This window comes from Actinoplanes sp. KI2 (assembly GCF_025630775.1).
GTDB lineage: Bacteria > Actinomycetota > Actinomycetes > Mycobacteriales > Micromonosporaceae > Actinoplanes.
Window position 1 is genome coordinate 1 of the sequence record NZ_JAOSZE010000037.1, and the last position, 56,318, is coordinate 56,318.

Annotated in this window: 52 protein-coding genes and 1 riboswitch (1 of these 53 running past the window's edge); of the genes, 23 read left to right on the plus strand and 29 right to left on the minus strand. The window is 72.3% G+C overall.

Annotated elements, in window-relative coordinates; all coding sequences use genetic code 11:
- The 3 genes from ODJ79_RS33295 to ODJ79_RS33305 all read right to left on the minus strand — a co-directional run.
- A partial coding sequence (locus ODJ79_RS33295; RefSeq protein WP_263027607.1) for an ABC transporter transmembrane domain-containing protein occupies positions 1-1,947 on the minus strand: 1,947 nt, incomplete at its 3' end.
- Positions 1,944-2,924: a cytochrome d ubiquinol oxidase subunit II gene (gene cydB / locus ODJ79_RS33300; protein ID WP_263027608.1), complete on the minus strand. Its 981-nt coding sequence runs from the start codon at positions 2,922-2,924 to the stop codon at positions 1,944-1,946. The genes cydB and ODJ79_RS33295, both read right to left, overlap by 4 nt.
- Positions 2,925-2,935: 11 nt before the next feature.
- Positions 2,936-4,300, minus strand: a complete 1,365-nt coding sequence (locus tag ODJ79_RS33305; RefSeq protein ID WP_263027609.1) for a cytochrome ubiquinol oxidase subunit I — start codon at positions 4,298-4,300, stop codon at positions 2,936-2,938.
- A 79-nt stretch (positions 4,301-4,379) separates the two neighbouring features.
- Between ODJ79_RS33305 and ODJ79_RS33310 the strand changes: the two genes are divergently transcribed.
- The 3 genes from ODJ79_RS33310 to ODJ79_RS33320 all read left to right on the plus strand — a co-directional run bounded on the left by ODJ79_RS33310 (position 4,380) and on the right by ODJ79_RS33320 (position 7,032).
- The gene (locus ODJ79_RS33310; RefSeq protein ID WP_317620721.1) at positions 4,380-4,862 is read left to right on the plus strand and encodes a BlaI/MecI/CopY family transcriptional regulator; all 483 of its coding nucleotides are present in this window, start codon (positions 4,380-4,382) and stop codon (positions 4,860-4,862) included.
- A complete protein-coding gene (locus tag ODJ79_RS33315; RefSeq protein WP_263027610.1) occupies positions 4,859-5,761 on the plus strand; it encodes a M56 family metallopeptidase in 903 nt (300 codons plus the stop codon). Before ODJ79_RS33310 ends, ODJ79_RS33315 begins: the two co-directional genes overlap by 4 nt.
- Before the next feature lie 122 nt (positions 5,762-5,883).
- Positions 5,884-6,019, plus strand: a riboswitch (cyclic di-AMP (ydaO/yuaA leader).
- 17 nt (positions 6,020-6,036) lie between these two features.
- Entirely contained in the window at positions 6,037-7,032 is a 996-nt protein-coding gene (locus tag ODJ79_RS33320) for an NlpC/P60 family protein (protein ID WP_263027611.1), read from the plus strand.
- Between the two features lie 64 nt (positions 7,033-7,096).
- Here the strand turns inward: ODJ79_RS33320 and ODJ79_RS33325 are convergent, their stop codons facing one another.
- Positions 7,097-8,434 (minus strand): M1 family metallopeptidase, encoded by a 1,338-nt coding sequence (locus tag ODJ79_RS33325; protein WP_263027612.1) that lies wholly within the window; start codon positions 8,432-8,434, stop codon positions 7,097-7,099.
- 21 nt (positions 8,435-8,455) lie between these two features.
- A complete protein-coding gene (locus tag ODJ79_RS33330; protein ID WP_263027613.1) occupies positions 8,456-8,902 on the minus strand; it encodes a MarR family winged helix-turn-helix transcriptional regulator in 447 nt (148 codons plus the stop codon).
- Between the two features lie 68 nt (positions 8,903-8,970).
- On the opposite strand from ODJ79_RS33330, the gene ODJ79_RS33335 reads away from it, so the two are divergent.
- From ODJ79_RS33335 to ODJ79_RS33365, 7 genes are all read left to right on the plus strand, one after another.
- Positions 8,971-10,053, plus strand: a complete 1,083-nt coding sequence (locus ODJ79_RS33335; protein WP_263027614.1) for an epoxide hydrolase family protein — start codon at positions 8,971-8,973, stop codon at positions 10,051-10,053.
- A 9-nt stretch (positions 10,054-10,062) separates the two neighbouring features.
- Entirely contained in the window at positions 10,063-11,301 is a 1,239-nt protein-coding gene (locus ODJ79_RS33340) for an AAA family ATPase (protein WP_263027615.1), read from the plus strand.
- Position 11,302: 1 nt separating this feature from the next.
- On the plus strand, positions 11,303-12,424 hold the full coding sequence (locus ODJ79_RS33345; RefSeq protein ID WP_263027616.1) for a tetratricopeptide repeat protein: 1,122 nt from the start codon (positions 11,303-11,305) through the stop codon (positions 12,422-12,424).
- Entirely contained in the window at positions 12,421-13,056 is a 636-nt protein-coding gene (locus ODJ79_RS33350; RefSeq protein ID WP_263027617.1) for a tyrosine-protein phosphatase, read from the plus strand. The genes ODJ79_RS33345 and ODJ79_RS33350 overlap by 4 nt, the downstream gene beginning before the upstream one ends.
- Positions 13,057-13,145: 89 nt before the next feature.
- Positions 13,146-14,750 (plus strand): methyl-accepting chemotaxis protein, encoded by a 1,605-nt coding sequence (locus tag ODJ79_RS33355; protein WP_263027618.1) that lies wholly within the window; start codon positions 13,146-13,148, stop codon positions 14,748-14,750.
- Between the two features lie 11 nt (positions 14,751-14,761).
- On the plus strand, positions 14,762-15,796 hold the full coding sequence (locus ODJ79_RS33360) for a BMP family protein (RefSeq protein ID WP_263027619.1): 1,035 nt from the start codon (positions 14,762-14,764) through the stop codon (positions 15,794-15,796).
- A gap of 212 nt (positions 15,797-16,008) precedes the next feature.
- The gene (locus tag ODJ79_RS33365) at positions 16,009-17,484 is read left to right on the plus strand and encodes a hypothetical protein (RefSeq protein ID WP_263027620.1); all 1,476 of its coding nucleotides are present in this window, start codon (positions 16,009-16,011) and stop codon (positions 17,482-17,484) included.
- 6 nt (positions 17,485-17,490) lie between these two features.
- Here the strand turns inward: ODJ79_RS33365 and ODJ79_RS33370 are convergent, their stop codons facing one another.
- The 5 genes from ODJ79_RS33370 to ODJ79_RS33390 form a co-directional block, all read right to left on the minus strand.
- Positions 17,491-18,585, minus strand: coding sequence for a HoxN/HupN/NixA family nickel/cobalt transporter (locus tag ODJ79_RS33370; protein ID WP_263027621.1), 1,095 nt, complete (start codon positions 18,583-18,585; stop codon positions 17,491-17,493).
- A 109-nt stretch (positions 18,586-18,694) separates the two neighbouring features.
- The gene (locus ODJ79_RS33375; RefSeq protein ID WP_263027622.1) at positions 18,695-19,489 is read right to left on the minus strand and encodes a GntR family transcriptional regulator; all 795 of its coding nucleotides are present in this window, start codon (positions 19,487-19,489) and stop codon (positions 18,695-18,697) included.
- Between the two features lie 7 nt (positions 19,490-19,496).
- Positions 19,497-20,270, minus strand: coding sequence for a tryptophan synthase subunit alpha (gene trpA, locus ODJ79_RS33380; protein ID WP_263027623.1), 774 nt, complete (start codon positions 20,268-20,270; stop codon positions 19,497-19,499).
- Complete coding sequence (trpB, locus tag ODJ79_RS33385) at positions 20,267-21,421, minus strand: tryptophan synthase subunit beta (RefSeq protein WP_263027624.1); 1,155 nt, start codon at positions 21,419-21,421, stop codon at positions 20,267-20,269. The genes trpA and trpB overlap by 4 nt, the downstream gene beginning before the upstream one ends.
- An 88-nt stretch (positions 21,422-21,509) precedes the next feature.
- On the minus strand, positions 21,510-22,685 hold the full coding sequence (locus tag ODJ79_RS33390; RefSeq protein WP_263027625.1) for a LolA family protein: 1,176 nt from the start codon (positions 22,683-22,685) through the stop codon (positions 21,510-21,512).
- A 105-nt stretch (positions 22,686-22,790) separates the two neighbouring features.
- Between ODJ79_RS33390 and ODJ79_RS33395 the strand changes: the two genes are divergently transcribed.
- The 3 genes from ODJ79_RS33395 (at position 22,791) to ODJ79_RS33405 (ending at position 25,632) form a co-directional block, all read left to right on the plus strand.
- Entirely contained in the window at positions 22,791-23,450 is a 660-nt protein-coding gene (locus ODJ79_RS33395; protein WP_263027626.1) for a response regulator transcription factor, read from the plus strand.
- A gap of 40 nt (positions 23,451-23,490) precedes the next feature.
- A complete protein-coding gene (locus tag ODJ79_RS33400) occupies positions 23,491-24,810 on the plus strand; it encodes a sensor histidine kinase (protein ID WP_263027697.1) in 1,320 nt (439 codons plus the stop codon).
- Between the two features lie 78 nt (positions 24,811-24,888).
- Complete coding sequence (locus tag ODJ79_RS33405; protein WP_263027627.1) at positions 24,889-25,632, plus strand: YcnI family protein; 744 nt, start codon at positions 24,889-24,891, stop codon at positions 25,630-25,632.
- Positions 25,633-25,724: 92 nt separating this feature from the next.
- On the opposite strand, the gene ODJ79_RS33410 is transcribed toward ODJ79_RS33405, so the two are convergent.
- From ODJ79_RS33410 to ODJ79_RS33420, 3 genes are all read right to left on the minus strand, one after another.
- A complete protein-coding gene (locus ODJ79_RS33410; RefSeq protein WP_263027628.1) occupies positions 25,725-27,803 on the minus strand; it encodes a GGDEF domain-containing protein in 2,079 nt (692 codons plus the stop codon).
- 263 nt (positions 27,804-28,066) lie between these two features.
- Positions 28,067-29,734: a family 43 glycosylhydrolase gene (locus ODJ79_RS33415; protein ID WP_263027629.1), complete on the minus strand. Its 1,668-nt coding sequence runs from the start codon at positions 29,732-29,734 to the stop codon at positions 28,067-28,069.
- Between the two features lie 90 nt (positions 29,735-29,824).
- Positions 29,825-30,823, minus strand: a complete 999-nt coding sequence (locus ODJ79_RS33420) for a polysaccharide deacetylase family protein (protein ID WP_263027630.1) — start codon at positions 30,821-30,823, stop codon at positions 29,825-29,827.
- Positions 30,824-31,132: 309 nt separating this feature from the next.
- On the opposite strand from ODJ79_RS33420, the gene ODJ79_RS33425 reads away from it, so the two are divergent.
- Positions 31,133-31,570 carry an RDD family protein gene (locus tag ODJ79_RS33425; protein WP_263027631.1) on the plus strand — a complete coding sequence of 146 codons (438 nt, stop codon included), beginning with the start codon at positions 31,133-31,135 and terminating at the stop codon, positions 31,568-31,570.
- Positions 31,571-31,816: 246 nt separating this feature from the next.
- Here the strand turns inward: ODJ79_RS33425 and ODJ79_RS33430 are convergent, their stop codons facing one another.
- From ODJ79_RS33430 to ODJ79_RS33440, 3 genes are all read right to left on the minus strand, one after another.
- Positions 31,817-32,569 (minus strand): SGNH/GDSL hydrolase family protein, encoded by a 753-nt coding sequence (locus tag ODJ79_RS33430; protein WP_263027632.1) that lies wholly within the window; start codon positions 32,567-32,569, stop codon positions 31,817-31,819.
- Positions 32,570-32,715: 146 nt separating this feature from the next.
- Positions 32,716-34,449 (minus strand): phosphatidylglycerol lysyltransferase domain-containing protein, encoded by a 1,734-nt coding sequence (locus ODJ79_RS33435; protein ID WP_263027633.1) that lies wholly within the window; start codon positions 34,447-34,449, stop codon positions 32,716-32,718.
- A gap of 97 nt (positions 34,450-34,546) precedes the next feature.
- On the minus strand, positions 34,547-36,637 hold the full coding sequence (locus ODJ79_RS33440; RefSeq protein WP_263027634.1) for a transglycosylase domain-containing protein: 2,091 nt from the start codon (positions 36,635-36,637) through the stop codon (positions 34,547-34,549).
- 403 nt (positions 36,638-37,040) lie between these two features.
- Between ODJ79_RS33440 and ODJ79_RS33445 the strand changes: the two genes are divergently transcribed.
- From ODJ79_RS33445 to ODJ79_RS33455, 3 genes are all read left to right on the plus strand, one after another.
- Positions 37,041-37,685 carry a DUF6230 family protein gene (locus tag ODJ79_RS33445; RefSeq protein ID WP_263027635.1) on the plus strand — a complete coding sequence of 215 codons (645 nt, stop codon included), beginning with the start codon at positions 37,041-37,043 and terminating at the stop codon, positions 37,683-37,685.
- Between the two features lie 80 nt (positions 37,686-37,765).
- Positions 37,766-39,385 carry a DUF6114 domain-containing protein gene (locus tag ODJ79_RS33450; protein ID WP_263027636.1) on the plus strand — a complete coding sequence of 540 codons (1,620 nt, stop codon included), beginning with the start codon at positions 37,766-37,768 and terminating at the stop codon, positions 39,383-39,385.
- A gap of 21 nt (positions 39,386-39,406) precedes the next feature.
- Entirely contained in the window at positions 39,407-39,730 is a 324-nt protein-coding gene (locus ODJ79_RS33455; protein ID WP_263027637.1) for a hypothetical protein, read from the plus strand.
- Here the strand turns inward: ODJ79_RS33455 and ODJ79_RS33460 are convergent.
- Together ODJ79_RS33460 and ODJ79_RS33465 are read right to left on the minus strand one after the other, a co-directional pair.
- On the minus strand, positions 39,727-40,113 hold the full coding sequence (locus ODJ79_RS33460; protein ID WP_263027638.1) for a DUF1992 domain-containing protein: 387 nt from the start codon (positions 40,111-40,113) through the stop codon (positions 39,727-39,729). The genes ODJ79_RS33455 and ODJ79_RS33460 overlap by 4 nt on opposite strands.
- Positions 40,114-40,119: 6 nt before the next feature.
- Positions 40,120-40,878: a TetR/AcrR family transcriptional regulator C-terminal domain-containing protein gene (locus ODJ79_RS33465; RefSeq protein ID WP_263027639.1), complete on the minus strand. Its 759-nt coding sequence runs from the start codon at positions 40,876-40,878 to the stop codon at positions 40,120-40,122.
- Positions 40,879-40,952: 74 nt separating this feature from the next.
- On the opposite strand from ODJ79_RS33465, the gene ODJ79_RS33470 reads away from it, so the two are divergent.
- The gene (locus tag ODJ79_RS33470) at positions 40,953-41,222 is read left to right on the plus strand and encodes a DUF2277 domain-containing protein (RefSeq protein ID WP_263027640.1); all 270 of its coding nucleotides are present in this window, start codon (positions 40,953-40,955) and stop codon (positions 41,220-41,222) included.
- Positions 41,223-41,640: 418 nt separating this feature from the next.
- Here ODJ79_RS33470 and ODJ79_RS33475 read toward each other — a convergent pair whose 3' ends face one another.
- A complete protein-coding gene (locus tag ODJ79_RS33475; RefSeq protein WP_263027641.1) occupies positions 41,641-42,051 on the minus strand; it encodes a GlcG/HbpS family heme-binding protein in 411 nt (136 codons plus the stop codon).
- Positions 42,052-42,175: 124 nt separating this feature from the next.
- Between ODJ79_RS33475 and ODJ79_RS33480 the strand changes: the two genes are divergently transcribed.
- The gene (locus ODJ79_RS33480; protein ID WP_263027642.1) at positions 42,176-42,793 is read left to right on the plus strand and encodes a TetR/AcrR family transcriptional regulator; all 618 of its coding nucleotides are present in this window, start codon (positions 42,176-42,178) and stop codon (positions 42,791-42,793) included.
- Between the two features lie 61 nt (positions 42,794-42,854).
- Here ODJ79_RS33480 and ODJ79_RS33485 read toward each other — a convergent pair whose 3' ends face one another.
- The 6 genes from ODJ79_RS33485 to ODJ79_RS33510 all read right to left on the minus strand — a co-directional run bounded on the left by ODJ79_RS33485 (position 42,855) and on the right by ODJ79_RS33510 (position 50,414).
- Positions 42,855-45,434 (minus strand): molybdopterin-dependent oxidoreductase, encoded by a 2,580-nt coding sequence (locus ODJ79_RS33485; protein ID WP_263027643.1) that lies wholly within the window; start codon positions 45,432-45,434, stop codon positions 42,855-42,857.
- Positions 45,431-46,210, minus strand: a complete 780-nt coding sequence (locus tag ODJ79_RS33490) for an FAD binding domain-containing protein (RefSeq protein ID WP_263027644.1) — start codon at positions 46,208-46,210, stop codon at positions 45,431-45,433. Before ODJ79_RS33490 ends, ODJ79_RS33485 begins: the two co-directional genes overlap by 4 nt.
- Before the next feature lie 25 nt (positions 46,211-46,235).
- A complete protein-coding gene (locus ODJ79_RS33495; RefSeq protein ID WP_263027645.1) occupies positions 46,236-47,735 on the minus strand; it encodes a hypothetical protein in 1,500 nt (499 codons plus the stop codon).
- A 143-nt stretch (positions 47,736-47,878) separates the two neighbouring features.
- On the minus strand, positions 47,879-48,118 hold the full coding sequence (locus ODJ79_RS33500) for a hypothetical protein (protein ID WP_263027646.1): 240 nt from the start codon (positions 48,116-48,118) through the stop codon (positions 47,879-47,881).
- A complete protein-coding gene (locus ODJ79_RS33505; protein ID WP_263027647.1) occupies positions 48,115-49,683 on the minus strand; it encodes a radical SAM protein in 1,569 nt (522 codons plus the stop codon). The genes ODJ79_RS33500 and ODJ79_RS33505 overlap by 4 nt, the downstream gene beginning before the upstream one ends.
- A complete protein-coding gene (locus tag ODJ79_RS33510) occupies positions 49,653-50,414 on the minus strand; it encodes a prolipoprotein diacylglyceryl transferase (protein ID WP_263027648.1) in 762 nt (253 codons plus the stop codon). The genes ODJ79_RS33505 and ODJ79_RS33510 overlap by 31 nt, the downstream gene beginning before the upstream one ends.
- 23 nt (positions 50,415-50,437) lie before the next feature.
- Between ODJ79_RS33510 and ODJ79_RS33515 the strand changes: the two genes are divergently transcribed.
- Positions 50,438-51,052 carry a hypothetical protein gene (locus ODJ79_RS33515; protein WP_263027649.1) on the plus strand — a complete coding sequence of 205 codons (615 nt, stop codon included), beginning with the start codon at positions 50,438-50,440 and terminating at the stop codon, positions 51,050-51,052.
- Here ODJ79_RS33515 and ODJ79_RS33520 read toward each other — a convergent pair.
- Positions 51,049-51,978 (minus strand): SGNH/GDSL hydrolase family protein, encoded by a 930-nt coding sequence (locus tag ODJ79_RS33520; protein ID WP_263027650.1) that lies wholly within the window; start codon positions 51,976-51,978, stop codon positions 51,049-51,051. The two genes, ODJ79_RS33515 and ODJ79_RS33520, sit on opposite strands and share 4 nt — an antisense overlap.
- A 129-nt stretch (positions 51,979-52,107) precedes the next feature.
- On the opposite strand from ODJ79_RS33520, the gene ODJ79_RS33525 reads away from it, so the two are divergent.
- Complete coding sequence (locus ODJ79_RS33525; protein ID WP_263027651.1) at positions 52,108-53,046, plus strand: DUF4037 domain-containing protein; 939 nt, start codon at positions 52,108-52,110, stop codon at positions 53,044-53,046.
- Here ODJ79_RS33525 and ODJ79_RS33530 read toward each other — a convergent pair.
- Genes ODJ79_RS33530 through ODJ79_RS33540 form a run of 3 tightly spaced genes read right to left on the minus strand, consistent with a single transcriptional unit; the run spans position 53,043 to position 54,684 of the window.
- Complete coding sequence (locus ODJ79_RS33530) at positions 53,043-53,678, minus strand: lysophospholipid acyltransferase family protein (protein ID WP_263027652.1); 636 nt, start codon at positions 53,676-53,678, stop codon at positions 53,043-53,045. The two genes, ODJ79_RS33525 and ODJ79_RS33530, sit on opposite strands and share 4 nt — an antisense overlap.
- 40 nt (positions 53,679-53,718) lie before the next feature.
- Complete coding sequence (locus ODJ79_RS33535; RefSeq protein ID WP_263027653.1) at positions 53,719-54,261, minus strand: TetR/AcrR family transcriptional regulator; 543 nt, start codon at positions 54,259-54,261, stop codon at positions 53,719-53,721.
- Positions 54,262-54,294: 33 nt separating this feature from the next.
- A complete protein-coding gene (locus tag ODJ79_RS33540; protein ID WP_263027654.1) occupies positions 54,295-54,684 on the minus strand; it encodes a VOC family protein in 390 nt (129 codons plus the stop codon).
- A 38-nt stretch (positions 54,685-54,722) separates the two neighbouring features.
- Here ODJ79_RS33540 and ODJ79_RS33545 point away from each other — a divergent pair, with 38 nt between their 5' ends.
- Positions 54,723-55,259, plus strand: a complete 537-nt coding sequence (locus tag ODJ79_RS33545) for a hypothetical protein (RefSeq protein ID WP_263027655.1) — start codon at positions 54,723-54,725, stop codon at positions 55,257-55,259.
- A gap of 403 nt (positions 55,260-55,662) precedes the next feature.
- Positions 55,663-56,318: the 5' portion of an alginate lyase family protein gene (locus ODJ79_RS33550; protein WP_263027656.1), read on the plus strand. It continues 448 nt past the right edge of the window; 656 of the gene's 1,104 nt are visible here — the first part of the coding sequence; it begins with the start codon at positions 55,663-55,665; its stop codon lies off the right edge, out of view.

A 56,318-nucleotide genomic window follows, 5' to 3' on the forward strand; every position in this document is an offset into this window, starting at 1 on the left:
GTGGCCAGCCTTGGAGAGCTCGCCGCCCGCGTGGCCAGCCTTGGAGAGCTCGCCGCCCGCGTGACCGGCCTCGGAAAGCTTGCCGCCCGCCTGACCAGCCTCGGAAAGGGGGTCGGCCGCCGGGGCGGTCACGTCCACGATGCGGTCGGCGGCGGCGAGCAGTGCCGGGCGGTGAGCCACCACGAGGACGGCCGAGCCTGCGGCCGCGGCCGCGCGCAGGCGGGCGATGACCAGGCCCTCGGTTTCGGGGTCGAGGTGGGCGGTGGGCTCGTCGAGCAGGAGGGTGGCGGGGGAGGCGGCTTTCTGCAGGATGGCGGCCAGCGCCAGGCGGTGGCGTTGGCCGGCCGAGACGCCGGAGCCGTGTTCGCCCAACGGGGTGTCGGGGGAGAGGGCGAGACCCACGGCGGCCAGGGCGGCCTCGGCGCCGCCGGTCGGGAACAGGTCGGCCACGGTGCGGGCGTGCGGCAGGGTGGGGCGCTGCGGGAGGTAGAGCGGGTCGATCACGGCGAACTCTCCGGCCGTGGCGGGGTGCAGGCCGGCCAGCACGCGCAGTGCGGTGGTCTTGCCGGCGCCGGACGGGCCGCGCAGAGCGACGATCTCGCCGGGTGCGACGGTCAGCGCGGGCAAGGCGAGGGCGTCGACGGTCGCGCCGAGATAGCGGGCACGCAACCGCGACGCGGCCACCCCGACGCGACCGCCCGCCGTGGCACCCGCGCGGCCGGGCCAGAAGTCGTCCACCGCGGATCCGGTGCGGTCGGGGCAGGTGCGGTCGGGGCAGGTGCGGTCGGGGCAGGTGCTGTCGGTCGTGGATTCGGTGTGGCCGGGGTGGGCGCCGTCGGCCGTGGATTTGGTGTGGCCGGGGTAGGTGCTGTCGGTCGTGGATTTGGTGTGGCCGGGGTAGGTGCCGTCGGATGTGGATTCGGCGCGGCCGAGGTTGGGGTGGCGCGGTGCAGTGGACTGGTGCGGCGTCGACGGAACGGGTGGCAGGGTGAGGGCCTCGTCGATGTCGTCGATGGCGGCCGTGGCGTCGGTGGCGGCGTGGTAGCGGGCGGCCATCTCGCGAAGCGGCCGGTATGCCTCGGGCGCCAGCAGGATCACCAGCAGCGCCGTCGCCAGCGGCAGGTGACCGGCCGCCACCCGCAGGCCGGCCTCGACGGCGATCAGGCCGACCGAGAGGGTGCCGACCAGGTCGAGGGCGGTCGACGAGAGGAAGGCGACCCGGAGCACCCGCAAGGTGGCCGAGCGGTGCTGGTCGGTCAGGTCGGCGATGACCCTCGTCTGGCGGGTGGCCCGGCCGAAGACCCGCAGGGTGGGCAGGCCCCGCACCACGTCGAGGAAGTGGCCGGCCAGGCGGGCGTCGGCCTGCCGGCGTTCGCGGGCCCGGGCCGCGGTCGCCCAGCCGATCAGCGCGCCCAGCAGCGGGATCAGCGGGAGCGTCGCGAGAGCGATCAGGGCCGAGGACGGGTCGGCGACGGCCATCACGAGGATGACCAGCGGCGGCAGCGCCACGCCCAGGATCAGGGCGGGCAGGTAACCCGAGAACCACGGGCGCAGGGCGGCCAGACCCGAGGTCAGCACGGCGGTGAGGCGGCCGGACCCGAACGAGGCGACCCAGCCGGGACCGCGCCGGGGGAGGACGGCCAGGAGGCGGCGGCGGAGTTCGTCGGTCACCCGGGCCGCCGTGCGCACGGCCACGACCTGCTCGGCCCAGGAAAGCAGCGCCCGGACGGCATAGGCGGCGGCCAGCACGACGAGGGCGCCGCGATGCGACAGGGCGAGGGGGCCGGGGACTGCGGCTCGGGGCCCCGCCAGCAGGGCGGTCAGGGCAATCGCCAGCAAGACGGTGGCGGCGGCCTGCCCGGCGCCGACCAGGGTGAGCAGCGCTAGTCCGGAGCGGCTGGACCGGGCGTGCCGGAGCAGCCGAGGGTCGAGCGGCGCCCGGGTCATGAGGGCACCCGCTCGCTGGCGACTCGGCGGCGGAAGACGAAGTATGAATACGCCTGGTAGGCCAGCACGCCCGGCAGGATCACCGCGCCGAACGCGGTGAGCAGGGAAAGGGCCGATGGGGTGGCGGCGGCCGCGGTGCGGGTGAGGGACCAGGACGCGTCGAGGGTGCTGGGCAGGACGACCGAGCCGTGGGCCAGCAGCACCGCGACGACCGAGCCGGCCACGCCCAGGCAGGTCAGCGCGAAGGCCGGCGCCTCGCGACCCTGCCGGGCCAGCATGCCGGCGGCCAGCGACACGGCCGCGGCGGCCAGCACCAGGCGGGAGCCCGTCGCGAAGCCCGCGACGACCAGCGCCACGGCACCGCCCGTGCCCAGCCGGCGGGCCAGGGTGCGGGCCCGGCGGCGGACCGGGCCGCTGGTGCGCAACGCCAGGAACGTCGTGCCCAGCAGCAGGGCGGCGAGCAGGGCGGCACCCGCGCCGAGCAGGGACTGCCAGGTGAGGATCGGGGACAGGCTGCGGCCGAGGCCGGAGCCGCGGACCGAGCCGTCGGGGCCGAGCGCCAGGCCCCGGACGAAGGCGGCCAGCAGCGCCCCCCACAGCGCGACGATTGCGGCCGAGCTCACGGCCAAGAACGCGTCGCAGCGGCGCCGCCAGCGCGGGCCGTCGCCCTTGCCGCGGAACTCCAGGGCCACGCCGCGGACGGCCAGCAACAGCAGCAGCGCGGCGACCGGGAGGTAGAGACCGGAGAGCAGGGCGGCATACCAGGCCGGGAAGGCGGCGAAGGTGACGCCGATCGCGGCGACCAGCCACACCTCGTTCCCGTCCCAGAACGGGCCGATGGTGCGCACCGCGGCGCCGCGCTCGTGGTCGTCGCGGCCGAGCAGCGGGCCGAGCAGGCCGACGCCGAAGTCGAAGCCCTCGAGGACGAAGAACAGCACCCAGGCGAGCACGACGATCGAGAACCAGAAGGTGATCACGACGAGGCTCCTCAGTAGACGGGTGCTGGTTCGGGCGATTTATCCGGCACTTCGGCGGGTGGTGAGAGCGGCTGCCGGGCCAGATGCCGGATCAGCCGGAACCAGACGACCGCCACCGCCCCGTAGACCAGGGCGAATCCGGCCAGCGAGGCGATCACCTCGGCGCTGGTCAGGCCGGGGGAGATGCCGTCCGCGACCTTGGTGAGTCCGAAGGCGATCCAGGGCTGCCGGGCCGTTTCGGTGAAGATCCAGCCGAGCGTGTTCGCCGCCGCCGGCAACACCGGGATCAGCGGCAGCCAGCGAGTGAGCCGGCGGGGAGCGTCGGCACCCTTGCGCGTACGCCACAGGTAGAACGCCGCGATCGCGGCCGCCAGCATGCCCGCCCCGATCATGAGGCGGAAGGTCCAGAACGCGACGGGAATCATCGGCACGTAGCTGCCCGGCCCGTACTGGGCGGAGTATTGCGCCTGGAGGTCGTCGATGCCCTGCACGGTGGCCGTCGGCGAGCCCTTGGCCAGGATCGACAGCAACCACGGGACGTCGAGGGAGAATGACGGCAGCGGCTTGCCGATCGTGAAGACGGAGAACGGCGCGCCCCGGGTGGTCGAGTAGAGCGCTTCCGCGGCGGCCATCTTCATCGGCTGCACCGAGGTGATCACCTTGCCCAGGTGGTCGCCGGTCAGCGCGGTCGCCGCCCCGCCGGCCAGCATCATCCACGCCCCGAGCCGGGCGAGCGTGCGGTGCGCCGGCTCGGCCGCCATCCGCCGGACCGCGATCGCCAGCAGCAGCGCGCCACCGATCATCGCCGCGCCCGACAGGGTGTGCGGGAAGGCGGCCAGGTTCACCTTGTTCAGCAGCAGGTCGGTGAAGGAGGTGAGGCGCGCTCGGCCGGTGACCGGGTCCATCTCGTACGCAATCGGGTTTTGCATGAAGCTGTTGGCGGCCAGGATGATGAACGCCGACAGGATCGTGCCCAGCGAGACGATCACGATGGTCGCCGCGTGCGCGACCCGCGGCAGCCTGTCCCACCCGAAATACCACAGCGCGAGGAACGTCGCCTCGAGGAAGAACGCGAGCATCCCCTCGATGGCGAGGGTCGGGCCGAAGACGTCGCCGTAGAACTTGGCGAACGCGCTCCACCCCATGCCGAACTGGAACTCCTGGACCAGGCCGGTGACCACGCCGACGGCGAACGTGACGATCAGCAGCTTGCCGACGAACCTGGTCAGGTCGCGCCACTTGTCGTCGCGGGTGCGCAGCCAGGTGATCTCCAGGCCGGCCGCGACCGCCGCCAGGCTGATCGACAGCGGCACGAAGAAGTAGTGGTAGATCGTCACGACCGCGAACTGCAGCCTGGTCAGGTCAAGCACGTCCATCTGACAAGTCCCCCCATCTACGACGGCTCGTAGTAGATACTACGCCGTGTAGTACGACGCCGTGCAGTAGGATGGCGAGGTGGCGCTGGGAGACCTGGAACGCGAGATCATGACCGTTCTCTGGGAGGCATACCTCCCGATGACGGTGCGCGAGGTGCACCAGGAACTGGCCCGCGAGCGTCACCGTGATCTCGCCTATACGACCGTGATGACCGTGCTCGACCGGCTCGCCAAGAAAAGCGTCGTCCGGCAGATCAAGGACGGCCGGGCCTACCGGTACGCGCCGGTGCAGTCCCGGGCCGAGATGACCGCCGCCCTGATGATGGACGCGCTCAGCGGCACCCCCGACCGGGACGCCGCGCTCGCCCACTTCGTCGGCCAGCTCCCGCCCGAGGCCTTGCAGTCCGCCCTCGAAGCGATCCAGTCCCCGCCCGAGGCGCGGCAATCCGCGCTCGAGGCGATCCCGTCCCCGCCCGAGGCGCGGCAATCCGGGCTCGAGGCGATCCAGTCCCCGCCCGAGGCGCGGCAATCCGCGCTCGAAGCGATGCAGCCGGACCGGTGACCGCCCTCCTGCTCGGCGCGCTCGGGCTGACCCTGTCGCTGATCGTGCCCGGCCCGCTCGCCCGGGCCGCCTGGCCCCAGCGGGCGCCCGCCGCCGCCGTGCTGCTCTGGCAGTCGATCACCCTGGCCGCCGTGCTCTCCGCGCTCGGCGTGGTGCTCGCCGCGCCCGAGGAGCTGACCCGCGCGGCCGGCTCGGGCAAGCCGGTCGCCGCCGCCGCGCTGATCGGCGCGCTCGCCGTGGCCGCCGTCATCGTGCTGCGCCTGCTCGTCTCCCTCTGGGGCGTGTCCCGGCGGTCCCGGGCCCGCCGCGAGCGGCACCGGCTGCTGGTCGATCTGCTCGACCGCGCCGAGCAGCGGCAAGAACTGGGCGCCGGCAACGTCCGGGTGCTGGCGGGCAACCTCCCGCTGGCCTACTGCGTGCCCGGCCGGCAGGCCCGGGTCGTGCTCAGCGACGGCGCGCTGCGCCTGCTCGACCGGGAGCAGGTCGACGCGGTCCTCGCGCACGAGCAGACCCACCTGCGCCATCGGCACGAGGTGGTGATGGAGTCGTTCACGGCCTTCTATCGCGCGGTCCCGGCGCCACTGCGCAGCCGGGTGCCGCTGGACGCCGTACACCTGCTGCTGGAGATGGTGGCCGACGATGCCGCCAGCAAACGCACCGGCCCGGCGCCGCTGCGCGGCGCCCTCGAACGCCTGACCGACGCCGTGCCCCTGGCGGAGGAAATTGCGCCGGAACGGGATTCACGTCGCCGCCGGACGGACCGGCTGGCGGCGCCGCGGCGGCCGTCCCGGGCCCTCGAAGCGGCCGTCGTGGCGGTGGCCCTGGCCCTGCTGGTGCTACCCACGGTGATTCTCGTGGTGCCCTGGCTCGACCAAGCCCTGGCAGTTTGGCCACTTTGACTACTTTGGGTAGCGGTCGCAGTGCAGGAAGTTTCCTGGCCGTGGCAGCTTCAGTTCTCCCGTAGATCCGGACTATGGTGGTCCCCGGTCCGGCAGCCCCCCATCGTCCATCCGGATGATCTGCCGGAGCACCGCCTAATCGCCGTCCGCGGCGAACCGGGGACCCGAGTAGTCGGGGTGAAGCCGCAGTTGCCTGCGGCCGGGCGCGCTTCCCGCTCGAACCCGTCAGCTAACCCGGTCGGCGGCTTGACGGAAGAAGGGAAAACGCACCTAACGTGAAACGGATTGGGGCGCGCCGCGCCGCAGTTCTGCGCAGCATCGTCTGCGCCGTCGCCGCGGCCGGGCTCGTTCTCACCGGGCCGTCCGTAGCGCATGCAACGCCCTCGCAGAGCTCCATCGAGGCACAGATCGACAAGCAGTGGAACCAGCTCGAGCCGGTCATCGAGGAATACAACGACGTACACGGCAAGCTGCTGAAGAACCAGGCTCAGCTGAAGAAGCTCACGTCGCAGATCGGCCCGCTCCAGCTCCAGGTGGATGTCGCTCTTTCGCAGGTTCGTAGCATGGCCGTCGACGCGTACATGCAGGGCGCGCCGAACGCGTTCAGTGCCATGCTGATGAGTGGCTCACCCACCGGGCTGACCGACAAACTCATGTACCTCGACCAGCTCTCGCGTCATCAGCAGGACCAGATCGCGGGTGTCGCCAAGCTGCGCGACAAGTACGCCGGGATGAAGTCCGACCTGGACACGCTGACCCAGTCCATCGCCGCTCGCGATGCGCAACTGTCGCAGCAGAAGAACGCGATCCAGAAGAAGATCGACGCCCTGCAGAAGCTCCGGATCCAGGCGTACGGGGCGAACGGCGGCGACGACGGGAACTACCGGCTCGGGGCCTGCCCCGCGACGTACACCCCGGACAAGGGCAACCGTGCGGCCCAGAAGGCCTGCTCGCTCATCGGCAAGCCGTACGTCTTCGGTGACGACGGGCCGGGCGCGTACGACTGCTCGGGTCTGACCAAGGCGGCGTGGGCGACCGTAGGCGTGACGCTCGACCACTACACCAAGGATCAGTACGCCGAGACGAAGTCGATCTCGCGGGCCGAGTTGCAACCGGGTGACCTGGTCTTCTTCTTCCCGCCCACCCTGCATCACGTCGGCATCTACGTCGGCAACGGTTTCGTGGTGCACGCGCCGCACACGGGCGACCACGTGCGGATGGCGATCATGGACAAGGTCGGCACGATCGCCGGGTTCCGGCGACCAGGCTGATCCTGCACGCCATGGCAAAGGGCCGCCGGCGGCAACCGGCGGCCCTTTCCGTACCCGTGGCGGATCAGCCCTCGACGCGGTGCGACGTCCAGAACGAGGTGAGGCTGGTCGAGCCGGCCGCGGCCTGCGCGGCGGCCTTGAAGTCGGCGACCGTGGAGATCCCGTACCAGTGGCTCGCCGCGTACGACTTCATCAGGTTGGCCATCGCGGTCGTGCCGATCAGCCGGCGCAGATCGTGCAGCGTGCACTTGCCGTACCCGTAGACGACGGTGCTGTAGCGCGAGGAGTGCGCGTCCCAGTAGGCCATCGAGTCGGTCAGCTTCTCGGCCGAGGACTGCCAGGTGATCCCGCACCCGGAGCCGGTCTTGCCGAAGTACAGGTCGGTCATGTAGTCGGTGAAGCCCTCGTCGAGCCACGGCGTGGTGTACTCGTCGTCGCCCACGATCCCGTAGAACCACTGGTGGGCGAGCTCGTGCGCGAGCGCCGTCGAGCTGACCACGTCGAGCACGAAGCCGGGGTACTCCATCCCGCCGAACCAGTAGCCGTTGTCCAGCACCACGTCGGCCTCGCCGTACGGGTAGGCGCCGAGCCGGCCGGCGTGCGCGTCCAGCGCGGCCTTGGCGGTGCTCAGCATCGAGGTGGCGCTCGAGGTGCTGATCGAGCTGACCGAGTAGACGTTCACCGCGACACCACCTGCGGTGGTGCCGGAAATCTTGCGGAAGGGTCCGGCGGCCCAGGCGAACTCACGCACCTGCTTTCCCGACGCCGTGGTGACCGTACGCCCGCTCGTGCCGGCCCGATCGACAGAGGTCCCGGTCGCGGGCACCGAGATGCCGCTCGGGTGGTCCAGGCTGACCGTGTAGTCCGAGGCGAGGGCGTAGAACGACTCGCCGTTGTTGGTGTACGGGTCGAGGTGCCAGCCGGCCGCGTCCCGCACCGCCAGCACGGGGATCGCGTTGCCGATGAAGTAGTAGCTGCCGTCGTGCCCGAACCGGTCGATGCCGGCGGTCACCGTGATCGACACGTCGAAGCCGACGCTGCCGCTCGCGCCCTGGGCCAGCGGCGCGGGCAGGGTGATCTTCAGGGCCGTGCAGGCCACCTCGAGCGCGCCGGCGGTACCGCCGGTGACGTTGCTGACCTTGATCGGCAGGGTGCTGCAGGTGCCGTGCCAGTTGTCCCAGAGCCGCAGGTAGACCTCGGTGAGCGGGACCGCCGAGGCGTTGCTGAACGAGATGGACTCGTGCCCGGTCCAGACTCCGCCGGTGGCGTCGCCGGTCAGGCTGATCGTGTACGCCGGGGTCGCCGGGGTACGGGTGGCGTCGGTGGCCGCGAGCGCCGGGGTGGCCGGCACGGCGATACTCGCGGTGATCGCGAGCAGTACCGCCAGTGTTCGTCGAATCATTCGACGAGCATGAATGCCTCGCTACATCTTGGACAACGGGGGAAACCCTTGCCCTAGGTGATGGTCGTAGAGCTTGCGCAGCAGGTCGGTCAACTGGTCGCGTTCCTGCTGGTTCAGCGGTTCGAGGAGTTCCTCCTGGATGACCTGCACCTGCCGGCTCAGTTGCGCGTAGCGCTCGCGGCCCGGGTCGGTGATCGAGATGATGTTGCGGCGCCGATCGTCGGGGTTCGGCCTGCGCCGGATGTATCCGGACTTTTGCATCTCGTTCAGGGCGGCGACCAGATCGCTGAGGTGAATGCTGGTCCGCCGGCCGAGCTCGGCCTGACTCATCGGACCCCAGCGGAGCAGCGCCTTCAGCAGCCGGTAGTGATAGCCGCGGGCGCCGACCTGGATGAACCGCTCACCGACCATCCGCGAGGCGTGGGCGGCGGTCTGGGTCAGCAGCCAGCTCGGCAGATCTTCCTCCATGTGGCAACCGTAACATTAGTCGTCCGAACGTTTGCGAATCTAACGTTCGGGAACCTAACGTTCGGGATATGAACGAATTCCGTATGCATGTCCCACAAGCCGACCTCGACGACTTGCACGACCGGCTCGCCCGCACCCGCTGGCCCGACGAGCTGCCCGACGCCGGCTGGGACTACGGCATCCCGCTCGACCGGGTGCGGCAGCTCACCGCCGCCTGGCAGCAGCTGGACTGGCGCGCCCACGAGGCGCGGCTCAACGCGTACCCGCAGTTCACGACGACGATCGACGGGGAGAACGTCTACTTCTTGCACGTCCGCTCGGCCGATCCGGCGGCCCTCCCGTTGATCCTGACCCACGGCTGGCCCGGCTCGGTGGTCGAGTTCCTCGACCTGATCCCGCTGCTCAGCGAGCACTTCCACCTCGTGATTCCGGCGATCCCCGGCTTCGGCTTCTCCGGGCCCACCCGGTCCCGCGGCTGGGGCCAGCAGCGGGTCGCGCAGGCGTGGGCGACCCTGATGGCAACGCTGGGCTACGACCGGTACGGCGCGCAGGGCGGCGACTGGGGCTCCGGCATCTCCCGGCTGCTCGCCGCCGCCGCGCCGGAGCACGTCGTCGGCGTACACATCAACTTCATGCCCACCGGCGGAACCTACGACGGCCCGCTCAGCCCCCAGGACCGGGAGCGGCTGGCCAGGACCATGAAGCTGGCCGCCAACCGGCACCCGCACCAGATCCTCTTCGCGGCCGCACCGCAGACCATCGCGTACGCCTTCACCGACTCCCCGGTCGGGCAGATGGCGTTCCTGGCCGAGAAGTTCAAGCTCTGGGCCGACCCGGCCACGCCGGTGCCGGACGAGGTGATCCTGACCGACGTCATGCACTACTGGATCACCGGCACCGGCGGCTCGTCGTCGCGCCTGGTCCGGGAGAGCGGCCTGACGAGCGGCCCGATCCCGTGCCCGGTCCCGCTCGGGGTCGCGGTGCTGCCGCACGACATCGTCCAGCCGGTCCGGCCCCTGGTCGACCTGCGGCACGACGTCCGGCGGTGGACCGAGTTCCCGGCCGGTGGGCACTTCGCCGCCCTCGAGGTCCCGCAGCTGCTGGCGGCGGACATCACCGCCTTCTTCGGCGGGCTGGGGGCACGGGCATAATTCGGTGTCATGAGCGACTCGCCCCTCATCGACAGCCTGACCGCGGCCGTCGAGGCCCGGCCCGACGACCTGACGCTGCGGCTGCACCTCGCCGAGCTGCTGGTCGGGGCCGGGCGCGGTGCCGAGGCGATCGGGCACGCGGCCCAGGTCCTGGCCCGGGAGCCGGGCAACGAGACCGCCCAGCGGCTGATGAGCACGGCCCTCGGCGGCCCGGCCCCGGCGGCGGCAGGACCGGCGACAGCCGCGCCATCCGAAGAGCCATCCACCGTTGACTGGGCCGCCATGGAGCAGGAGCTCGGCGACATCGTGCCGCCGCGGTTCGCCAAGGCCGACGACGAGCCCGACCCGGTCCAGGGCCACGCCGACCGCACCTTCGACGTCGAACGCTCCACGATCACCCTCGCCGACGTGGGCGGCATGCAGGAGGTCAAGAAGCGCCTCGAGGTCTCCTTCCTGGGGCCACTGCGAAACCCCAAATTGCGTACGTTGTTCGGCAAGTCCCTCCGCGGCGGCCTGCTGCTCTACGGCCCGCCCGGCTGCGGCAAGACCTTCCTCGCCCGCGCGGTGGCCGGCGAGATGGGCGCCGCGTTCATCTCGCTCTCGATCACCGATGTGCTGAACATGTGGGTCGGCAGCTCCGAGCGCAACCTGCACGACCTGTTCCAGTCGGCCCGCGGCCACGCGCCCTGCGTGCTGTTCCTCGACGAGATCGACGCGCTCGGCCACAAGCGCAGCCAGCTCAACTCGTCCTCGATGCGGACCGTGGTCAACCAGCTGCTGACCGAGCTGGACGGCGTGGACGGCAACAACGACGGCGTCTTCGTGCTGGCCGCGACCAACGCCCCGTGGGACATCGACGCCGCGCTGCGCCGCCCCGGCCGCCTCGACCGGACCCTGCTGGTGCTCCCGCCCGACCGGGCCGCCCGGGCCGCGATCCTGGAATACCACCTGCGCGACCGCCCGGTCGCCGGGATCGACCTGGGTCAGGTAGCCGACGCCACCGAGCACTACTCCGGCGCCGACCTCGCGCACGTCTGCGAGACCGCGGCCGAGTTCGCGATGCGCGACTCGATCGCCACCGGCGAGATCCGGATGATCTCCCAGGCCGACATGCTCGGCGCCACCCGCGAGGTGCGGCCGTCGACCGACGGGTGGTTCGGCACCGCCCGCAACGTGGCGATGTTCGCCAACGAGTCGGGAGAGTACGACGAGCTGGCCGCGTACCTCAAGAAGCGCAAGATCCGATGAGATGACGGCCGACGACGCCTACCGGCGGGCCCAGCGGCTGGCCGAGGCCGGCCGGTACGAGGAGGCGGAACGGGCCACCCGCGAGGGGCTGGCCGGCGCGCCGGGGGACGCCCGGCTGCTCACCCTGCTCGCCTGGGTGCTGCGGCTGCGCCGGGACTACGCCGCCGCCCTCGCCGCGGGCGACCACGCGGTCGCGGCCGCACCGCACCTGGCCGACGCGCACGCCGAACGGGCCGAGAGCCTGATCGTGCTGCTCCGCTCGGCCGAGGCGGTCGCCGCCGCCGAGGAGGCCGTCCGGCTCGCCCCGGTCGACGCCTCCGCCCACCTGGTGCTGGCCCGCGCGCTGACCGCCGCCCGCGCGCACGACCGCGCACGGGCCGCCGCCGCGCACGGCCTCGCCCTCGACCCGCGCTCGGTCGACGGCCTGCTCACCGTCGCCGACGTGGAACGGCAGGCCGGCCGGCGGGACGCCGCGCTGGCCGCCACGCACGCCGCGCTCGCGATCGACCCGGCGAACTCGTACGGCCGGTGGCTGATCGCCGTGCTGGACGCCGAGCGGCTGCGGGTCCGCCGCTCGATGCGCGGCCTGCGCGACGTCGCCCGGGACAATCCGGCCGCCCCCGACCTGATCGCGATGACCTGGCCGATCCGCGGTGTGCTCAGCGGGCTGCGCCGGGGACTGGCCGTGGGCGCCACGCTGGTCTGCGTGCTGCTGATTGCCGGCCACTGGTGGCCGCAGGCCGGCGGGTTCGCCCGGATCGTCTCCGCCGTGCTTGCCGCGGTGCTGACCGGTTTCGCCGCCCGGGTGCTGCTGCCCGCGGGCCGGCTGCCGTGGCGGTGCCTGCCGCTGCTGCCCGCCCTGATGCGCCGGGCCGCGGTGGCCGGGCTGGTCACGGTCGCCGTCGCGGTGGCGCTGCTGGTCGTGCACGTGGCCACCGGCTGGGCGGTCGCGGCCGTCCTGGCGCTGGCCCTGGCGCCGGTGCTGTGGGCGTACAGCATGATCGAAGCTCTCGGCGCCGGCCTGGACGACCCGGGTGCCCGGCAGGCCCTGCTCGGCGTCTTCGACGAGTTCCGGGACTGGTGGACGACCACGAAGCGCGACCTGCGGGACGCCTGGAAATGACCGCCCTCGACTGGCCGGGCTGCCGGAACGCGCGTGACGTCGGCGGATTGCCCACGGTGGACGGCCTGGTGGTGCGGGCGGCGGCGCTCTACCGCAGCGACGGGCTCTTCCGGCTGAGCGAGGCGGGGGTGGCGGCGGTGCGGGCGGCCGCGCTCGCCCGGATCGTCGACCTGCGGTGGCAGTACGAGGTCGAGAGCGACCCGGGCCCGTTCGCCGGCGACGCCAACTACCGGCACGTGCCGATGCTCGAGGACGTGCTCGGCTACGAGGTGCGGCACGACACGTACGGCCCGATGCTCGACCACAACCGCAGCCGCATCGCCGACGCCTTCCGAGCCCTGGCCTCCGCGCCCGAGCAGGGTGCGGTCGTGGTGCACTGCCACGGCGGCCGGGACCGGACCGGGGTGCTGGTGGCGCTGGCGCTCTCGGTCACCGGGGTGCCCGCCGCCGAGATCGTGGACGACTACGGTCGCTCGCCGGACGGGCTGCCGATCACGATGACCAACACGCTCGCCCATCTGGACGAGCGGTACGGCGGCGCCGAGCCCTACCTGCGCCGCATCGGTATCGCCGCGAGCGAGATCGCGGCGGTCCGGCGGCGCCTGGTCGGCCGCCCGAAACAATTCGGGTAAAAGGCTCAGTTCGCCGCCGCGGATGCCGATCTGACCTTCGGGAGCCGAATGCGCTCCTTCGGTCGGCTGACGCGCGAAAGGGCAGACACGTGCGGCGGTTCTCCATCGGCGCCCGGCTCTTCGGAGCCTTCGCCGTGGTCCTGGCGCTGCTGCTCGGCGTCGCGGCCGTGGCCTTCGCCACCATCGTCGACCAGCGCGAGTCCGCCGAGCAGGTGCGCCGGCTCGAGGTCGCCACCCGGCAGGCGGAAGAGATCAAGACGCACGCCGCCACCCTCAACGGCTGGCAGACCGGCTTCATCAACGACATCTACCGGCTCGGCGCCGCCCGCGCGCTCGGTGGGGACTCGGTCGCGTACAAGGCGTGGCAGCAGGAGCGGGACAAGTTCCAGCAGTTCCTCACCGGACTGCCCGCCGACGTGTTCACCGGCGCCGAGCAGGAGACGCTGCAGCGCATCAACAGCGAGCTGGCCAACTATGTCCAGGTCAACGACAAGCTGGTCGGGATGTACCAGCCCGGCACCACGCAGGCGCTGTGGAACGCCGACCAGGTCGCCATGTACGACAGCTGGAACAGCTACTACCGCATCATGGTGGCGGCCCAGCAGCTCGCCGCCTCGGTCGACAAGCACAGCGTCACCGCGGTCAACGACTCGGCCGCCTCCGCCACCCGGGCGCAGTGGGTGATCGGCATCGCCACCGGGCTGGCCCTGCTGCTCGGCGCGATCTCCGCGTACGTGGTGACCCGCAGCATCGTCCGGCCGGTCGGCGTCGCGCGGGACGCCCTGCGCCGGGTCGCCGAGCGCGACCTCACCGTCGAGCCGGCCGACCACGGCCGGGACGAGATCGCCCAGATGTCCGCCGCGCTGGGCCAGGCGGTCTCCGCCGTCCGGGCGGTCGTCTCCGACGTCGGCGCGCAGGCCGACGCGCTGGCCCGGACCGCCGCGGAGCTGGATTCCGTCTCCGGCGCCCTGGGCAGGGCCGTCGACGACACCTCGCATCAGGCCGACCTGGTGGCCGGGGCCGCGGAGGACGTGAACGGCAACGTCGACTCGATGGCGGCCGGCTCCGCGGAGATGGGCGCCTCGATCGAGGAGATCGCCCGCAACGCGAACGACGCCGCCGCGGTGGCCGCCCAGGCGGTGGCCGCCGCCGAAACCGCGAACCAGACCGTCGCCAGCCTGGGCTCCTCGTCCGCGGCCATCGGCGACGCGGTCCGCCTGATCACCACCATCGCCAGCCAGACCAACCTGCTCGCGCTGAACGCCACCATCGAGGCGGCCCGCGCCGGCGAGCTGGGCAAGGGCTTCGCGGTCGTCGCCGGAGAGGTCAAGGACCTGGCCCAGGAGAGCGCCCGCGCCGCCGAGGAGATCGAGGAGCTGGTCAAGGCGATCCGGGTGGACACCGACGCCGCGGCCACCGCGATCGGGGACATCGGCGGGGTCATCGGCCGGATCAGCGACTACCAGAACAGCATCGCCGGCGCGGTGGAGGAGCAGACCGCCACCACCGGCGAGATGGGCCGCGGCGCGGTCGCCGCCTCCAGCGGTACCGCCGCCATCGCCGAGAACATCCGGGCCGTCGCCGCCGCGACGGCGGCCACCTCGAACGAGCTCACCCGGTCCCGGCAGGCCGCGGCCGAGCTCAACCGCATGTCCACCACCTTGCGCGATGCCGTCGGGCAGTTCCACTACTGAGGATGCTGATGATGCGCCGGAGGATCGTCGCGGTCGTGCTCACGGTCGCTCTCGCCGCCCTCTCCGGGTGTGCCAACCCGGTCACCGTCACCACCACCGCGCTGACCGGGCTGGGCAGCGAGCGGGTCCATGTCGGGATCGCGTACGACAGCGCCGGTCGCGGCGACAAGAGCTTCAACGACGCGGCGGGCGCCGGTCTGGACCGGGCCAAGAAGGAGCTGCTGATCGAGGCCACCGAGGTCACGGCGCAGGCGGAGACCGACGAGGGCCGCGCGGCGAGCCTGCGGCAGCTGGTGGCGGCCGGCAGCAACCCGGTCATCGCGGTCGGCTTCCTCTACGCGGGCGCGATCGGCACCGTGTCCAAGGAGTTCCCGAACGTCCTCTTCGCGATCATCGACGACGCGTCGGTGACCGCCGGCAACGTCGTGTCGCTGCTGTTCGCCGAGGAGGAGGGCTCGTACCTGGTCGGGGTGGCCGCCGCGCTGGCCTCCAAGGCCGACCACATCGGCTTCATCGGCGGCGTCGAGGTGCCGCTGATCAAGAAGTTCGAGGCGGGCTACCGGGCCGGTGCCGAAAGCGTCGACAGCAGCATCAAGGTCGACGTCACCTACCTGACCAAGCCGCCGGACTTCAGCGGCTTCAGCTCCCCGGACAAGGGCCGGGCGGCGGCGAAGAAGCTGCTCGCCGGGGGCGCCGACGTGGTCTATTCCGCCGCGGGCGGGTCCGGCTCGGGCTCCTTCGAGGCGGTCGGCGCACAGCCGGGAGCGTGGGCCATCGGCGTCGACTCCGACCAGTACCTGACCGCACCGCCCGCGGTGCAGCCGCGGATCCTGACGTCCATGCTCAAGCGGGTTGACAACGCGGTCTTCCAGGAGATCCAGGCCTTCATCAAGGGCGACCGCTCGGGCGGCGTGAAGCGGTACGACCTCAAGGTCGACGGCGTGGGTTACGCGACCTCGAACTCGGCGATCGCGAAGTACCGGCCGCAGATCGAGAAGGCCCGGTACGCCATCCTGAGCGGCACGGTGCACGTGCCGTCGAGCTGAGCCTCCTCCTGCGGCCAGTCGGGCGCGCCCGCGAGCCGTCCCCCGTTCTGTTTCGACGGGAATGAAGACAAAGTGCCTGGTCAAGACCATCTTTTCGGGTTTGAACCATAGCCCGGCGCTGCCCGTATCCGAGTCTGCGTGGCCGGTTTCGGGTCACGCCCGCCCGGGCGCTCTCCCGGTGCCGGAGGCAGGCAAGGTAGGGGAGTGTTCCTATGCGGACACGCAGGTACGGGCGGCGGACTTGGAGCAACCGGCGGATCGCCGGGGTCGTCTCCGCGGTCGTCGTGGTCGGGGCGGTCGCCGTCGGCACCGGGATGTCGTACGCGGGCCAGAACGCCGGCCAGGCGCAGGCCGACCCGAACCCGGACTGTTCGCTGATCGTGCCGCCGAACCCGCTCAGCGCGAAGGGCCTGGCCACACCGTACGAGCTGGTGGCCACCAACCGCCGGAAGGGCGCGTGCCACGAGGCGAACGGCAGCCAGGCGGCGTTCGTGCAGGCCGGCGTGGTCGACCCGGCCACCGGCAAGGTCTCCGTCTACAACCCGCTGGTGATCGACCGGGGCGCCCGGCCGGCGATCGCGCCGGTGCTGCCGGTGCTGCCGAAGAACGCGGTGGTCGGCATCTGGTTCGGCTTCAACGGCGAGAATCTGACCCTTCGCGACTCGCGTGGCAGCCTGCGGACCGGCGCCTGCGTCAACGGCTCCGACGACTCGATCTTCGGTCAGTTCGCGTACTGCAACGCCCCGGCGTTCTTCAGCACGGCCAACGCGGCGATCAAGGCGGGCAGGCTGAAGGTGCCGCCGCTCGGCAAGGGCAAGGACGGCCACCCCTGCCCGACCACCCGGGACTTCACGATCGTCGACCAGGACCAGAGCGACAACGTGACCAGCGCGTACCTGATCCGGGGGAGGAGGGTCGCGCAGGACACCGCCGCCAACCGGGCGAAGCTGCCGAACGCCACCGTCCAGGTCAACGGCAGCGACAACCTGCTGCTGGTGCACTTCGTCGACCAGGCCCTGGGCTGCACCCCGTTCGAGGCGCCCGACCTGGCCGACAACGGCACCCCGACCACCTCGCTGGCCCTCGACGAGCTGCAGGCCGCCGCCGACCAGGGCAGCCCGGTCGCGCTGGTCCCGCCGAACGACCCGATGGCCGAGGTGGACGGTCACTTCGATGCGGCGAAGCTCAACCTGTACCGGCAGGGCGTCGACATGCCGGTGGTCAAGCACGCCGGCGGGCTGGCCGCGCCGTACTGCCGCAGCATGGTCGACCTGGCCCCGAAGCGGCTCGCCCAGGACCGCCGGTTCACCGAGCGGGTCGAGTCGCCCGACCCGGGTGCGGCCGACAGCCTGTTCACGTTCCTGGCCCAGCGACTGAGCGCGTCGTTCGCCAATCTCGGCTGCGACCGGCTGATCGGGGGCGGTGACCCGGTCCGGCTCCGGACCCGCAACGGCGTGGTGGTCAACGCCTGGTTCGCCGGCTCGGGCCGGAACAGGGCCGACGGCGGCAAGCCCGCCGCCACAGCACCGACGGCCACGCTGACACCGACGGCCACGCTGACACCGACGGCCACGGCCACGGCCACACCGACGGCCACGGCCACACCGACGGCGACGGCCACACCGACGGCAACGGAGACTTCTGAAAGCTCCGCTCCCGACCCGACGGTGTCAGCCGCCAAGTACTGACCGGCGCTACTCGGTGGTGGACCACTTCTCCTCGATGCGGCCGTACCGCCACACCGCCAGGGCCACCGCCCAGGTCAGCACGAACAGCCCGACGATCACGAAGCCCACGTAGTTCAGGTCGAGCCCGCCGATCGCCGCCAGCGGGCCGGTCCGGATGCCGAGCTTGTCGGTGGCGATCGAGACCAGCTCGATGGTGCCGATGATCAGGGCGACCGCCACCGACAGCCCGGTGATCGTGAGGTTGTAGTAGACCTTCCGGACCGGCTTCGCGAACGCCCACCCGTACGCGAAGTTCATGAACGCCCCGTCGATCGTGTCGAGCAGGCTCATCCCGGCCGCGAACAGGACCGGCAGGGTCAGGATCGCGTACCAGGGCAGGGCGAACGCGGCCGCCCCGCCGGCCAGCACCAGCAGCGAGATCTCCGTCGCGGTGTCGAAGCCGAGGCCGAAGAGCAGGCCGATCGGGTACATCTGCCACGGCTTGGTGACCGCGCCGGTGGTGCGGGACAGAATGCGGTTGAGCAGGCCCCGGTTGTTCAGGTGCGCCTCGAGCTGCTGCTCGTCGAAGGTGCCCTGGCGCATCCGGCGGAACACCTTCCAGATGCCGACCAGCAGCACCAGGTTGATGATCCCGATGAGGTAGAGGAAGACGCCGGAGACGCTCACGCCGATCACGCCGGTGATGCGCTGCAGCGTCGAGGAGTCGCTTTCCACCTGGCCGGCCAGCGAGCGTACGCCGAGGCCGAGCAGCAGGCAGAGGACGAACACCACGCTGGAGTGCCCGAGCGAGAACCAGAACCCGACCGAGAGCGGCCGTTTCCGGGCGTCCATGAGCTTGCGGGTGGTGTTGTCGATCGCGGCGATGTGGTCGGCGTCGAAGGCGTGCCGCATGCCCAGCGTGTACGCGGTGACGCCCAGGCCCACGCCGTACACGCCGGCCGTGCCGACCTGGTAGTGCGCCGGGATGATCACGAAGAACAGCAGGCCCCAGCCCACGACGTGCAGCAGCAGGATGAACGCGCTCATCCCGCCGAGGCGGGCCCACCCCTTCGGCCCGACGGCATCGCGTACGCGGTCGCGGGTCATCATCGACGTCGCCACGATCAACCTCCTTACGCGCCAGTCTTGCTGTTGCCAAGTATTTGCAACAGCAGGCCGCGAGGGAAAGTGGCGCGCCTCACGTCCGTGGATCATTCGGTGCGGGCGGCGCTCAGGATTGGCGGCTCCACTGCATCGACAGGCCGGAGACGGCCCGCTCGGTGCGGATCTCGAGAAGATTCCCCAGGATGGTGGCCCGGTCGACGACCAGCGGCGCGTCGTCGAGCCCGTAGGTGATCCGGTCGGAGACGAACGCCGGCGTCCCCGCCGGGTGCCCGAGCAGGTCGGCGGTGATCGCGTCGAGCACCCCCGGCCGGATCACCTCGCTCGCGCGGTGCACCACGACGCCGCGCTCGGCCAGCGCCGCGTAGAGCGAGATCCCGCTGAGGTCCACGTCCTTAAGATCAAGACCGCAGATCCACGACAATTGGTGTACGGCGGGCCGCCCCGCCAGCAACCGCAGTCGTTCCAGCCGTACGACGTTCTGGCCGCTGCCGAGCTGGGCGGTGACCCAGGCCGGCGGTTTCCGGACGGCCTGCCCCAGGATCCGGGTGCTCACGGTCTGCCCCTGCGCCCGCAGATCCTCGGCGAAGCCGCGCAGCGAGTCGAGCCGGTACGCGGCCCGCGGCTCGGCGACGAACGTCCCGCGGCCGGCCTGCTGGGAGACCAGCCCCTCGTCCTCGAGCCGCTGGAGGGCCTGGCGCAGCGTCGCCAGGGTGACGCCGTAGGTGCCGCTCAGCTCCTTCTGCGGCGGCAGCGCCGACCCGGGCGCCAACTCGCCATCCCGGATCTTCGCGGCAAGGTCGGCGGCGATGGCCTGATACTTCGGCGTGCGCGGGGCGGTCAGCGAGTCCTCCCGGGATGGTCCGGCACGCGGACCGCATGGGCGACCCGCGTGCCAGACCATAACCGAGTCAGCCCAGCGCGGCCCGCAACGCCGCGACGTCGTGGCCCACCTCGTCGGGAGTGGCGCCGTCGAGCACCCGGCGCATCAGGGCGGACGCCACCACGACGCCGTCGGCCGTCGCCGCGGCCGCGGTCGCCTGGGCCGGGGTGGAGACGCCGAAGCCGATCAGCACCGGCAGGCCGGTCGCCGCCTTGGCCCGGGTCGCCAGGCGGGTGGCGGCGCCGTCCAGGGTGTCCCGCTCGCCGGTGGTGCCCATCAGGCTGACCGCGTAGACGAAGCCCCGGCTGCGAGCCCCGATCTCGGCGAGCCGCTCGTCGGGGGTCACCGGCGCGGCCAGCAGGATCAGTGCGACACCGGCCCCGTCCGCGGCGTCCTGAACGCCGGAGGCCTCGTCGACCGGCAGGTCCGGCACGATCAGCCCGGTGATCCCGGCCGTGGCCAGCCGGCGGCAGAACTCCGCCGGCCCCGCGCGAAACACCAGGTTGGCGTACGTCATCGCGATAAGAGGAACGTCAACCTTTATTTCCGATAAATCGGTCAGGATGCCGTCCACCGTCGCGCCCCGGGCCAGCGCTCGGTCCGAGGCCTGCTGGATGGTCACCCCGTCGAGCATCGGGTCGGAGAACGGCAGGCCGATCTCGATCGCATCCGCCCCCGCCGCCGCGTAGGCGAGCAGGTAGTCCGTCCAGTCCGGGGTGATCCCGCCGGTGACGTAGGGGACCAGCGCCTTACCGCCGTCGGCCACCCGCGGCCCGAGCACGTCCACGCCGTACGAAATCATGCCTCTGCTCCCTCGCTCAGGGTGACCATGTCCTTGTCGCCGCGCCCGGAGAGCGTGAGCAGCACGCGCGATCCGCGCGGAAGCTCGGCGGTGCCGGCCGCCCGCAGCACCCACGCCACCGCGTGCGCCGACTCGAGCGCGCAGATGATCCCCTCGCTGCGGGCCAGCCGATGGATCGCCGCCACCACCTCGGCGTCGGTCACGGACCGGTACTCGGCCCGCCCGATCGCACCCAGGTGCGCGTGCTCCGGCCCGACGCCCGGGTAGTCGAGACCCGCCGCGATCGACTCCGCCTCGGCCACCTGCCCCTCGGCGTCCTGCAGCACCATCGAGCGGGCCCCGTGCACGACCCCGGGCGCGCCGCCGGTCATCGCCGCCCCGCCGCCCGCCTCCACGCCGATCAGCCGCGCGGTCGTGTCGACGAACCCGGCGAACGTCCCCGCCGCGTTCGAGCCGCCGCCGACGCAGGCCACCACCGCGTCGGGCAGCGACGGCGCCTGCGACCGGGCCTCGTTGCCGATCACCCGCTGGAATTCCCGGACCATCCATGGGTACGGGTGCGGGCCGCCCACCGAGCCGAGCAGGAAGTGTGCGTCGTCGACGTCGGCCACCCAGGCGCGCATCGCCTCGTTGGTGGCGTCCTTGAGGGTGCGGCTGCCGCTGGTCACCGGCACCACCTCGGCGCCCAGCATCTGGATCCGGAAGACGTTGAGCCGTTGCCGCTCGATGTCCCGGGCGCCCATGAAGATCGTCGCGGTCAGGCCGAGCAGCGCGGCCGCCGTCGCCGTGGCCACCCCGTGCTGGCCGGCGCCGGTCTCCGCGATCAGCCGGGTGCGGCCGAGCCGCCGGGCCAGCAGGGCCTGCCCGAGCACGTTGTTGATTTTGTGGCTGCCGGTGTGCGCGAGGTCCTCCCGCTTGAGCCACAGCGTGATGCCCAGCTCGCCGGAGAGGTTCCGGGCCGGGGTGAGGGGAGTGGGCCGGCCGGCATAGACCGCGAGCAAGTCGTCGAGCTCGTCGCGGAACGTCTTGTCGGCCCAGGCGTCGCGGAACGCCGCGGCCAGCTCCGCGCACGCCGGTACCAGGGACTCCGGGACGTAGCGGCCGCCGAAGTCGCCGAACCGGCCCGCGGCCGGCTCCGCCATGAGGGTCATCGCTGCCTCCAACAGTTATAGAACTCTCCGCCGCAGTGTTGCACATCGCGGCGGAGAGTTCTAGAACTTTGATGGAGGGTGGTGCGGGTTACCGGGCAGCCGCCGCGTACAGCGCCTGCGGGGTGACCGCGCCGGCGAAGACCCGGCCGTCATCGGTCACCAGCACCGTGAACAGGGTGCCGGCGAGCTCGTGCCCGCTGCCCCACGAGCCGCTCACCTTGGGCAGCATGCTCAGCACCGAGTCGAACTGCTTGGCGTCGGAGCCGGAGTCCTTGGGCAGCTTGGCCGACACGATCGTCGTCCAGCCCTTGCCGATCACCTGCGGCCCCTGCCCCTTGGCCTCGGCCTTGGCCTTCTCCGCCTCGGCCTTGGCCTTCTGCGCCGCGGCCTTGTGCTCCTTGGCCAGGCCCTCGGCCGTGCCCTGGTTCACCGTCGTGCCCGGCGGCGGGTTGAAGGTGAACTGCTGCGCGTCCGGCACCGCGAAGCTGATCTCCTGGAACGCCACCCGGACGGCCGGCGTCGGCTTGTTCTTGGCGTAGACGTCCACCCGCAGCGGGATGTGGTGCTCGGCGTCGATCGCCAGGCGCACCTGGGCGATCAGCGAGGACGTGTCCTTCGGGCTGAGCACCAGCTCGTACGCGTCCCGGCCGGCCACCCGGGCCGCGCCCGTGGTGGTCACCGTGGTGGTCGGGTCGATCGCGGCGAGCGCCGCGTCGGCCGCCTCCTGCGGGGTCTTGGGCACCTGACCGGCGATCGGGCCGGGGTGATCCGCCTTGTCGGCCGGCAGGGTCAGGTGGTTCGCCGACTTCTCCTTGCTGCTCCACAACCAGACGTCCCGGCCGTTGTGGATCACATCGGTCTCGCCCTGGGTGCCGATCAGCGCGAGCCGCATCTTGCTCTCGCCGGCGTACCACACCTTCGCGGTGTTGGTGCCGGTCAGCAGGGTGGCCAGGTCGGCCAGCCCGGCGCCGCCGGCGCTGGTGCTCGCGCCGCCGGGCGTCCCGGCGCCGCCGAGCGACGCCCCGCCGGCCAGGCCCGCGATGGCGGGCAGGCCGAGATCGGCGCTTTCCACGATGGTGCCGGACAGGCCGTCGACCTTCGCGTTCTGGATGTCGACGAGCAACTGAGCCGCGCTGCGATCCGGCAGCGACGGGTCCGCGCTCGCGACGATCGTGCCGGCCGCGGCGCCACCCCCGATGACGACCACCGCGGCGGCGGACGGTACGAGCCAACGTAGCGCCGGCCTGGACCTGAACACGGACACGATGTCCACCTCCCGTTCTCTCTGCCACAAAGCGTGCGCCGAAGCCGCTGTGACAGGGCTGAGAGCTTCCCCTAGGGGAGGCATCCCACGTGTAAAGGTAGTCCCGTGCGGTTGCTGGTGGTGGAGGACGAGGCGCGCCTGGCGGCGGCCCTGCAGCGTGGCCTGCAGGCCGAGGGCTTCGCGGTGGATGTGGCGGGCGACGGGCAGGACGGTCTCGAGATGGCCCGGCACGGGGGCTACGACGCGATGATCCTCGACGTCATGCTGCCCCGGCTCAGCGGCTATCGGGTGGTGCGTCAGCTGCGCGCCGAGCGCAACTGGGTGCCGGTGCTGATGCTGTCGGCCAAGGACGGGGAGTACGACCAGGCCGACGGCCTCGACTGCGGCGCCGACGACTACCTGACCAAGCCGTTCTCGTACATCGTGCTGCTCGCCCGGCTGCGCGCGCTGCTGCGCCGCGGCGCGCACGAGCGCCCGCCGGTGCTCTGCCACGGCGACATCGAGCTCGACCCGGCCGAGCGCCGGGTGCTGGTCGCGGGCGACCAGGTGGTGCTCACCACCCGCGAGTTCGCCCTGCTGGAATACCTGATGCGCCGCCCCGGCGAGGTGGTCAGCAAGATCGAGCTGCTCGACCACGTGTGGGACGCCGCCGTCGAGACCGCGCCGAACGCGGTCGAGGTCTACGTGGGCTACCTCCGTCGCAAGATCGGCCGGGAGCGGCTGGAGACGGTGCGCGGCGCCGGTTACCGGCTGTCGGGCGGCTGAGGTGCGCCGGCCCCGCGAGTTCAGCCTGCGGTCGCGGCTGCTGTGGCTGAGCGTCATCGTGGTCAGCGCGGGCCTGGTGACCGGCGGCGTGCTGCTGATCGGGGTGCTCAACCTCGCCCTGCTGCGCGCGGTCAACGCCGAGGCCGGCGACACCGCGGCCGGCGTGGTCAAGCTGATCGACCAGCACTCGCTGGCCGAGGTCATCCAGGTCAACCCGTCGATGCAGGTCCAGGTGATCGACAGCCAGGACCGGGTGCTGGCCATCTCGGCCGGCGCCGACCGGCTGATCCCGATGCTGCACGACGACGAGCTGCGCGGCCTCAAGGACGGCGAGATCACCGAGATCCCCGGCGACCGGATCGGGCTGCCGGGCGGCGCGGCCCGGGTGGTGATGCGCACGGCCGGTCCGCCCGGCAACCCGGTCCGGGTGCTGGTCGCCCGCTCCACCGACGACCTGGACCAGGGCGTGCACATCCTGCGGGTCACCCTGCTGATCGCGTTCCCGCTGCTGGTCGGCATGCTCGCGGCGATCATGTGGCGGATCCTCGGCGCCGCGCTGCGCCCGGTCGACGCGCTGCGGGCCGGGGCCGAGGAGATCACCGGCGGCACCCGGCACGGCCGGCTGCCGCTGCCCGAGTCGCGGGACGAGATCTACCGGCTGGCCGTCACGCTCAACGGCATGCTGTACCGGCTCGAGGCGGCCCGCGCCCGGCAGCGCGCGTTCGTCGCCGACGCCGCGCACGAGCTGCGCAGCCCGCTCACCAACATGCGCACCGAGCTCGAGGTGGCCCAGCGCCTGCCGGACACCGACTGGCCGGCTCTCTCCACCGACCTGCTCACCGACGTCGACCGGCTCAGCCGCCTGGTCGACGACCTGCTGCTGCTGGCCCGCTCGGACGACGGCGCCCCGCCCGGCCGGCTCGCCGCGGCCCGGCTGGCCGAGGTCGACCTCGGCGGCGTCATCGGCGACGTGGTCTCCCGCTACCCGGCGATCGCCTACACCCGTCCGCCGGAGGCGGTGCTCGCCACGGTCGAGCCCGACGCGATCGGCCGGGTGGCCGCCAACCTGCTCGACAACGCCGAGCGGCACGCCCGGTCGCGGGTCGCCGTCGAGGTGGTCGACGAGGGCGGCTACGCGCGCATCACGGTCTGCGACGACGGCCCCGGCATCCCGCCCGCCGACCGGGAACGCGTCTTCGACCGGTTCACCCGCCTCGACGATGCCCGCGCCCGGGACGCCGGCGGCACCGGGCTGGGCCTCGCGATCGTCCGCGAGCTGGTCCGCCGGCACGGTGGCACGGTCACCCTGGGCGACGCGTCACCCGGCCTCCGCGTGGACATCCGGCTGCCGATCCCCTGAACGATTCGCGGGAACTATCCGTCCGATCATGCCGACCAACGGGGCGTATCGACACTCCCGCGGAAGGTATCGACTCCGATGTCCCTGTTCAAGCGCTCGGCCCTGGTGGCCGCCGTGGTCGGCGGCCTGACCCTCGCGCTGGCCGCCCCGGCCTCGGCGCACGTCACCGTCAACCCGAACACCGCCACGCCCGGCGGCTACACCAAGGTGACCTTCCGGGTGCCCAACGAGAAGGACAGCGCGAACACCACCAAGCTCGAGGTGAACCTGCCCGCCGGCCAGCCGGTCGCGTCGGTCTCGATCAAGCCGCTCCCGGGCTGGACCGCGGTCGCCGACAAGACCAAGCTGGCCACCCCGATCAAGTCCGACGACGGCGACATCACCGAGGCGGTCACGAAGATCACCTGGACCGCCGACGCGAGCTCGGCCATCAAGCCCGGCCAGTTCCAGGAGTTCGACGTCTCGCTCGGCCCGCTCCCGGAGTCCGGCCAGATGGTCTTCAAGGCCCTGCAGACGTACTCCGACGGCGACATCGTCCGCTGGATCGACGACCCCACCACGGACGGCACCGAGCCGGAGCACCCGGCCCCGGTCCTCAAGCTCACCGCCGCGACCGCCCCCGCCGCGGCCGCCCCGGCCGCTACCGGCTCGGCCGACTCCGACGGACCGGACGCGTTCGCCGTCGCCGGCTTCGTGGCCGGCCTGCTCGGGCTGATCCTCGCCCTGCTGGCGTTCCAGCGCTCCGCCCGCAAGCCCGCGGCCGCGTCGGACTCGTCCTCGTCGTCCGCCGCCGACGACAAGAAGGTCCCGACCGGCGCATGACCAACCCGCGGCTGCTTGCGCTTTCGGGGCTTTCCGGGGCTTTCCGGGGCTTTCGGGGCTTTCCGGGGCTTTCCCCGGGGCGCAAGCAGCCTCTATGCGGCGAGTGTGCTGCTGCTGCTGCCGTCGGCGGCGGCCAGGCGGCGGCTGCGCCCCCGGCCGCGGGCCAGCTTCTGCCGGTACAGCTCGGCGTCGGCGTGCGAGTACAACTCGTCGAGGTCGGTTCCGTCGCGGCCGAGGAGGCCGGCGCCGACGCTGACGCCGATGCGTTGCGCCAGCGCGCCCGTGATGTCACCGGCCACGTCGTCGACCTCGTCGGCGCCGCACGAGGCGAGCAGGACGACGAACTCGTCGCCGCCGAAACGGCCCACCACGTCCTGCGGGTGCAACCGCTCCTTCAACGTGGCACCCACCCAGCACAGCAGCTCGTCGCCCGCGGCGTGCCCCGCGGAGTCGTTGACCTCCTTGAACCGGTCGAGGTCGAGGATCAGGAGCGACAGGTCGCGACCGGCGAGCCGGGCGCGGGTCAGCAGGTCGGCCGAGCGCTCCAGGAAGCCGCGCCGGTTGAGGCACTTGGTCAGCACGTCCACCCGGGACAGCTCCCGCATCCGGCGGCGCTGCGCGGCGGCGACGCGGCCCCGGTCGGCGAACGCCATCGACACGACCAGCGCGCCGCCGAGGTGGGTGAGCACGTACCACGGGGTCGCTTCCCCGACGAACACGGCGACGGCCAGGTAGCAGACCGCGATCAGGGGCAGCGACATGCGGCCCACCTTCGGCGTGACCAGGGCGACCAGCGGCATCAAGGTGATCATGCCGAAACCGAGGGTGCCGTTGACGCCGCCGTCGAGGCAGACCACGGCCGAGCAGAGGGCGAACTGCACCACCCCGCTGGCCGGCATGATGAATCGGGCCGCCCGGGTCCGGCTCAGCCGGGCCGAGGCCGCGATGACGGCCACGGCCGCCGAGCAGGCGGCCACCAGCAGCGCGGCCATGAGCCAGCGGTGCAGGTTTCCGGTCGCCATCAACAGGACGTAGACCAGCGCCAGGCCCGCGGTGAAGAGGCTGACATGCCCGGCGTTGGTGATCGCGCGGTGGCGTCGTTCGTGCTGGGAGACCGTGGCCGGCTGGTGCCGCGCGCTGTCGCCGCGGACACCGGCGACCGCGACCTCCGCCGGCACCGTCCGGTCGTGCGCCGCCTTGTCGAGGTAGACGCGCTGGTCGGCAAGTTCCCGCAGCGCCTGCGGGGTGTCGGCCTCGCTCGGGTAACAGGCGTACCCGATGCCGGCGGCGGCCACCCCACGCAGGCCGGCATGCAGGCGTTCGAGCACCGCGGGCACGTCGTCGGGGTCGAGGCCGCCGAGCACCGCGGCGAACTCGTCGCCGCCGACCCGGCCGACGACGTCGCGGACGCGCAACTGCTCGGTGAGGGTGCGGCCGGTCCAGGCCAGCAGATCGTCACCGGCCTGGTGGCCGTACTTGTCGTTGATCGTCTTGAAGCCGTCGAGGTCGACCAGGAACATGACGGCGCCGGTGCCGGTCCGGTCCGCCTCGGCGAGTTCGGCCGCCAGTCGCTCCTCGAAGCCGCGCCGGTTGAGGCAGCCGGTCAGCGGGTCGGTCCGCGACAGGGCACCGAGCCGGCGCTGCAGCGACACCATGGCCGCGGAGTACCGGATCGCCAGCATCGAGACGCCGCCGACATGGATCGTGTAGATCAGTGCGTAGCCGAGCTGGCCGGGGCCGCCGGACAGGGCGGTCGCCCAGTAGCCGGCCGCGCCGAGGGCCGCCAGGGCAAGGAAGGGCCGCAGTGGCATGCCGAGCGCGAGCAGAATGATCAGCAGCGGCAATACGGCGCCGAGGGTGCTGTTCACCCCGCCGTCGAGCCAGCCCAGGACGGTGAACCCGACCACGTTGAGGCTGAGCCCGGTCAGCTGGGCGACCACGCGGTATCGGGACCGCTCGATGGCGTCCGCACGAATGACGGCAAAACCGGCGAACAGCATCATGACCGTGCAGATCGCCACCATCGCGGGGCGGTTCCCGGCCGGCCAGGTGAAGGCGAGGTACGGCAGACAGGCGAGCGGTGCCAGCACGCTCAGCGCTGCCGTGGCCCGGACGGTGTGCAGGCGGCGGCGGGGCATCTCGCTGGGCAATGACGCGTTCGTCGTCCCCACCTCCTCCGCCGGACCGATCCGTTCTGGCCAGCCAATCGACGGAGGAAGCTGCAAAACTGAAGGAACCGGCGGGAGCAGCACGGGAGCAGGACACCGGCGGAAGGGTTTGCCCAGATGACGTTGTCTTTGCGCGCGGCACCGTCGGACCGCAACGCCGGCCTCCGCCAGCGCCTCGCCCGAGGTCAAGATGCCGGCGGCCTCCGCCGCACGGCCGACGAACCGGAGGTGGCCAACGCCGCGGCCCGCGTGCTACGGGTCTGGACTCACGGCGTGTCCAGATCGGACGGCAGGGCCGTGCCGTCCCGGCTCACCAGCCGGGTCGTCTCGATCCGCCACTCGCCGCGCAGGGCCCGCCCGGTCCCGCTCACCACCCGGTAGAACCCGTCGCCGACATGCGTGAACCGCCACTGCTGGCAGCGGGCCGGCCCCGGCGGACGGAACGCGATCGCCGGGCCGCACGCGTTCAGCGCCCGCGTCCCGGCCGGGTCGGCGATCAGCACCGCGCCGACCGGCTGCGGCCGGAACTCCTGGCAGGTCGCGCCGGTCGCGGTGGCCGTCTGGATCGCGTCGCCGGTGCAGCCGGCGGGCTGCAGCACCCGCCCGTTGAGCTTGCTGCTCATCGTGGACCACCCGTCCGAAGCGGGCTCGACCGCGAACTGCTGGCAGTCGTTGTGCAGCCAGCCCCACTGGGCGACCCGGGCGCCCTCCGCGTTCACGCAGGCCGCCACCTCGGCGATCTTGTTGCTGAACCGGTTGTCGATGCTCACGTAGCCGGGGTCGCGCGGGTCGAGCCGCCACTGCGCGCAGGTGCTGCCGGACGGCGCCGCGAGGGTGATGTCGGCCCCCTCGTAGCCGCAGGTGGCGTTGGACATGACCCGCCCGTCCGCCCGGTTCACCAGGGTCAGGTAGGCCGGGCCGTGCCCGATCCGCACGCTGCCGGAGAGCGGGTCGCCCAGCGCCGGCCAGCCGCCCGCCCAGCGCAGCGGCCGCACCGACAGCTTCGGCGCGCCGTTGTCGTACCGGTCGTAGTAGTGGTGCACGTAGAAATCGCGGTAGACGTCGCCGCCGCCCGGCCCGCGGAACTCGTTGTAGCCGCGCAGCAGTTCGGTCCCGCCGCCGGTCAGCATCGGCACGCCGGAACGGTCCAGGTAGGGTCCGGTCACACCGGCCGAGCGCCCGACCACCACCCGGTAGTCGCTCTCCACCCCGCGGCAGCAGTAGTCCAGGCTGGCGAACAGGTAGTAGTACCCGCCGTGCCGGACGATCGACGCGCCCTCGATCGAGGCCCCGCCGCGGGAGGCGAGCGAGTAGAGGGCCGGGTCGCCCGCCAGGCCGCTGGCCGGGTCGAGCTGCCGCAGCTTGATCCCGTCCCAGAACGAGCCGAACGCGAGCCACTGGGCGCCCGCCGAATCGACGACCAGATCGGGGTCGATGGCGTTGAAATTGTCCGAAGTAGTCGATCGCAGCACCATCCCGCGGTCCACCCACCGGTACTCCGGGCTCGATGGGTCCAGCGTCCGGTTTGTCGCCAGCCCGATCACCGAGTTGTTGGTGCCGAACGAGCTGGCGGCGTAGTAGAGCCGGTATTCGCCGCGGTAGTAGGAGATGTCCGGCGCCCAGAAGTCGCCCGGCGTGACGCCCAGCTGCTGCGGGATCCACGCCGGCGCGGTCGTGAAGACCGGCCCGAGCTCCTCCCAGTGCAGCAGGTCGGTCGACCGTTTCATCGGCAGGTAGGTGCGGGTGGCGATGTCGCCGGTGATGAAGGCGTAGTAGTACCGCCCCTGCTTGATCATGGTGGGGTCGTGTGCGATCGGGTCGTCCGCGATCCGTCCGACGGGGGAGTTCGATGCGAGCGCGGGCTGCGACAACACCGCGATCGAACCGACGATCAAGAGCAAGATTGCGTACGCCCGGCAGGCAGCTCTCCGCATCCCAGCATCATCGTGAATGCGTTGCGGAAAGGCCATACCCGAGGGCGCGGCCGCCCCGTGGACCGCCGCGCCCTGTCTTCGGTGAGTGGGTCAGGTGACGCTGCACGAGACCGTCGGCCACGTCCACGTGCCGTTGGTCTGGATGGTGACGCCCCAGTTGTTGCCGCTGCCGTTCGGCTTCGCCGTCAGCACCTGGGCGCTGGGGTAGCTCGCGGTGATGTTCCAGGTGGCGATGATCTTCTCGGGGGAGGGGACGTTCATCGTGACCGTCCACGAGTTCGACCCGCTGACGCTCACGTTGAGGTTGTAGCGGTCGCTCCACGTGCTGCCGGCCGACAGCGTCGCGGTGCAGCTGCCGCCGCCCCCGCCCCCGCCGCCGCCTCCGCCGCCCCCGCCGCCGGTCGGGGCCACGGCCCGGCCGGTCTGCGGCGAGATCATGCCGGCGCACAGGCCCCGGCTCGCCAGGCCCTGCGCGATACGCGGGATGGCGGAGAGGGTGTTCCCCGGCCACTCGTGCATGAGGATGATCTGCCCGTTGGTCAGCCGGGCGTTGGCCGCGACGATCGCGTCGACACTGGCGCCGTTCCAGTCCTGCGAGTCGACATCCCAGATGATCTGAGTGAGGCCGTACTTCGCCTCCACCGATTGGAGGGTGCCGTTCGTCTCGCCGTAGGGCGGCCGGAACAGCTTGGGCGTACCGCCGCCGGCATTGGCGATGGCGGTCTGCGTACGCGACAGCTCGGAGTCGATCTGTGCCTGCGACTGCTGGATCAGATGCGGGTGGGTGTAGCTGTGGTTGCCGACCCACATTCCGGCGCTGACCTCGGCCGCCACCTGGCTCGGGTAGGCGGCCGCGTACTGGCCCTCGTTGAACATGGTGGCCCGCAACCCGTTGGCCTTCAGGGCGTTCAGAATCGCCGGCGTGTGGTCGTTGGAGGGTCCGTCGTCGAACGTGAGCCCGACGTACCCGTTGCAGGTGGCGGCCTGGGCGGGCGTGTCGAGCGCCGTTACGGCGACCCCGGTGGCGGCGACGATCAGCGCGAAGACGGCGGCCAGCGGTCGTACGCGTCTGTTCGGGGGAGCGTTCATGTGCACACCTCTCGTGACGGCCGGCGGAAGGGGACGCCGCCGGCGGGGACGGGCAGCCCGCATCGAGCCGGCCGGTGGAAGCCGACGTGCGCTGCGGCGGGGGAGTTATCGAGCCTCGTCGATTGCGCCAGTATTGGCCCGCGCGTCGCCCGGTGTCAACAACTTCCGGAAAGTTGTCGGAAATTGGAGGGCCGTGTAGTGCCAGGCCAGGGCGCTTTGCCCGTTGTTTTGTGGTGTCCAGCGCTGCGTTGAGCTGCGAGCGTGGCCGAAAGTTTCGGAGCACTTGCGCCCGCGGCGCATCATCGGATCATGACGTACCTGTACGCCCAGCCGAACGTCCGCGTGACCGGCCGGCGAGTGGTTGCCACCCTCCTCGACGGCATCGTCCTCGGCGCCATCGCCTCGCTGCTCGCCCGGTTCTTCGGCACCGGCCGGCCCTCATCCGGCTTCGACATGACCACGCTGACCTTCGGCGGCGGCCTGCGCCTGTTCGTCGTGGTACTTCTCTACTACACGCTGCTGGAGGGCTTGACCGGCCGCACGGTCGGCAAGTTCGTCACCGGCATCCGCGTGGTCGACGCCCAGACCGGCCGCGTACCCGGCCTGCTGTCGGGCTTCGTCCGCACCCTCTGGCGCCTGATCGACGGCATCCTCGCCTACCTGGTCGGTTTCCTGATCGTGATCAACTCGGACCGTCGCCGCCGGCTGGGCGACATGTTCGCCAAGACGTTGGTGGTGCGCGCCTGAGGCGGACGGGCGGCGCCAGGCCTGCTGGACGCTTCCGGGGCGGTTTCAGGGGCGCGAGTGCCGGGCGCTTCCGGGCGTTAGGGGCGCGAGTGCCGGGCGCTTCCGGGCGTTCAGGGGCGCGGTGCCGGGCGCTTCCGGGGGCTGGCGGCCCGGTGCGGGGCGCGCGCCTGCCCGGCGCGGGCGGGCCGGTTCCGGAGCGCGACGGCGGTGGGTGAGCGGCGGGTGGCCGCCGCGGTGCCGGTGGGGTCAGCGGCGGGTGGCCGCCGCGGTGCTGGGTGCCGGGAGTGGGGGCAGGAGGGCGGCGATCGCGGCCTGCCCGGCGGCGTTCGGATGGTCGCCGTCGCTGGCCAGCAGATCGGTCGGGTCGTCGGTGCCGTCGGCGCCGTGGAAGGCCGGCTCGGTGCTGATGTACTCGGCGTCGGCGTTCGTCGACGCGGCGGCCTGCAGGGCGTTGTTGATCATGGAGGTGGCCTGGGCGGCGTCCTTCACCCCGTTCGGCCCGTAGGTCTGCTGGCCCACCTGGCCGTCCAGGACGACGTTCCAGTAGCCGAGGACGATCACCGGGACGGTGTGCGCCTTCTCGATGTCGGCGATCGTGGCCGTGACGTCGCTCTGCACGCCGGCGGCGGCGGCCGGGTAGGTCGTCGGGTCGTCGATCGTGTCGGCCACGTCGTTGGCGCCGATCATGATGACGACTTGGGCGGCCTGGGAGACGGCGCCGAGGTCGCCGGGCAGCTGGTCGCGCATGTCGGAGGCGGTCGCGCCGGACTCGGCCAGATTCACGTCGATCGCGTGCTGGCCCTTGGCGTACAGGGCCGGGAAGGGATCGCAGCCGCACACGGCGCCGGCCGCGACCGAATCGCCCAGGGTGACCACCGACGGCGTTGTGCCCGTCCCGGGCGTGGCGCTCGGCACCGTGTCGGCCGCGGACGCCGTGTCACACGCCATCAGCAGGGCGACCGCCATCAGCAGGGCGGGGAGCAGCAGCGGGCGCCGCACGAAGCCGGCCGGGCCAGGTGGGCGGCGAACCAGTCGAATGATGGTCCCTCCATCCGAAGCCGAACCGCTCTCCGAGCCATCGCCGATCCTGATACCCGCAGAAGAGTACCCGGACGGGCCGGCGGCCGCCGGGTACCGGCGGAAGGTCACACGGCCGCCCGCGCGGTGGCTTCGTCCTCCGGCGCTCGGCGCAGCCGGGACAGCCGCGGCAGCCGGGGCTCGGGCAGGAAGGCCTCGGCGGTCATCGCGGCGACCGCGATCCGCGGCAGGTCGCGGGCGGTCGGGAAGCACAGGTAACGCGGCGCCCACTGCGGCTGGTACTTCGCGTTCGACCGGTACAGCGACTCGATCTGCCACAGCTTGGAGGCGGCCATCAGCAGCCGGTGCCAGAGCCGCAGCACCGGCCCGGCGCCCAGCTCCTCGGCCCGGGCAAAGACCGAGCGCAGCACCGCGAAGTTCAGCGACACCCGGCGTACGCCCATGGCCGGCGACTGCTCGAGGACCTCGGTGACCATCAGCTCGGTGAGGCCGTTGTCGGCGGTGCGGTCGCCGCGCATCAGGTCGAGGGACAGCCCGTCGGCGCCCCACGGCACGAACTGCAGCAGCCCGCGCAGCGCGCCCTGCGCGTCGGTGCAGAGCACGAGCAGGCAGTCGGCGTCCCGCGGGTCGCCGAGCCGGGACAGCGCCATCGAGAAGCCCCGCTCGACCGGCCCGTCGCGGAACAGGTCGGCGGCCCGGACCGCGTCGGCCAGCTCGGCCGGGGTCAGGTCGCGTTGCCGGACGACCCGGCACTGGTAGCCGGCCCGCCGCATCCGGTTGACCGCCTGCCGCACGCCGCGCATCGGCCGGCCGGTCAGCGAGAACGTGCCGGTGTCCACGATCGCCTCGTCGCCCAGTTCGACGACGTCGAGACCCCATTTCCGGTACGCCTTGCCGGCCGCGTTGCCGCAGCCCAGGACCGCCGGGGTCCAGCCGTGCCGGTTCGCGTCGCCGAGCCAGGCGCCGATCGCCTCGGGCCATGCCGACTCCGGGCCGATCGGGTCGCCGGCCGCCAGGCTCACCCCGTTGACCACCCGGTAGGCGACGACCGCGGCCCGGTTCGGCGCCCAGATCAGCGACTTGTCGGTGCGCAGCGCGAAGTAGCTCAGCGAGTCGGCCTTGCCGTACCGCCGCAGGAGCTCGCGCAGGCGCTCCTCGCTCGCCTCGTCGCGCTCGGGCCGCCGCGGCGCCGGTCGCAGCAGGATCACCAGCGCGATCCCGCCGGCGAGCAGGCCGCACGCCCCGGTGGTGTAGGCGACCGCGTCGGCGCCGAGTCGATACTGGAAATGTACCGGCCCGTCGATGCCGACGAGCCCGAGCGCGGCCTCCTCGGCCCAGGCGATGACGCCCGGCGTGCCCAGCAGGTGGTTGGCCCGGATCGCGATCTCGAGGAAGCCGAGCAGGAAGCCGGCCAGGGTGAAGCCGACCAGCGCGGTCAGCGCGCGCCAGCGGCTGGTCGGGTCGGCCACGGCGGTGAACCGGTCCTGGGTGGCCAGCAACATGATCAGCAGCACCCCGGCGACCCCCGCGGCCGCGAAGTCGAGGCCCTTCACCAGGTGCAGCACGATCGAGAGCGCGGTCAGCCCGACCGCGACCTGCCAGGCCCGGCGCTTGCCGCGGCGCAGTCCGGCACCCAGGTAGACCAGCAGCATGCCGACCACGATGGTGGCGGCGTGGGCGGAGAGCACCCCGGCGGCCGGCACGTAGTGCGCGAACTCGGCCATCCGGCTGTGCGGGCGGGGCACCAGCGCGGTGACGACGTCGAAGAGGCCGGCCAGCTGAACGAATCGGGCGATCGTCCGCCGGGAAAGAGGCGGCCGTGCCAACCCGGGCTGCATCATGACGCCATCATCTGTGTGCAAGCTGTGAAGCACTAGACAAGAAGCTGCTTTCTAGCTGAGTGCTACCTCCGTCGGGACGCGGAGAGCGCCGGCGTGCTCACCCGCCGTACGCGATCTGCTCGCTCGGCGGCGTGAAGCCGGCGTAGTCGCCGTCGCCGACCGCGGCGCGCAGCACCCGGCCGACCGCCGTCACCACGTCGGCCTCGACCGCGCTGCCGACGAGGTCCGACGGGTTCGCCGGGTCGGCCGCGATGCCGGCGGCCACCGCGGTGGCGGTGAACCCGACGAACGTCTCGGTGCGGTGGTCCTCGGTGCTGCCGGTCTTGCCGGCCACCGGGCGCCTGCCCATGATCGAGTTGACCTGGGTGGCGGTGCCGCCGTCGCACTCGCCGAACGTGCCCCGCTGGCCGACCGGGCAGCGGGCCGCGTCGGTGGCGGCCCGCGCCACGTCCGGGTCGAGCACCTGCTTGCACGTGCTCGTGACGGCGACGCTCTGACCGTGCGCATCGGTGATCGACTGAACCGGCAGCGGCCGGCAGTAGGTGCCCTCGGCGGCCACCGTCGCGTACGCCGAGGCCAGCTCGAGCGGAGTCGTGTCGACGACGCCGAGGGTGAACGAGCCCCAGCTCCCGGCGCCGGTCTTCGCCATCTCGGCGTCGGCCGGGTTGGCGAAGGCGATGCCCAGCTTCTTCGCCTCGGCCACCGCGGCGGCCGGGCCGACCTGCTCCTCCAGGCGGACGAAGTAGGTGTTCACCGAGCGGCCGAACCCGGTCCACATGGTGCGGTAGCCGTCCATCCAGCCCGGGTTGGCGTTGCCCGGGCAGTACTTGCCGCCGCAGTTGTCCGGACCGTTGTCCGGCCACTCGGTGCGCAGCTTGGCCGGCGCGTCGAAGCCGGTGTCCAGGGGCATGCCCGCCTCCAGGGCGGCCAGCATGGTGAACATCTTGAAGGTCGAGCCGGACGGGTAGCCGTACAGCTTGGGGCCACCGCTGACCAGCGGGTTCACCGTGTTCTGGGTGCCCTTCGCGGTGCTGTAGTGGCGGTTGACGGCCAGCGCCAGCACCTTGCCGGTGCCCGGCTGGACCACCGCGATCGGCAGCACCTTCTTGCTGGTCAGGCCGTAGACGGAGCGGGACTCGGCGGCCGCGGTGTGCTGCAGGTCCGGGTCGAGGGTGGTGACGATGGTGTAGCCGCCGCGGCGCAGCGCCGTGTCACGCTCGGCGACGGTGCTGCCGAACTGCGGCTGCGCGTCGAACCAGGTACGCACGTAGTCGCAGAAGAAGCCCCAGCCGTCGGCCGTGCCGGCGGCGTCCATGCAGCCGTTCGGCGGGGCCGTGCCGGCGAATGTGAGCTTCTCGGCGGCCGCCGTCCGCTGCTGGGCCGCGGTGATCATGCCGGCCTTCTGCATGGCCCCCAGCACGTACAGCTGCCGGGCCTTGGCCTTTGATCTGTCCCCGCTGAGCGGGTTGTCGGCGTCGGGCGACTGCACGATGCCGGCGATCATCGCGGCCTGGGCGAGGTCGAGCCGGGCCGGGGTGACCCCGAAGATCCGCCGGGCGGCCGCCTCGATGCCGTACCCGCCGTCGCCGAAGTACACGATGTTCAGGTAGTTCTGCAGGATCTGCTGCTTGGAGAGGCGCTGCTCGAGCTCGAGCGCGTACTGCACCTCCTTGAGCTTGCGCTCCGGGGTGTCCGCGGTGGCCGCGGCCCGCTCGGCGGGGGTCAGCGTCGGGTCGTCCTTCAGGACGTTGCGCACCACCTGCATGGTCAGTGTCGAGGCGCCCTGCGCGGCCGCGCCGCGGCGTGCGTCGGCGACCAGCGCCCGGACGGCGCCCTTCAGGTCGACGCCGCCGTGCTGGTAGTAGCGCACGTCCTCGGCGGCGACGATCGCCTGCTGCATGACGGGGGCGATCTGGCCGAGCGTGACGTCGTGCCGGTCCTCGTCGTAGAACGTGGTGATCAGCGTCTTGCCGTCGCTGGCGTACACCCGGGTGACCTGGGCGGTCGGCGGGTTGAGCAGCTGGGCGGGCAGGTCGGCGCGCTGCTGCTCGGACCAGTGCGCGGCGGAGATCAGGACGGCCCCGGTCGGTATCGCCGCGACGCCGACGAGCACGCCGATCAGGATCAGCACGCCGCCCAGCCGGCCGAGCGCGCTCCCACGCCCGTGTCCGGTTCCTTCCGGTGTCATCCCCTAGATCCTTTCCAAGATCCGTGAAACGGTCCGACCTCTAGTCCGTAGCACCGGGACCTGAGCACAACCTGGGTTTCGTTATGGATCCGTGACTCTTTCGGCCCGCTTACCGCTGGTGACCAACACAGGAGTTATCGGCACCACTTCTGTCCAGATTAGGCCGGGAAATCCCCGCTTCCAGAAGGTGAATATTACTCTCGGTAGTCGGTCCGAGGTGACCTGGGTTACTGACTGGTAGCTCTGGGACTTGTAACCGCTGAGCTGGGGCGGCAACATTTCCCGCACGTAAAACGACGGCATCGACGAACCTCTCTGCTGGCGGAAGATCGACAGGGTCGCCCGTCGATGCGAGCCCATCGCAATGAGGCCTGCGCGCCGTCTGACTTCCCTAGGAGGATCCGTGAAGGATTCGCAAGACGCCGTGACCGAGGGCCGTACCAACTGGCGCCGCTTCGCGGTCGCGGTGGGCGTCCCCACCGTCGTCGCGGGTGGTCTGGTGGTCGCGCTCGCTCAGGGTGCGCTGGCCGCCAGCTTCTCCATCTCCGGCCAGAGCTTCCACCTCACCGCGTCGTCGCTGGACGGCACCGGCTTCACCCAGTACAGCGGCTCCGACCTCGTCACCAGCACCAACAGTCGCATGCCGGTGGCGAAGTCGGGCATCAAGTCCGCCACGATCCACGACCTGTGCCAGTCGGTCGTCGGCAACATCCCGGGTACGTCGATTCCGATCAGCCTGCGGATCGAGGCCGGCAAGACCGCCGACAACAAGGCGGTCCAGGCGGACAACCTGCTGATCGGCATGTCCGACCTCAGCGGCGACGCGACCTTCACCAACATCAACATCGGTCAGGACGCCAGCACCCTCGACCAGGCCGGTAGCGGTGTGCCGGCGGGCGACGTCGGCGGCTTCGGCCAGGGCGCCGACAAGGTGCACATCGACAACCTGCGGCAGACGGCGACGTCCACCTCGGCGTCGACGTTCGTCCTGCAGGGCATGAACCTGCATCTGTACGTGGGCCAGAACAAGGACTGCTTCAACGGCTGATCCGGCATTCCCGGGGCCCGCGAGACCTCTCGCGGGCCCCACCACTTTGTGACAGGTACACCCGTGTGGAAGGGCAAGTAGTGGCAGCGACTGACGGTTTCTGGGCCAAGTTCCGGCACTGGCGGCGGCGGCGGCCGTTCTGGGGCAGCCTGCTTCTGCTGCTTTCCGGCCTCGAGATGTTCTATACGGCCAACCAGCAGTTGGGCAATCTCGAGATCCACATGGGCCAGCAGGGCTTCCTCTCGTACGTGGTGCCCGCCGTGCTGATCCTGTGCGGCCTGCTCTGCATGTTCACCCCGGCCCAGCGCCTGTTCTACGGCATCATCGGCACGCTGACCGCGCTCTACTCGTTCATCGGCCTGAACCTCGGCGGCTTCATCGTCGGCATGCTGCTCGGCATCCTCGGCGGCGCCCTGGTGATCGCCTGGGGACCGCCGCGCTCGCGGCCGGGCGACCAGATCGCCGAGCCGCCCACCGACGAGCCCACCGACCACCAGCAGGACGGGCCGGTCGACGTCGGCGACGAAATCTTCAACCAGTACGGGCCGCGCGACATCGACGAGACCCAGCGGATCGAGGTCGCCGGCCACGACGACCGGCCGCACGACGAGCGGCCGATCCGGCCGGCCGGCCAGGGCGCCGAACCGCCCACGGCCGAGCCGCCGAAGGCGAGCGCCCTGCAGCGCGTGGCCCGTAACCCGCGGGCCATGGCGGTCGCGCTCATCCCGCTCGCGGTGACCGCCACCATCGTGGTGGCCGGCAGCAACCTGCAGGCCCGCGCCGACGACACCTGCCCGGACGGGCTGCCCTCCGTCGCGACCACCACGACTGCGGCGGCCGCGAAGGCCGCCACGGCGAAGAAGACGACCGCGGCGGCGAAGAAGACGACCCCGGCGCTGACGAAGACGACCGCGGCGGTCAAGAAGACGAGCGCGGCGGCGAAGTCGACCGCGGCCGCCGAGAAGACAACCGCGGCCCCCACGCCCACCAGCGAGGGCAACGCGGTCGTCGACGGCATCAAGGACGTCGTCGACGGCGTCGGCAACCTGCTCGGCATCGGCGACGAGTCGACCGCTCCGAGCACGTCGCCGGCGACGCCGGAGACCACTGCGCCGGAGACCACCCCAGCCACGACCGCCCCGACCACGACCGCCCCGGCGGAGTCGTCCTCCTCCGCCACCACCGAGCCCACCGCTGACCCCACCAAGACCACCGCCTCGCCCACCTCCAGCGACGACGTGATCCCCTGCCTCGGCCCCCGCGTCATCGGCAAGGTGGCAAGCGCGGACGACATCCCGCTGGTGGCGAAGAAGCCGGGCGTCATGGAGGTCGACTCGCTGACCCTGTACAACTCGACGTACGACGGTGTGGTCGACATGCCGACCGCCGGTGGCGGCTCGTTCAAGGCCCTGAAGTTCACCATGGACAAGGCCGTGAACAAGCCGTTCAAGCTGACCATCGACGAGAAGGCCGGCCACCAGACGGTGATCACCAGCAAGGAGCTGACCACCAGCGGGACGGTGAAGTTCTACACCACCGAGCTCAAGGGCAAGCTGTTCGGCGTGATCCCGGTGACCTTCACCCCGGACCAGCCGCCGCCGCTGACCCTGCCGGTCCTCTGGTTCACCGACGTGACCGTCAAGCTGGCGTACGTCCGCTGCGACACGCTGACCGGCGACCCGCTGAAGATCGAGGGGTAACGATCCTGGAGGTGACCCCGGTTGGGCCGAGTGCTTTCCCTCGTCGCGGTGATGGTGACCGGCTGGGCGGCCGCGGGCCTGCTGTTCTTCTTCCACACGGTGCGGGTGGGGCTGCAGAACCTCGTCGGTCTCGGCGCTCCGCGGCGGGTGATCGACAAGGTCGTGGAGTCCGTCTGGCTGGCACTGCTGCCGGCGACGCCCGCGGCGGCGGCCTGGCTGGCGGCCCGTTACTGCTGGACCGTGGCGGCTTGGGTGTTCGGCCTGTTCGCGGCCGCACTAGCGGTGGTCCTGCATTCCCTGATCTCCGCAAACAAGAGGCGTCGGCCGTCTCGACGGCGGTACTAAGGCCGGCGTTCCCGCCACCCGGACACGACCTCGTCGGCGTCGCGGGGCGGAAGAAGCACCGGCGGGCCGTCCATCAGGCCCACCCGCGCCCGGCGGATCCGCTCGTTGACCTCGGCGACGTAGTCGCGGACCTCGCGCTCGGCGGACATTCGGTCGACCCGGGTCTCGAGTTCCTCCACCTCGCGGCGCAGGGCCAGGGTGGGCGGGATGACGCCGGCGGTCGCGCCCTCGCGCTCCAGCCAGTCCTTGACCCACCAGTCCTCGTCGTACTCCCGGCCGTGGTCACGCAGGGGCCGGCCGGCGCCGGCGAGGTTGTCGAACTCGCCGCGCTCGGTCGCCTCCCGCAGCTGCCGGTCGATCGACGACTCGTACCAGTGCGTCATACCCGGTCAGTCTAGTTCCGCCTCGGCCGCCAGTCCGTCCAGCAGCCGTCGCAGCCCCCAGCGGAACTGCTCGGCACCGGTCCAGGTGGCCGTCACCCCGACCGCGGCGGCCGTGCGCGGAAACGCCTGGGCGGGCACGTCGCTCAGCGCGGCGCGGAGGGCCGCGATCCGCTCCGCCTCCGGCGCGAGCAGTCCGGGTGGGGCGTCGGCCACCTCCAGCGAGGTCGCGCCCAGGACATAGACCATCAGCAGGTACGAGCCACGGGCCGCCGACGCCGGATCGAGGCCGCCGGCGGCCAGCAGGTCGAGGAGGTGTTCGCCGAGGCGGAGGGCGTGCGGGCCGGTCATCGGGCCGGCCAGCATCAGCGGGATCACGCCCGGGTGGGCGAGCAGTTGCCGGCGCAGGTCGGCGGTGAGCACCTCCACCCGCTCCCGCCAGTCATCGGGGCGTTTCTGCGCGGTCACCTCGCGCTCGTCGGTGGCCACTTCGCACTCGTCCGTGGCCACTTCGCGCTCGTCCGCGGTCACTTCGCACTCGTCCGCGGCTACTTCGGCGAGGACGTACTCGATCAGGGCATGCTCGACCGCGGCCCGGTCCGGGAAGTAGGTGTAGACGGCGGTCGGCGCGGACCCGACGGCGACGGCTATCCGGCGGATCGACGCGGCCTCCGCTCCGCCGGCGTCGAGCAGAGCCAGCGCGGCGTCCAGGATCTCCTGCTCGGTCAGCGCCCGGCGTGGTCGCGGCGTGCCCCTCGTCTCGGCCATGGTGTCGACGGTACGAAGTTTTGTCGCACCCTCGGCGTAGGTTGGCAGCAGCCCTAGTGGGAGGACCAGACGCGATGTGCCGCAACATCCATCAGCTGCACAACTTCGAGCCGCCGGCGACGTCCGCGGAAATTCATGCCGCCGCCCTGCAGTACGTGCGGAAGGTGGCTGGTTCGACCAGGCCGTCCCAGGCCAACCAGGAGGCGTTCGACCGGGCCGTGGCGGCGGTCGCGGCCGCCACGGCCGACCTGCTGGGCGCGCTGGTGACCACCGCCGCCCCGAAAAACCGCGAGGAGGAGGCGGCGAAGGCTCGGGCGCGCGCGGAGCGGCGGTACGCCTCCTAGCCGCGTCTCGGCCCGGCCGTCGGCGGCCGCGGATCGGGCCGACGGAGAGCGTGGCGGCGGCGGGTGCGGCCCCCCGGGGCGGGGAAGGACGCGGCGACGGGTGCGGGGGAGGGCGCGGCGACGGGTCGCGGCCTGAGCGCGGCGGCGGGTGCGGCCTCGGGGCGGGGGAGAGCGTGGCGACGGGTGCGGCCCGGGGGCCGGGGGAGAGCGTGGCGACGGGTGCGGCCCGGGGGCCGGGGGAGAGCGCGGCGACGGGTGCGGCCCGGGGGCCGGGGGAGAGCGCGGCGACGGGTGCGGCCCGGGGGGAGAGAGCGCGGCGACGGGTCGCGGCCTGAGCGCGGCGGGTGCGGCCCCGGGGCGGGGGAGGACGCGGCGGCGGGTAGGGCCGGGGTTGGGAGAAACCCGGCGGCGCAGGGCGTCAGGGAGCGAGAACGGTAAGTGCGGCCTCTGCGCATTCGTCGTCTTGGCCGGGCGCCGATCCGCCGCTGACCGCCAGGGCGCCGAGGATGGTGGCTCCCCGCCGGATGAGGGCTGCGCCGGCGCCGATCAGGATGGGCTGCCGCACGGCATGATCCAGCTGGGCGAAGAAGTCGGGCGAGGTCTCCTGCATCCGGCGCAGTGCGGCGCCGTCTCGGCGGAAGAGGGCGACGCTGGCCGCCTTGGTCTCGGCGATCTGGGCGGAGAGCGGTGGTGCGCCACTCATCCGGCCGAGGGCCTGCAGGTGGCCGCCCTCGTCGACGACCGCGACCGTGACCTGGGCATCTATCTTGGCGGCGCGCTCGTGCGCGCCGGCGATGACGGTCTGAGCCTCCTGGAGTGTCAGCGGCATGGCGAACCCCTCGCGTTAGGTGGACAGCTGTCCTTGCATGAACGAGCGTATTGTCTGAGGCGGTCGCAGCGCAAGGCCGCCGTGCCCGTACCGGCTCGGCCGACCCCACTGGAATGATCGGGCGATGGACGACACCACCTCGGCCGGCCCTCGCCGCCCCAACGCGCGCGGGCAGGGGGAGCGGCTGCGGGAGGAGATCATCTCCGCCGCCGTGCGGATGCTCGGCGACCTGGCCGACGACGAGGCGCTGTCGCTGCGGGCGGTCGCACGTGCGGTGTCCATCTCCCCAACCTCGGTTTACCTGTACTTTCCGGACCGGGACGCGCTCGTCGCGGCGGCCATGGAACGCTGCCATGCGCAGATGCTCCAGGCGGCGGATGACGCCGAGGCCGCCCAGCAGGACCCCGCCCTCGGCCTGCGCGCCCGGATCCTGGCGCAGGCCGCCTGGGTGCGGGAGCATCCCGGGCTCTACAAGGTGATGCACGAGAGCAGGGTCGGCATGCCCTTCAAAGAGGTGCTGTTCACCCGCACCACGGCGGCGGTGCAGCGCTGCATGGACGCCGGGGTGGCTGCGCCGGGGGACGCCGCCACCGTCGCGCTCGATCTGCGGACGGCCGTCATCGGCATGCTGTCCCTGCGGATCAATGAGCCCGACCTGCCTTGGCCGCCCTTCCCCGAGCAAGCCGACCGATTCCTCGCCAAGCTGGTCGGCCTCGCGCCGCCGGCCGGGGAGGGGCACTAGCTCGCGCCGCGGGCCCGGGGAGAGGAGAGGCACTGGCTCGCGCCGCGGCGGGAGAGCGGCGCTAGGGGGAGCGTCGGGCCCGCTGCAGCCCCTCCCACACCCGGTCGCGGGTGAACGGCAGGGCCGTGAGCCGGACCCCGGTCGCGTCGCGCAGGGCGTTGGCGAGCGCGGGAGCTACCGGGTTGAACGGGCTCTCGCTCATCGACTTGGCGCCCAGCGGGCCGATCGCGTCGGTGGTGGCCGCGAAGTGGACCTCGGTGCACGGGATGTCGGCGAAGGTGGGCAGGTGGTACTGCCGGAAACCGGTGGTGGTGACCCGGCCGGCCGCGTCGATGTCGACGTGCTCGGCGAGCGTGGCGCCCAGCGCCTGCGCCACCCCGCCCTCGACCTGTCCCCGGCACTGCAGCGGGTTCATCACCGTTCCGGCGTCGGCGCTGTGCACGCTGCGCAGGATGCGGATCTCGCCGGTGTCCGGATCGACCGCCACCCGGAACCACTGCGCGTTGAAGGCGACCGAGCGTGGGGTGCCGTCGAACTGCCCGGTCGCGGTCAACCCGACGACCGGCGTGTCGCCGGCGGCGAGGATCTTCTCGTGCAGGGCGGTGGCCGCCTCCAGCACCGCGCGGCCCGCGACCACCACGCCGGTGGAGCCGAACGCGCCGGTGTCGTGCCGCACCACGTCGGTGTCGGATTGGCGTATCACTATGCGGTCGGGCGTGGTGTGCAGCGCGTCGGCGGCGATCTGCGCGTGGACGGTGGTGCTGCCGTTGCCGAACTCGGCGGTCCCGACGGCGATCTCGTAGCGGTCGCCGGGGAGCACGGTGGCGGTCGCGTCGGCGTAGTGGCCGCCGGGCGGTCCCGCGGCGATCATCGCGATCGCCATCCCCTCCCCGACCAGCCAGCCCGGGAGAACGGAGGCGCCCGGGGCCGAGGACGCGTCGCGGATGTGGCCGAGGCACTGGTCCAGGCCGTAGCTGGCGATCGACAGGTCGTCCACGTGGTCACCGGGCGCCAGGAGGGGCTCGCCCGGGCGTACGACATTGATCTCTCGCATCGTCACCGGGTCGATCCCGAGCTGCCGGGCCAGCTCGTCGAGCACCGACTCGACGGCGAACGTCACCTGGCCCAGTCCATAACCGCGGAACGCCCCGGACGGCACGCTGTTGGTGTAGACCGCGTAGGCGTCGGTGGCCTTGTTGGGGCAGCGGTAGACCGCGAGGGACTCGTGGCAGCCGTGATACATCACCGAAGGACCATGATTGCCGTACGCGCCGGTGTCCGTCACCACCCGCAGGCGCATCGCGGTCAGCGTCCCGTCGCGGCGCGCCCCGGCCCGGAGGCTGACCCGGAACGGGTGCCGGACCGTCGCCGAGGTGAACTGCTCGGCCCGGGTGTACTCGAGCTTGACCGGTCGCCGCAGCCGCAGCACGGCCAGCGCCACCAGGTCCTCGACCAGCATCTCCTGCTTGCCACCGAAGCCGCCGCCGACCCGCCCGGTCAGCACCCGCACCCGATCGAGCGGCAGGTCGTAGAGCGCCGCCACCGCCCGCCGGGTCAGGAACGGGGTCTGCGAGCTGGTCCGGATCACCAGGCGGCCGTCCTCGTCGAGCCAGCCGACCGCGCCGTGCGTCTCGAGGCTGGCGTGCTGCACCCGGGCGGTCGTGAAGGTCTCCTCGCAGGTGACCTCCGCCTCGGCGAAGCCGGCGTCGACGTCGCCGAGCGTGGCGTGCAGCTCGCCGACCACATTGTTCGGTGCGGCGTGCAGCCGGGGGGCGCCGGGCGCCATCGCCGCCTCCGGGTCGAGGACCGCCGGCAGCACCTCGTACTCGACGGTGATCGCCCGGCAGCCGGCCTCGGCGGCGGCCTCCGAGGTGGCGACCACGGCGGCGACCCGCTGGCCGGCGAAGCGGACCACGTCGTCCAGGACCCGGGTGTCGGCCGGGTCCTCGGCGGCGTGCTCGTGCTGGGCGGTGGAGAACAGCCGGGCCGGGGCGTCGGCGTGGGTGAGGACGGCCTCGACGCCGGGGACGGCGAGCGCGGCCTCGGCCGCGATCGCGGCGATCCGGGCGTGCGCGTGCGGGGAGCGCAGCACCTTCATGTGCAGGACGCCGGGGACGTCGACGTCGAACGTGTACCGGGCGGCGCCGGTGACCACCTCGGGACCGGCCGGTGCGCCGACGGCCGCCCCGACCGACGCGCCCGGGGCCGGGCCGGCGGTGTTGACCACGCCCGCCACGGCGTCGGCGACGGCGCGGTATCCCGTACACCGGCAGAGGTTGCCTTTGAACGCGCGCGGCAGATCGGCGCGCTGGTCGTCGGTGAGCGCGGCCGTCGTCATGATCAGGCCGGCGGTGCAGAAGCCGCACTGGAAACCCTGTGCGTCGAGGAACGCCTGCTGCGCGGGGTGCAGGCCGTCTGGGCCGGCGAGGCCTTCGACGGTGGTGACGCCGCGGTCCCGCGCGCGGTGGGCGGGGTAGAGGCAGGAGTGCACGGGTACGCCGTCGACGTGCACGGTGCACGCGCCGCAGTCCCCGGTGTCGCAGCCCTTCTTGACCCCGAACCAGCCCTCCTCCCGCAGGTAGGTGCGCAGGCACTGGCCGGGGCGCGGCGCGCGGTCGTGCTCCTGACCGTTGATCCTCATGCGCTCAGCTCCTGGCGGACCTGCTCGGCGTAGAGCCTCGTGAGGTGCCGCCGCCAGGCGGGCAGGCCGTGCACGTCGGTGACGTAGGCGTTGTCCGGGATGCCCTCGGTGAGCGCGATCTGCACCACCTCGGCGGACGGAAAGGCCGGAAACCTCAGCACGTACGGGCGTTGGGTCGACGCCGTGACCGTGATGGTCAGGCCGGGCTCGTCGAGGCGGCCGATCACCAGGACGCCGGAGCGGCCGTGGGGGTGCAGCGAGCCTTGCCGGTACGCCGCCCTGGCCCGCAGCGCGGCCGCGGGGAGGTGGATCGAGCGGAGCAGCTCGCCGGGGGACAACGCGGTCAGACCCTCGCCGACGACGAAATCCTTGACCGGTACGGTGCGCGCGCCGGACGGGCCGAGGAGCAGGCACGTCCCGTCCAGGGCGGCGCCCAGGGCGATCATCGGGCCGGCCGGCAGCGCCGCGCAGAGGTTGCCGCCGACCGTCGCCACGTTCCAGATCTTGAACGAGGCGAGGAACGCGTCGCAGCAGCGCTCGACGAGCTCGTGGCCGGCGGCGGCGATCTCGGCGATCGTGCAGGTCGCGGCGATCTCCAGGCCGTCCTCGCGGCGGGTCAGCGCCGGCCAGCCCGCCGTGCTGAGGTCGAGCAGCCGGGTCAGGTGCGGCCGCGGCTCGGCGAACAGCACCGTCCCGCCGGCCAGCCAGGCGTCGCCGGGCTGCCACTGGCCGACCCCGGCCGGACTGATCACATCGGCGACGGTGTTCAGATCCACGTTCGTACGCTACGCGCCCGTTGTTTCAGACCTTCGCGGGAAGCAGGATCAGGATCGTCGCCGCGAGCGAGGCGAACCAGGCGAGGTAGAGCGTCCACGGCCGGCGGGGGACCTCGATCGTGGGCGGCGGCGGCAGCGGGCTGATCGTGAACGACCGGTTCCGGGCGTCCCGCAGCGCGGCGACCAGTTCGTCCGCGCTGCGCTGGCTGTCGGGCGAGGGCCACGGCGGCGGCACCGGCACGGTCAGGACCGACTCGCCGGCGGTCAGCAGGACCGTGCCCGCGTCGTCGTGCACGACGCCGCTGTCGGTGGCCCACGGCTGCCGGTCCGGCCCGCGGAAGCCGACCGCGGCCACCCCGCCGGCGTGCCAGCGCAGCCGCGGGCGCAGCTGGGTGCGCCAGCCGAACTCGTACCCGACCCCGCAGGCGGCCGCCGCGGCCAGGGCGAGCACGATCGGCGGCACACCCGCGATCATCGCCAGCTCGCCGGCGGCGAGGGCGCTGCCGAGCCCGATCGCGATGGTGGCCAGCCAGGCCCGCTGCGGCGCGATGCGGTGCTCCCGGCACTGGAACGCGTCGGCGCCCCGGTCGCCCGGTCGCAGCGCCGCCGGGTCGACCAGCTGCTCCTCGTCGTCCTCGATCTCCCGGGGCAGGCCCTGCACGACGTCGTAGGCCACCTCGATCACCGGCCCGACCGGCCCGACCGGCACGTGCAGCCGGCCCTCGACCTCGACCGTGCACCAGGCGCCCGGGCGCGGGTCGCCGTACAGCGTCCCGGCCAGCGTGTGCGGCTCGTCGTCGTCGCCCGGCTGGGCGGGCGTTGCCGCGCGTGGCGCCGCAACGGTCAGCCGCCGGGCGAGTATCTCGTTCGGCGTGAGAGTGGTGTCGAAGGCGAACTCCCGCGCGATCAGCCCGCCCGGATGCGGGAGCAGCACGTGCACGTACCCGGTCTGCTCCACGACCCGCACCGCGTGCATCGGCTGCGGGGTGCCGAACAATTGCCGCAGCCGCGCTCGGTGCGTCGCCACCCGGGCCGGCAGCGCGCAGCCGAGCCCGAACGCGCCGATCACCGCGACCAGCCAGGGCGGCCCGAGGTAGCGGGCGAGCACCGCGACGAAGCCGGCCGTCGCGAGGGCGAGCACGGCGATCCCGATGACCTCGGTCGGCACCGCGACCTGCGGCAGGCCGTTCGGCGCCGGCGGCCGGCGCCGCGGGACCGGCGCGGCCACCGGGGACCGGTCACGGCGGGTGAGGGCGATCGCCACCAGCGCGTACGCCCAGGCGACCAGCGCCGCGGCGGCGGTGTGCGCGAGCGACGTCCACACCACCGCGGCGAGCACGCCCGCCCAGGCGGCCGCCCCGCGATGCGCGTACACCATCAGCGCCGGCGCGACCAGCACGCCGAGCCCCACCCAGGGCGCGGCCGGCGACGGGTCGCCCGGGCCGCCGAGCAGGCCGAAGAGCAGCAGGAACGCCACCGCCCCGCTGACCGGCACCAGCCCCTCGACGCGCCACAGCCGACCCATGCACCCATCGTCGGCGAGAACCCGGGGGCCGGGGGCGGAATCATCGAGCCCGACGCCCGTACGCGGTCCTCGACCTCGCCGCCGCGCGGGTCCCCTCGACCTCGCCGCCGCGCGGGTCCCTCGACCTCGCCGTCCCCGCGTCCTCAGCCGAACATCCGCCAGGCTGCCCCGGCCGCGCCGGCCACGGTGAGAGCGGCCAGGTAGGCGAGCACGAGCCGGACGTCGCGCAGCTTGCAGGCCGACTGGCGCAGGCCGGACCGCCAGGCGCCGAGGTAGCCGGCGAAGGCCAGGGCGCCGAAACCCGCCACCGCGACCGGGCCCAGCCACCAGGTGAGCGCGGCGACGGTCGCGTAGACACAGAGCGGCAGCGGGTCGCGCCTCACCGGGCGGCCACCCGGGCGAGGCGCTGGGCGGACAGCTCGGGCCACGCCTGCACGGCGCAGAACGGCGCGCACTGGTCGCGGTCGCCGTTGCGGGTGCTCACGTGGACGCAGCACTGCGCGAGGCGTTCCTCGATCATCGTGGACAGGTCCATGAAGGGCTTGACGGTGATGCGTTTGACCCGTTCGGCGAGCATCCGGCGCAGACGGGCACGACCGCCGGGCAGGGCCGGCGCCGCGAGTGTGGCCAGCGTGCCGATGCCGAGGTCGCACGCCGTGCAGATGTCCTGCCACAGGTCGCCGATGCGCGGGTGGGACAGCGAGGACTGCTCGGACATCAGCCCCAGCAGGGAGTCGCGGACCGCGGCGCGCAGGCTCGCGGGCAGGTCGGTGTCGGCGATCCGGTTGGCCACCAGGTCGGGGGCCAGATCGAGCAGGCCGAGCAGGCGCTCGTGGCCGATCAGCGCGGTCAGCGAGCGCCAGCTGCCGGCGTCGTCGCGCAGCAGGTAGCCGACCGAGCAGCAGTGCGGGTGCGAGCAGGGCAGCGCGGTCAGGTCGCGCCAGGTGACCAGGTCGCCGGTCTGCGGCCCGAGGCGGGCCAGGACGCCGGTGTGGGTCAGCCGGCGGGTCTCGTCGATCGGGCCGGACCGCCCGGAGCCGAACTGCGGCTGGATCGAGACGCCGCCCACGTACGCCGTGTCCAGCGCCCGTTTCACGACGCCGCCGATCTCGTCGTCGTTGACGCCGAGCGCGGCGGTCATCGTGAGCGTGGTGAACACGCCGCGCTCGGAGAGCCGGTCGATCGCCAGGTCCTTGAGCCGGCGCAGGTCGGCGCCGCGGTGGTGCCGGTGGGCCCGTTCGCTCGCGCCGTCGTACTGCAGGTAGACCTCGACCCGTTCGCGGTGCTCGGTGAGCAGGTCGAGCAGCGCGTCGTCGCGGGCGATGCGCAGCCCGTTGGTGTTGATCAGGGTGCGCACGACCGGGCGCGCGGTGACCTCGGCGAGCAGGTCGTCGAGGTGCGGGTGGAGCGTGGGTTCGCCGCCGGAGAGCATCAGCACGTCGAGGCGTCCGTTCTCGCGCTCGAGGCGGGTGTCCAGTGCGGCGAGCACCTCGGCGAGCGGGACGACCGTCTCGACCGCCGGCGAGGAGTCGGCGAAGCAGGTGGGGCAGCGCAGGTTGCACGAGTCGGTCAGGTCGGTCAGCAGGATGCAGGTGTGCTGGGTCTGCATCTCGGGCAGCCCGTCCAGGTAGGCGACCGGGACCGGGGCGAAGTTACCCGGCACGTCCGGCGTGTGCCGCTTGGTGGGGGCGGTCCACCGCTCCAGGTAGCGCAGGATCTCCGGGCTCTCGTCGTACAGGGTGCGGATCAGCCCGTGCCGGGGGCAGCCGCGTTCCAGCCAGACCGCGTCGTCACGGATCATGAGGCGGCCGGAGAGGCGGTCGACGCGGGCGAGGTCGGTGTGGTCGCAGCGCGGGCAGAACGCGTTGACGTAGCGGTGGATCCGGTCGTCGCGCAGCGGCATGCCCGACCCGGCGCTCACGAGGCGGCCGCCGGCACGCTCTGCCACTCGCCGCGCAACCGCCACACCCGCCAGGCCAGCAGCGGCGAGCCGGCCAGCAGGAACAGCTGGGGACGGGTGAGGCCGGCGGCGACGACCTCGTTGCCGCGCACGAACTCCACGAGAAACCGGAAGATCGCGTACCCGGCCAGGTAGCCGGTGAACAGGGCGTCGGGCAGCGTGACCCGGTCGCGCAGGCGCAGCAGCACGGCCAGCGCCGCCAGGTGGAAGACGATCTCGTACGCGAACGAGGGGTGCAGCGGGACGCCGGCCCGCGCCCCGGGAAAGCGGGCCGCCTGGGCGGCGGTCAGCGTGATGCCCCAGCGGCCGCCGGTCGGCGTGCCGGGAAGCTCGGTGAGCAGGCAGCCGACCCGGCCGACCGCCATGCCCGCCGCGATCGCCGGGGCGAACAGGTCACCGGTGTGCGGCCGGTACCGGCACAGGCGCTTGGCGACGAGCACTCCCGCGTACGCGCCGACCAGGGCGGACAGGATGCTGCGGCTGCCGTACAGCCACTGCTGGGCGGGGCCCGCGTTGGCCGCCGGCGACACGTGCCGCAGCCAGGTCCCGAGCCGTTCGAAGACGGCGCCGCCGGTCAGGGCCCCCGCGACCAGGTACCAGAGCCGAGGGTCGGCCCGCCCCCGGCGCCGGGTCTCCGCGATGAACACCAGGCCCGCCGCGATCAGCCCGAGCAGCACGAAAACGCCGTGCGTAACCTCCGGCATACGCCCGATTTGCACGGTTTGACCCTACCCTGAATGGCGTGAATCGGGCCCAAGCGCTCCGCGACGCGCGGCTGCTCGGCGCGTCGCTGCTGGCTCGGGTCGACCCGCCGCTGACCGGCGTGCCGATCCCGTCGCCGAGCCTGCCCTTCTTCGCCCTCCCGGCGGACGAGGCCGGCGAGCGGGTGTGCCAGGCGATGACCCTGCGGGCACCCGACGGCGTCGACGTTTTCGCCCTGCTCGATGACGACTGGCGGCAGATCGGCGTGCTGCCGCACACCTGGTCGTCGCCGGAGGGTCCGATCCTCGTGGGCGTGCATCCGGCGGCGGGCTTCGTGCTGGTGGTGTGCCGGCACGCCGGCGACCACGTGTTGTACGTCGTCTCGCCGATTCTCTCGGCGTCCCGCGCGGGCCTGTACGGCGGCATCGCGGTCGGCGCCGCGATCGGCCTGGTGGGCCCGTGCTTCGCGGTGCTGGCGTTCCGGGCGTTGAACGACCCCGACAGAACGTTGCTGGGTTTTGTCGCGGCGGTCCTGCTGCTGGGCGGCGCCCTGCTGATCTCGCGGGACACCCGGCAGTTCGGCGTGGGCCTGCTGATCGGCGGCGCGATCACCGGCATCGCCACGGCCGGCATGTGCTCGTCGATGCTTTCCTAGTCGTCGACCAGCCAGCGGGTGACGGTGCGCACGCGCGTGACGGTCCGGCCCTTTGCCTTGATCCGGTAGCGCACCTTGGTGGTCACCGGCAGCTGCCACTTGTGGTCGCGCTGGTACCAGACGTGGCAGCCCTCGGCGGCCCGCCCCTGCCAGGACCGCTGCACGCAGTGGTTGCCGGCGGCGGCCCGGTACGGGTCGCCGGCCGTGGGCCAGGCGGGACCGTCCGGGTTCAGCACCGGCTCCAGGGCCCGGTACCAGTTCCAGGCAATCTTCCGGTAGCCGTAGTCGTTCGGGTGCTCGCGGTTCCACATGTCGATGCCGTGTACGTCGCTGTCGTCGACCACGTGGAAGTTCGGTCCCTTCGACGCCACGATCCCGGGGATGGCGTCGTTGAAGAAGTACGTGCGGTAGCCCTGCGCCGCGGTGTCGTCGTAGTCGCCCAGCCCGACGATCTTCGCGACGAAGACCTGGGCGTCCGGCCGGTCGACGGCGATCCGGTCGAGCAGCGTGTCCAGGTCGGTGGCCGCGTCCTGGTTGCCGCGCACCATGTCGTTGGTGCCGATGTGCAGCAGGATCACGTCCGGCTGGTAGATGGCCAGCCAGTCGTCGACCCGCTCGGTCAGCTGCGCGATCGTCCAGCCCTTGTGGCCCTCGTTGTCCGGGTCGGCGGAGAATCCCGAGCGCATCGAGCCGACGTAGTCGACGCTGACGCCGGCCTGTGCGAGCCAGCGGGACAGGACGCCGCGGTACGAGCCCGTGGTGGGCGAGCCGACGCCGAACGTGATCGAGTCGCCGAGCGGCATGATCCGGATCGGGGCGGCGGCGCCCGCGGCGGCCGTCGCGGCCGTCGCGGCCGATCCCAGCAGCACGACGGAGGCGGCCGTCGCGACCGCCGCGACGCGCATTCCGAACGAGAAGATCTTCATGGACCTCGGCCTGGTGTGGTGTGCGGGCGTTGGCAGGACAGATCGGTCACGCTGGTGCGATCACTGACGCTTCACCCCGTTTCGCAACCAAAGACGCACCCGTTGTGCGGTCTGGTACCTCTGGTTGGCATGAACGGCATCGAGATCTCCCGCCGCTACTACCTCGAGTCGGTGGCGCCGGGCCTGGCCGGGGTGCCGCACGCGGCCGCGCTGCTCGGCGCCGGATCCGAGGTGCTCGGGTACGACGACGACGTCTCGCCGGACCACGACTTCGGCGAGCGGGTGCAGGTCTTCTACCCGGACCGGGAGACGGTGGGCGACTTCTTCACGGCCGGGCTCGGCGTCGACCCCCTCGCCGGCATGTCGGTCGCCGACTGGCTGCTGACGCCCACCCAGATCCTGGCCGGCCTGACCCGGGGCGCGGTCTTCCACGACCCCGAGGGCGAGCTGGCCCGCCGGCGTGCGGCGCTGGCCTGGTATCCCGCCGACGTATGGCGGTACGCGCTCGCGGCCGGTTGGCTCAAGGTCGGCCAGGAGGAGGCGTTCGTGGCCCGGGCCGGCTCGACCGGGGACGACCTGGGCTCCCGGATCCTGGCCGGCCGGCTCGTCCGGGAGCTGATGCGGATCGCGTTTCTCGTGGAGCGGCGCTGGGCCCCGTACGGGAAATGGTTCGGGAAGGGTTTCGGCGAGCTGAAGCTCGCCGCCGAGCTCGGCCCACCGCTGCGGGGCGCGCTCGGCGCCGAGACCTGGCGGGAGCGGGAGGACATGATCTGTACGGCCGGGAGCCTGCTCGCCGCCGCCACCAACGAGCTCGGCCTGTGCCCGGCGGTGGACCCGGCGCCGCGCCGGTTCTACACGCGCGACATCCGGGTGCTCGACGGGCACCGGTTCACGGTCGCAATGATCGCGGAGATCAGCGATCCGGTGCTGCTCGGGATCGTCGAGCGGGTGGGCCGCCGGAACGGGATTCCCCGGGCCGCCGGGACCATCGATCAGGCGGTGGACTCCACCGACGTCCTCGGCGACATCCGTCGCTGCCGGGCCGCCGCGCCGATGCTGGGTCTTTAGAGCCCGCCTCCAGCGGACAGCTCGTTGTACTCGGGCGCCACCTCCTGGCCGGACAGCTCGGCGATCGCCGCCATGATGCGGTCGGTCGCCGCGCGCCGGGCCGGGCCCAGCCGCCCGTCGGCCGGGCGTGGGAACACCATCGGCTCGCCGAAGCGCACGACCAGCCTCCCCGGCCTCGGCAGGCGGGCGCCCACCGGCTGAATGCGGTCGGTGCCGAGCAGCGCGACCGGCACCACCGGCGCGCCCGAGGCGATCGCCAGCCAGGCCACGCCGGTGCGCCCGCGGTACAGCCGGCCGTCCCGCGATCGGCTGCCCTCCGGGTGGATGCCGAACGCGCCACCGCCGTCGAGCACCCGCAGCGCCGTCTCGAGCGACTCCTGCGCCGCCCGGTATCCGCCGCGCGGCACCGGGATCGCGTCGGTGCCCTCCATGAACGCCCGGGTGACCCACTGCTTGGGGTTGCCGGCGCGGAAGTACTCCTCCTTGGCCAGGAACGACACCCGACGGGGTGTCACCAGCGGGATGAGGAAGCTGTCCACGAACGACAGATGGTTGGCCGCGAGGATGACCGGGCCGATCCGCGGCACGTTCCCGGCGCCGTGCACCTCCGGGCGGAACGCGACCCGCGACATCGGCCGGAGGAGGGGCCGGAGCATGGGGGACAGGTGCATGTCAGCCCTTCAGATGCGCGTCGACGGCGGCGATCAGCAGCGGCTCCGGGGTGTCCACACCGGTCACCAGCTGCATGGTTCCCCAGGACCAGAGCTGCGCGATCCCGTGCAGGGCCGCCCAGAGTGCCGCGGCCGCGGCGGTGGGTTGCAGCAACCGCTCGAGTACGCCGAACAGCGGCGTGCTCTCGTCCCGGAGGCCGATGCTGTTCCCGCGGAGCAGGTCGTGCCGGAACATCAGGGCGAACATGCCGGGCTCGGTCCGCGCGAAGTCGACGTAGCGCCGGCCGAGGGCGAGCAGCGCCTCCCGCCGGTCGGCTTCGCTGTCGCCGATCGTCTCGGCGACCAGGCGGCCGAGCTTGCGGTAGCCCTCCCGGGCGATCGCGGCGAGCAGGGTCTGATGCGTGGGGAAGTAGCGGCGCGGGGCGCCGTGCGAGACGCCGGCCCGGCGGGCGATCTCCCGCAGCGAGAGGGCGTCGGTGCCCGCCTCGGCCAGCAGCTCGACGCCGGCGGCGATCAGGCGTGCCTCGGTGTCGCCGGTATGCATAGACACTGTCTACCAGGCACGCATAGACATTGTCTACTCGTCCTTGCCGTGACCGACCGGTGGGGCCCAGCCGGGGCGGGGGATCAGGCAGAAGGGGTGGCCGGCCGGGTCGGCGTAGACGTGGTCGCCGCCGCCGAGCGGGGTGGCGCCGAGCGCGATGACCTGGTCGTGGGCCGTCGGCAGGTCATCGACCATGACGTCGAAGTGGATCTGCTGGGGGATCGCCGGGTCGGGCCAGGTGGGCGGGCGATGGCCGGGGGCGAGCTGGAAGGCGATGCCGGACGTGTGGTCGTTGCGGGCGACCACGGCGAAGTCATCGTCGGCGTAGGTGATCGGGTGGCCCAGCAGGTCGCGGTAGAATGCGGCCAGCGCCAGGGGGTCGGGGCAGTCGAGGATGACGTGGTGGAGACGGCCGATGGGCATGGTCACCATCTTTGTCCGGGGCCGCTACCTTGGACGACGTGCGAACCGTTGCCGTCACCACGCCCGAAGGCGCCTCGTGGAATGTCCGGGTGGTGTGGGCGCCGCGGTGGCGGGCGCTCGCGCGCCGGTTCGGCGGGTGGCGGGCCAAGCGTTCCGGCGACGCGGGTGACCTGGCGTCGGACGCCCTGGACCTCGGCGGGAACGTGGCCAACGCCGGTGGCGGCGGGGGTGGCGGTGGCGACGGCGGGCTGAGCCTCGGGGACGAGATTCTGGCGATCGTCGTCATCTTCTTCGCCCTCGTGCTGGCGGCGGTGCTGTTCTGGTGGGTGCTGCTGCCGCTTCTGCTGCTCGTGCTCGACGCGGTGATCGTGCTGGTCCTGCTGGCGGTGACGATCATGGCTCGGGTGCTGTTCCGGCGGCCGTGGACCGTGGAGGCGACCTCGGCCGGTCACGAGCGGGTGGCGTGTCCCGTGGTGGGGTGGCGGGCCGCCCTGCGGCAGCGGGACGAGATGGCGGACTCCCTGCGGCGCGGGCTCCGGCCGGAGGGTGCGCCGGCTGTCTCGGCCGGGGGCTGACGGGCGCGGCGGTCCAGCGAAGGCCGCGGCCACGCTGGCCTATTGAATAGACCTAGCCTCCTAGGATGCCTTACCCGCGGTGACGGTGCCTGACGGGCAGGGCGCCCCTGTCGAAGGAGGCAGGCCCTCGCCGGCTGACGTCGTACGAAATGCGGGTTTTTGTGGGTGGTGGAACCGCTTCCGGGAGCGGTACCGCCTGAGAGCGCTCTCTTGTTCCGGAACCTTTAATAAAGACTTAAGTCAATGGATCGTGGCTTGACCGTGTGGTTGCCGAACGGGAACTGTTAAGCCACTTTCCGGTTTCCCCCATCCCCACCCGGGAGACATCCCCATGCGCAGACGCGCCCTATTAGCGGCTTTCACGGCCTTGGTCGCGGGGATCGGCGCCTTCGGCGTCCGCCTCGTGACCGCCGATGCCGCACCGATCGCCTTCAACCACCCCGGCGTGCTCGTCAGCCGAGCCCAGCTCGACTTCGTCAAGGGCAGGGTCGCGGCCGGCGCCCAGCCCTGGCTGGCCGCCTACAACCAGATGATGGCCAGCTCGTACGCCTCGCTCGCGCGCACCCCCAAGCCGCGGGCGACGGTCGAGTGCGGCTCCTACTCCAACCCGAACTACGGCTGCACCGACGAGCGCGAGGACGCGATCGCCGCCTACACCGACGCGCTGGCCTGGTACCTCACCGGCAACGCCGCGTACGCCCAGAAGTCGATCGCGCTGATGGACGCGTGGTCGGCGACGATCCAGAACCACACCAACAGCAACGCGCCGCTGCAGACCGGCTGGGCCGGATCGGTCTGGCCGCGGGCCGCGGAGATCATCAAGTACACCTACTCGAGTTGGCCGAACCAGGCCCGGTTCGCCACCATGCTGCGCGCCGTCTACCTGCCGGTGGTGATCGTCGGCAGCTCCAGCAACGGCAACTGGGAGCTGTCGATGATGGAGGCCGCGGTCGGGATCTCGGTCTTCCTCGACGACAAGGCCGACTACGACCGGGCGATCACCCGGTTCAAGGCGCGGGCGGCCGCCTACATCTACCTCGCGGCGGACGGCGCCCAGCC

Excerpts from the sequence above, each read along its gene's own strand:
- ODJ79_RS33460 (WP_263027638.1), bottom strand. The coding sequence starts at position 40,113 with ATGACGCACTGGTACGAGTCGTCGATCGACCGGCAGCTGCGGGAGGCG.
- ODJ79_RS33305 (WP_263027609.1), bottom strand. The coding sequence starts at position 4,300 with ATGGACGTGCTTGACCTGACCAGGCTGCAGTTCGCGGTCGTGACGATC.
- ODJ79_RS33415 (WP_263027629.1), bottom strand. The coding sequence starts at position 29,734 with ATGCGGAGAGCTGCCTGCCGGGCGTACGCAATCTTGCTCTTGATCGTC.
- ODJ79_RS33375 (WP_263027622.1), bottom strand. The coding sequence starts at position 19,489 with ATGGTCTGGCACGCGGGTCGCCCATGCGGTCCGCGTGCCGGACCATCC.
- ODJ79_RS33435 (WP_263027633.1), bottom strand. The coding sequence starts at position 34,449 with ATGATGCAGCCCGGGTTGGCACGGCCGCCTCTTTCCCGGCGGACGATC.
- ODJ79_RS33330 (WP_263027613.1), bottom strand. The coding sequence starts at position 8,902 with ATGGAGGAAGATCTGCCGAGCTGGCTGCTGACCCAGACCGCCGCCCAC.
- ODJ79_RS33480 (WP_263027642.1), top strand. The coding sequence starts at position 42,176 with ATGGACGACACCACCTCGGCCGGCCCTCGCCGCCCCAACGCGCGCGGG.
- ODJ79_RS33340 (WP_263027615.1), top strand. The coding sequence starts at position 10,063 with ATGAGCGACTCGCCCCTCATCGACAGCCTGACCGCGGCCGTCGAGGCC.
- ODJ79_RS33360 (WP_263027619.1), top strand. The coding sequence starts at position 14,762 with ATGCGCCGGAGGATCGTCGCGGTCGTGCTCACGGTCGCTCTCGCCGCC.
- ODJ79_RS33325 (WP_263027612.1), bottom strand. The coding sequence starts at position 8,434 with ATGATTCGACGAACACTGGCGGTACTGCTCGCGATCACCGCGAGTATC.
- ODJ79_RS33535 (WP_263027653.1), bottom strand. The coding sequence starts at position 54,261 with ATGCATACCGGCGACACCGAGGCACGCCTGATCGCCGCCGGCGTCGAG.
- ODJ79_RS33495 (WP_263027645.1), bottom strand. The coding sequence starts at position 47,735 with ATGGGTCGGCTGTGGCGCGTCGAGGGGCTGGTGCCGGTCAGCGGGGCG.
- ODJ79_RS33485 (WP_263027643.1), bottom strand. The coding sequence starts at position 45,434 with ATGAGGATCAACGGTCAGGAGCACGACCGCGCGCCGCGCCCCGGCCAG.
- ODJ79_RS33345 (WP_263027616.1), top strand. The coding sequence starts at position 11,303 with ATGACGGCCGACGACGCCTACCGGCGGGCCCAGCGGCTGGCCGAGGCC.
- ODJ79_RS33520 (WP_263027650.1), bottom strand. The coding sequence starts at position 51,978 with ATGAAGATCTTCTCGTTCGGAATGCGCGTCGCGGCGGTCGCGACGGCC.
- ODJ79_RS33540 (WP_263027654.1), bottom strand. The coding sequence starts at position 54,684 with ATGCCCATCGGCCGTCTCCACCACGTCATCCTCGACTGCCCCGACCCC.
- ODJ79_RS33465 (WP_263027639.1), bottom strand. The coding sequence starts at position 40,878 with ATGGCCGAGACGAGGGGCACGCCGCGACCACGCCGGGCGCTGACCGAG.
- ODJ79_RS33530 (WP_263027652.1), bottom strand. The coding sequence starts at position 53,678 with ATGTCGCGGGTCGCGTTCCGCCCGGAGGTGCACGGCGCCGGGAACGTG.
- ODJ79_RS33470 (WP_263027640.1), top strand. The coding sequence starts at position 40,953 with ATGTGCCGCAACATCCATCAGCTGCACAACTTCGAGCCGCCGGCGACG.
- ODJ79_RS33350 (WP_263027617.1), top strand. The coding sequence starts at position 12,421 with ATGACCGCCCTCGACTGGCCGGGCTGCCGGAACGCGCGTGACGTCGGC.
- ODJ79_RS33420 (WP_263027630.1), bottom strand. The coding sequence starts at position 30,823 with ATGAACGCTCCCCCGAACAGACGCGTACGACCGCTGGCCGCCGTCTTC.
- ODJ79_RS33365 (WP_263027620.1), top strand. The coding sequence starts at position 16,009 with ATGCGGACACGCAGGTACGGGCGGCGGACTTGGAGCAACCGGCGGATC.
- ODJ79_RS33405 (WP_263027627.1), top strand. The coding sequence starts at position 24,889 with ATGTCCCTGTTCAAGCGCTCGGCCCTGGTGGCCGCCGTGGTCGGCGGC.
- ODJ79_RS33335 (WP_263027614.1), top strand. The coding sequence starts at position 8,971 with ATGAACGAATTCCGTATGCATGTCCCACAAGCCGACCTCGACGACTTG.
- ODJ79_RS33475 (WP_263027641.1), bottom strand. The coding sequence starts at position 42,051 with ATGCCGCTGACACTCCAGGAGGCTCAGACCGTCATCGCCGGCGCGCAC.
- ODJ79_RS33440 (WP_263027634.1), bottom strand. The coding sequence starts at position 36,637 with ATGACACCGGAAGGAACCGGACACGGGCGTGGGAGCGCGCTCGGCCGG.
- trpA (WP_263027623.1), bottom strand. The coding sequence starts at position 20,270 with ATGATTTCGTACGGCGTGGACGTGCTCGGGCCGCGGGTGGCCGACGGC.
- ODJ79_RS33425 (WP_263027631.1), top strand. The coding sequence starts at position 31,133 with ATGACGTACCTGTACGCCCAGCCGAACGTCCGCGTGACCGGCCGGCGA.
- trpB (WP_263027624.1), bottom strand. The coding sequence starts at position 21,421 with ATGACCCTCATGGCGGAGCCGGCCGCGGGCCGGTTCGGCGACTTCGGC.
- ODJ79_RS33525 (WP_263027651.1), top strand. The coding sequence starts at position 52,108 with ATGAACGGCATCGAGATCTCCCGCCGCTACTACCTCGAGTCGGTGGCG.